This is a genomic window from Algoriphagus formosus, from assembly GCF_002807035.1.
Taxonomy (GTDB): domain Bacteria; phylum Bacteroidota; class Bacteroidia; order Cytophagales; family Cyclobacteriaceae; genus Algoriphagus; species Algoriphagus formosus.
Genome location: NZ_NIUC01000001.1, coordinates 173015 through 230685, shown reverse-complemented (window position 1 = coordinate 230685; position 57671 = coordinate 173015). Strand labels below are relative to the sequence as shown.

At 41.9% G+C, this 57671-nt stretch carries 57 protein-coding genes (2 of these 57 running past the window's edge); 29 read left to right on the top strand and 28 right to left on the bottom strand.

Going from position 1 to position 57671, the window contains the following annotated elements; all coding sequences use genetic code 11:
* The 3 genes from CDH51_RS01065 to CDH51_RS01055 form a co-directional block, all read right to left on the bottom strand.
* A protein-coding gene (locus CDH51_RS01065) for a zinc-binding dehydrogenase (protein ID WP_100626869.1) crosses the window boundary here: on the bottom strand, nt 1-593 show its 5' portion. Its footprint begins 406 nt before the window's first position; only the first 593 of its 999 coding nucleotides appear in the window; the start codon lies at nt 591-593; its stop codon lies beyond the left edge, outside the window.
* Nucleotides 594-595: 2 nt separating this feature from the next.
* A complete protein-coding gene (gene dnaB, locus CDH51_RS01060; RefSeq protein ID WP_026946482.1) occupies nt 596-2167 on the bottom strand; it encodes a replicative DNA helicase in 1572 nt (523 codons plus the stop codon).
* 65 nt (nt 2168-2232) lie between these two features.
* Nucleotides 2233-2940 (bottom strand): lycopene cyclase domain-containing protein, encoded by a 708-nt coding sequence (locus CDH51_RS01055; protein ID WP_100626868.1) that lies wholly within the window; start codon nt 2938-2940, stop codon nt 2233-2235.
* Nucleotides 2941-3037: 97 nt separating this feature from the next.
* Here CDH51_RS01055 and CDH51_RS01050 point away from each other — a divergent pair, with 97 nt between their 5' ends.
* Complete coding sequence (locus CDH51_RS01050; RefSeq protein ID WP_100626867.1) at nt 3038-4399, top strand: UDP-N-acetylmuramate--L-alanine ligase; 1362 nt, start codon at nt 3038-3040, stop codon at nt 4397-4399.
* Entirely contained in the window at nt 4396-5202 is an 807-nt protein-coding gene (locus CDH51_RS01045) for a 3'-5' exonuclease (protein ID WP_100626866.1), read from the top strand. Before CDH51_RS01050 ends, CDH51_RS01045 begins: the two co-directional genes overlap by 4 nt.
* Before the next feature lie 48 nt (nt 5203-5250).
* Here the strand turns inward: CDH51_RS01045 and CDH51_RS01040 are convergent, their stop codons facing one another.
* Nucleotides 5251-6054, bottom strand: coding sequence for a M48 family metallopeptidase (locus tag CDH51_RS01040; RefSeq protein ID WP_449353825.1), 804 nt, complete (start codon nt 6052-6054; stop codon nt 5251-5253).
* Between the two features lie 84 nt (nt 6055-6138).
* Between CDH51_RS01040 and CDH51_RS01035 the strand changes: the two genes are divergently transcribed.
* Nucleotides 6139-6645: a DUF4442 domain-containing protein gene (locus tag CDH51_RS01035; protein WP_100626864.1), complete on the top strand. Its 507-nt coding sequence runs from the start codon at nt 6139-6141 to the stop codon at nt 6643-6645.
* Here the strand turns inward: CDH51_RS01035 and CDH51_RS01030 are convergent.
* Both CDH51_RS01030 and CDH51_RS01025 read right to left on the bottom strand, forming a co-directional pair.
* Nucleotides 6642-7382 (bottom strand): peptidase associated/transthyretin-like domain-containing protein, encoded by a 741-nt coding sequence (locus CDH51_RS01030; protein ID WP_100626863.1) that lies wholly within the window; start codon nt 7380-7382, stop codon nt 6642-6644. The two genes, CDH51_RS01035 and CDH51_RS01030, sit on opposite strands and share 4 nt — an antisense overlap.
* A gap of 51 nt (nt 7383-7433) precedes the next feature.
* Nucleotides 7434-8099 (bottom strand): DUF6503 family protein, encoded by a 666-nt coding sequence (locus CDH51_RS01025; protein ID WP_157807017.1) that lies wholly within the window; start codon nt 8097-8099, stop codon nt 7434-7436.
* 30 nt (nt 8100-8129) lie between these two features.
* Between CDH51_RS01025 and CDH51_RS01020 the strand changes: the two genes are divergently transcribed.
* Entirely contained in the window at nt 8130-9008 is an 879-nt protein-coding gene (locus CDH51_RS01020) for a glutamate--tRNA ligase family protein (protein ID WP_100626861.1), read from the top strand.
* Between the two features lie 84 nt (nt 9009-9092).
* Here CDH51_RS01020 and CDH51_RS01015 read toward each other — a convergent pair whose 3' ends face one another.
* The 4 genes from CDH51_RS01015 to CDH51_RS01000 all read right to left on the bottom strand — a co-directional run bounded on the left by CDH51_RS01015 (nt 9093) and on the right by CDH51_RS01000 (nt 12659).
* Nucleotides 9093-10574, bottom strand: coding sequence for a S10 family peptidase (locus CDH51_RS01015; RefSeq protein ID WP_100626860.1), 1482 nt, complete (start codon nt 10572-10574; stop codon nt 9093-9095).
* Nucleotides 10575-10644: 70 nt separating this feature from the next.
* Nucleotides 10645-11349 (bottom strand): potassium channel family protein, encoded by a 705-nt coding sequence (locus CDH51_RS01010; RefSeq protein WP_100626859.1) that lies wholly within the window; start codon nt 11347-11349, stop codon nt 10645-10647.
* Complete coding sequence (locus tag CDH51_RS01005; protein ID WP_100626858.1) at nt 11342-12142, bottom strand: PhzF family phenazine biosynthesis protein; 801 nt, start codon at nt 12140-12142, stop codon at nt 11342-11344. Before CDH51_RS01005 ends, CDH51_RS01010 begins: the two co-directional genes overlap by 8 nt.
* Before the next feature lies 1 nt (nt 12143).
* Entirely contained in the window at nt 12144-12659 is a 516-nt protein-coding gene (locus CDH51_RS01000) for a DinB family protein (protein WP_100626857.1), read from the bottom strand.
* A gap of 297 nt (nt 12660-12956) precedes the next feature.
* Here CDH51_RS01000 and CDH51_RS00995 point away from each other — a divergent pair, with 297 nt between their 5' ends.
* Together CDH51_RS00995 and CDH51_RS00990 are read left to right on the top strand one after the other, a co-directional pair.
* Nucleotides 12957-13502 carry a ferritin gene (locus CDH51_RS00995; RefSeq protein ID WP_026946495.1) on the top strand — a complete coding sequence of 182 codons (546 nt, stop codon included), beginning with the start codon at nt 12957-12959 and terminating at the stop codon, nt 13500-13502.
* A gap of 154 nt (nt 13503-13656) precedes the next feature.
* A complete protein-coding gene (locus CDH51_RS00990; protein ID WP_100626856.1) occupies nt 13657-14769 on the top strand; it encodes a formylglycine-generating enzyme family protein in 1113 nt (370 codons plus the stop codon).
* 48 nt (nt 14770-14817) lie between these two features.
* On the opposite strand, the gene CDH51_RS00985 is transcribed toward CDH51_RS00990, so the two are convergent.
* Complete coding sequence (locus CDH51_RS00985) at nt 14818-15405, bottom strand: riboflavin synthase (RefSeq protein WP_100626855.1); 588 nt, start codon at nt 15403-15405, stop codon at nt 14818-14820.
* 107 nt (nt 15406-15512) lie between these two features.
* Here CDH51_RS00985 and CDH51_RS00980 point away from each other — a divergent pair, with 107 nt between their 5' ends.
* From CDH51_RS00980 to CDH51_RS00955, 6 genes are all read left to right on the top strand, one after another.
* On the top strand, nt 15513-16178 hold the full coding sequence (locus CDH51_RS00980) for a protein-L-isoaspartate(D-aspartate) O-methyltransferase (protein WP_024282574.1): 666 nt from the start codon (nt 15513-15515) through the stop codon (nt 16176-16178).
* Between the two features lie 92 nt (nt 16179-16270).
* The gene (locus CDH51_RS00975; protein WP_024282575.1) at nt 16271-16798 is read left to right on the top strand and encodes an acyl-CoA thioesterase; all 528 of its coding nucleotides are present in this window, start codon (nt 16271-16273) and stop codon (nt 16796-16798) included.
* Nucleotides 16799-16867: 69 nt separating this feature from the next.
* The gene (locus CDH51_RS00970) at nt 16868-17443 is read left to right on the top strand and encodes a hypothetical protein (RefSeq protein WP_100626854.1); all 576 of its coding nucleotides are present in this window, start codon (nt 16868-16870) and stop codon (nt 17441-17443) included.
* Entirely contained in the window at nt 17444-17755 is a 312-nt protein-coding gene (locus CDH51_RS00965) for a DUF3817 domain-containing protein (protein ID WP_100626853.1), read from the top strand.
* A 5-nt stretch (nt 17756-17760) separates the two neighbouring features.
* Nucleotides 17761-18783, top strand: a complete 1023-nt coding sequence (locus CDH51_RS00960; RefSeq protein ID WP_100626852.1) for a hypothetical protein — start codon at nt 17761-17763, stop codon at nt 18781-18783.
* Nucleotide 18784: 1 nt separating this feature from the next.
* Nucleotides 18785-19576, top strand: a complete 792-nt coding sequence (locus tag CDH51_RS00955; protein WP_100626851.1) for a cation transporter — start codon at nt 18785-18787, stop codon at nt 19574-19576.
* Between the two features lie 2 nt (nt 19577-19578).
* Here the strand turns inward: CDH51_RS00955 and CDH51_RS00950 are convergent, their stop codons facing one another.
* The 3 genes from CDH51_RS00950 to CDH51_RS00940 are packed head-to-tail and all read right to left on the bottom strand — an operon-like array spanning nt 19579 to nt 22946.
* Nucleotides 19579-20166 (bottom strand): Maf family nucleotide pyrophosphatase, encoded by a 588-nt coding sequence (locus CDH51_RS00950; RefSeq protein ID WP_100626850.1) that lies wholly within the window; start codon nt 20164-20166, stop codon nt 19579-19581.
* Nucleotides 20135-21445 (bottom strand): DUF1015 domain-containing protein, encoded by a 1311-nt coding sequence (locus tag CDH51_RS00945; RefSeq protein WP_100626849.1) that lies wholly within the window; start codon nt 21443-21445, stop codon nt 20135-20137. Before CDH51_RS00945 ends, CDH51_RS00950 begins: the two co-directional genes overlap by 32 nt.
* Nucleotides 21438-22946: an acetyl-CoA carboxylase biotin carboxylase subunit gene (locus CDH51_RS00940; RefSeq protein ID WP_100626848.1), complete on the bottom strand. Its 1509-nt coding sequence runs from the start codon at nt 22944-22946 to the stop codon at nt 21438-21440. The genes CDH51_RS00945 and CDH51_RS00940 overlap by 8 nt, the downstream gene beginning before the upstream one ends.
* A 176-nt stretch (nt 22947-23122) precedes the next feature.
* Between CDH51_RS00940 and CDH51_RS00935 the strand changes: the two genes are divergently transcribed.
* Both CDH51_RS00935 and CDH51_RS00930 read left to right on the top strand, forming a co-directional pair.
* On the top strand, nt 23123-24373 hold the full coding sequence (locus CDH51_RS00935; RefSeq protein WP_100627766.1) for an aminotransferase class I/II-fold pyridoxal phosphate-dependent enzyme: 1251 nt from the start codon (nt 23123-23125) through the stop codon (nt 24371-24373).
* A 99-nt stretch (nt 24374-24472) separates the two neighbouring features.
* Nucleotides 24473-24649 carry a histone H1 gene (locus CDH51_RS00930; RefSeq protein ID WP_035475384.1) on the top strand — a complete coding sequence of 59 codons (177 nt, stop codon included), beginning with the start codon at nt 24473-24475 and terminating at the stop codon, nt 24647-24649.
* Nucleotides 24650-24712: 63 nt separating this feature from the next.
* Here the strand turns inward: CDH51_RS00930 and CDH51_RS00925 are convergent, their stop codons facing one another.
* Nucleotides 24713-26554 carry a M1 family metallopeptidase gene (locus CDH51_RS00925; protein ID WP_100626847.1) on the bottom strand — a complete coding sequence of 614 codons (1842 nt, stop codon included), beginning with the start codon at nt 26552-26554 and terminating at the stop codon, nt 24713-24715.
* 166 nt (nt 26555-26720) lie between these two features.
* On the opposite strand from CDH51_RS00925, the gene CDH51_RS00920 reads away from it, so the two are divergent.
* Nucleotides 26721-29843: a VPS10 domain-containing protein gene (locus CDH51_RS00920; RefSeq protein WP_100626846.1), complete on the top strand. Its 3123-nt coding sequence runs from the start codon at nt 26721-26723 to the stop codon at nt 29841-29843.
* A gap of 295 nt (nt 29844-30138) precedes the next feature.
* Here the strand turns inward: CDH51_RS00920 and CDH51_RS00915 are convergent, their stop codons facing one another.
* A complete protein-coding gene (locus CDH51_RS00915) occupies nt 30139-30648 on the bottom strand; it encodes a hypothetical protein (protein WP_232724720.1) in 510 nt (169 codons plus the stop codon).
* Between the two features lie 121 nt (nt 30649-30769).
* Here CDH51_RS00915 and CDH51_RS00910 point away from each other — a divergent pair, with 121 nt between their 5' ends.
* Together CDH51_RS00910 and CDH51_RS00905 are read left to right on the top strand one after the other, a co-directional pair.
* Nucleotides 30770-32362: an ATP-dependent DNA ligase gene (locus tag CDH51_RS00910; RefSeq protein ID WP_100626845.1), complete on the top strand. Its 1593-nt coding sequence runs from the start codon at nt 30770-30772 to the stop codon at nt 32360-32362.
* Complete coding sequence (locus CDH51_RS00905) at nt 32352-34811, top strand: ligase-associated DNA damage response DEXH box helicase (protein WP_100626844.1); 2460 nt, start codon at nt 32352-32354, stop codon at nt 34809-34811. Before CDH51_RS00910 ends, CDH51_RS00905 begins: the two co-directional genes overlap by 11 nt.
* On the opposite strand, the gene CDH51_RS00900 is transcribed toward CDH51_RS00905, so the two are convergent.
* The 4 genes from CDH51_RS00900 to CDH51_RS00885 all read right to left on the bottom strand — a co-directional run bounded on the left by CDH51_RS00900 (nt 34808) and on the right by CDH51_RS00885 (nt 39973).
* Nucleotides 34808-36253, bottom strand: coding sequence for a TrkH family potassium uptake protein (locus CDH51_RS00900; RefSeq protein ID WP_100626843.1), 1446 nt, complete (start codon nt 36251-36253; stop codon nt 34808-34810). The genes CDH51_RS00905 and CDH51_RS00900 overlap by 4 nt on opposite strands.
* Before the next feature lie 2 nt (nt 36254-36255).
* Complete coding sequence (gene trkA / locus CDH51_RS00895) at nt 36256-37602, bottom strand: Trk system potassium transporter TrkA (protein ID WP_100626842.1); 1347 nt, start codon at nt 37600-37602, stop codon at nt 36256-36258.
* A 120-nt stretch (nt 37603-37722) separates the two neighbouring features.
* On the bottom strand, nt 37723-38961 hold the full coding sequence (locus CDH51_RS00890; protein WP_100626841.1) for a DNA recombination protein RmuC: 1239 nt from the start codon (nt 38959-38961) through the stop codon (nt 37723-37725).
* A complete protein-coding gene (locus CDH51_RS00885) occupies nt 38951-39973 on the bottom strand; it encodes an alpha/beta fold hydrolase (RefSeq protein WP_100626840.1) in 1023 nt (340 codons plus the stop codon). Before CDH51_RS00885 ends, CDH51_RS00890 begins: the two co-directional genes overlap by 11 nt.
* Nucleotides 39974-40052: 79 nt before the next feature.
* Between CDH51_RS00885 and CDH51_RS00880 the strand changes: the two genes are divergently transcribed.
* The 4 genes from CDH51_RS00880 to CDH51_RS00865 are packed head-to-tail and all read left to right on the top strand — an operon-like array spanning nt 40053 to nt 42721.
* Nucleotides 40053-41303 carry an Nramp family divalent metal transporter gene (locus CDH51_RS00880; protein ID WP_232724719.1) on the top strand — a complete coding sequence of 417 codons (1251 nt, stop codon included), beginning with the start codon at nt 40053-40055 and terminating at the stop codon, nt 41301-41303.
* Between the two features lie 35 nt (nt 41304-41338).
* Nucleotides 41339-41887 carry an RNA polymerase sigma factor gene (locus tag CDH51_RS00875; RefSeq protein ID WP_100626839.1) on the top strand — a complete coding sequence of 183 codons (549 nt, stop codon included), beginning with the start codon at nt 41339-41341 and terminating at the stop codon, nt 41885-41887.
* Between the two features lie 34 nt (nt 41888-41921).
* Nucleotides 41922-42287 carry a hypothetical protein gene (locus CDH51_RS00870; RefSeq protein WP_100626838.1) on the top strand — a complete coding sequence of 122 codons (366 nt, stop codon included), beginning with the start codon at nt 41922-41924 and terminating at the stop codon, nt 42285-42287.
* A complete protein-coding gene (locus CDH51_RS00865; protein WP_100626837.1) occupies nt 42284-42721 on the top strand; it encodes a hypothetical protein in 438 nt (145 codons plus the stop codon). The genes CDH51_RS00870 and CDH51_RS00865 overlap by 4 nt, the downstream gene beginning before the upstream one ends.
* A gap of 26 nt (nt 42722-42747) precedes the next feature.
* On the opposite strand, the gene mscL is transcribed toward CDH51_RS00865, so the two are convergent.
* A complete protein-coding gene (gene mscL / locus CDH51_RS00860; protein ID WP_100626836.1) occupies nt 42748-43173 on the bottom strand; it encodes a large-conductance mechanosensitive channel protein MscL in 426 nt (141 codons plus the stop codon).
* Between the two features lie 158 nt (nt 43174-43331).
* Between mscL and CDH51_RS00855 the strand changes: the two genes are divergently transcribed.
* The 6 genes from CDH51_RS00855 (at nt 43332) to CDH51_RS00830 (ending at nt 49879) form a co-directional block, all read left to right on the top strand.
* Nucleotides 43332-45380, top strand: coding sequence for a S9 family peptidase (locus tag CDH51_RS00855; protein WP_100627763.1), 2049 nt, complete (start codon nt 43332-43334; stop codon nt 45378-45380).
* A 92-nt stretch (nt 45381-45472) separates the two neighbouring features.
* A complete protein-coding gene (locus CDH51_RS00850; RefSeq protein WP_100626835.1) occupies nt 45473-45844 on the top strand; it encodes a methylglyoxal synthase in 372 nt (123 codons plus the stop codon).
* A complete protein-coding gene (gene pfkA, locus CDH51_RS00845) occupies nt 45844-46830 on the top strand; it encodes a 6-phosphofructokinase (protein WP_026946524.1) in 987 nt (328 codons plus the stop codon). Before CDH51_RS00850 ends, pfkA begins: the two co-directional genes overlap by 1 nt.
* A gap of 97 nt (nt 46831-46927) precedes the next feature.
* On the top strand, nt 46928-47473 hold the full coding sequence (locus tag CDH51_RS00840) for a hypothetical protein (protein WP_100626834.1): 546 nt from the start codon (nt 46928-46930) through the stop codon (nt 47471-47473).
* Between the two features lie 67 nt (nt 47474-47540).
* Nucleotides 47541-48642 (top strand): peptide chain release factor 2 gene (gene prfB / locus CDH51_RS00835; RefSeq protein WP_100626833.1). Its coding sequence is split into 2 segments (ribosomal slippage): nt 47541-47600 and nt 47602-48642, totalling 1101 coding nucleotides; the frame shifts between segments, so codons are not numbered across the junction.
* Between the two features lie 37 nt (nt 48643-48679).
* Nucleotides 48680-49879, top strand: a complete 1200-nt coding sequence (locus tag CDH51_RS00830) for an MFS transporter (protein ID WP_100626832.1) — start codon at nt 48680-48682, stop codon at nt 49877-49879.
* Nucleotides 49880-49891: 12 nt separating this feature from the next.
* Here the strand turns inward: CDH51_RS00830 and CDH51_RS00825 are convergent, their stop codons facing one another.
* The 5 genes from CDH51_RS00825 to CDH51_RS00805 all read right to left on the bottom strand — a co-directional run bounded on the left by CDH51_RS00825 (nt 49892) and on the right by CDH51_RS00805 (nt 55156).
* Nucleotides 49892-51244, bottom strand: a complete 1353-nt coding sequence (locus CDH51_RS00825; protein WP_100626831.1) for a M24 family metallopeptidase — start codon at nt 51242-51244, stop codon at nt 49892-49894.
* Nucleotides 51245-51305: 61 nt separating this feature from the next.
* Nucleotides 51306-52649 (bottom strand): MATE family efflux transporter, encoded by a 1344-nt coding sequence (locus tag CDH51_RS00820; protein ID WP_100626830.1) that lies wholly within the window; start codon nt 52647-52649, stop codon nt 51306-51308.
* Nucleotides 52650-52654: 5 nt separating this feature from the next.
* Nucleotides 52655-53194: an NUDIX domain-containing protein gene (locus tag CDH51_RS00815; protein ID WP_100626829.1), complete on the bottom strand. Its 540-nt coding sequence runs from the start codon at nt 53192-53194 to the stop codon at nt 52655-52657.
* Nucleotides 53195-53248: 54 nt separating this feature from the next.
* Nucleotides 53249-53743, bottom strand: a complete 495-nt coding sequence (locus CDH51_RS00810; protein WP_029660975.1) for an Lrp/AsnC family transcriptional regulator — start codon at nt 53741-53743, stop codon at nt 53249-53251.
* Between the two features lie 198 nt (nt 53744-53941).
* Nucleotides 53942-55156 (bottom strand): tetratricopeptide repeat protein, encoded by a 1215-nt coding sequence (locus CDH51_RS00805; protein WP_232724718.1) that lies wholly within the window; start codon nt 55154-55156, stop codon nt 53942-53944.
* A gap of 61 nt (nt 55157-55217) precedes the next feature.
* On the opposite strand from CDH51_RS00805, the gene CDH51_RS00800 reads away from it, so the two are divergent.
* Nucleotides 55218-55865, top strand: coding sequence for a sulfate ABC transporter permease (locus CDH51_RS00800; RefSeq protein ID WP_100626828.1), 648 nt, complete (start codon nt 55218-55220; stop codon nt 55863-55865).
* On the opposite strand, the gene CDH51_RS00795 is transcribed toward CDH51_RS00800, so the two are convergent.
* Together CDH51_RS00795 and CDH51_RS00790 are read right to left on the bottom strand one after the other, a co-directional pair.
* Nucleotides 55849-56001 (bottom strand): DUF2256 domain-containing protein, encoded by a 153-nt coding sequence (locus tag CDH51_RS00795; protein ID WP_100626827.1) that lies wholly within the window; start codon nt 55999-56001, stop codon nt 55849-55851. The two genes, CDH51_RS00800 and CDH51_RS00795, sit on opposite strands and share 17 nt — an antisense overlap.
* Before the next feature lies 1 nt (nt 56002).
* Nucleotides 56003-57472 carry an FAD-binding domain-containing protein gene (locus tag CDH51_RS00790; protein ID WP_100626826.1) on the bottom strand — a complete coding sequence of 490 codons (1470 nt, stop codon included), beginning with the start codon at nt 57470-57472 and terminating at the stop codon, nt 56003-56005.
* A gap of 39 nt (nt 57473-57511) precedes the next feature.
* Here CDH51_RS00790 and CDH51_RS00785 point away from each other — a divergent pair, with 39 nt between their 5' ends.
* Nucleotides 57512-57671, top strand: the 5' portion of a protein-coding gene (locus CDH51_RS00785; RefSeq protein WP_100627761.1) for a TIGR03643 family protein. It continues 125 nt past the right edge of the window; only the first 160 of its 285 coding nucleotides appear in the window; it begins with the start codon at nt 57512-57514; its stop codon lies beyond the right edge, outside the window.

Here is a 57671-nt window from a genome sequence, read left to right as displayed (position 1 = left end):
TTTTGAACTTTAGAATCCTGACTACTAGATACATATACCTTAGCGCCTAAAGCTTTTGAAAATTGTGCTGCAAACTGTGCAACTCCACCTCCAAAGCCTGTAATCAGGACCTGATCGCTTGGTGTGACTTTTCCCTGATATACCAATGCTCTAAAAGCGGTCAAGCCTGCCAAAGGCAGCGCTGCGGCTTCTTCCCAATTCAAATGAGAAGGCTTCAGATGAAGTCGATCAGCTGTTACAATGACCTGTTCTGAAAGGGTCCCATGCTCTGGCATCCCCAAGATTTGAAAATCATTGGATTGGGCCTTTTGATCCTCTCCCCAATGCAGAGCCGGATTTATGATGACCTCTTGACCTACTTTCCAAGAGGAAACTTTTGAACCCACTTCTTCAATAATTCCAGCTCCATCAGAACCCAAAATCACTCCATCGGAAATATTTGGGTAGAGCCCTTGTCTACACCATTCATCCCGATGATTTAGCGCAGCGGCCTTGATTTTTACTTTCACCTGATTTGACATGAGTGAAGGTATGCTCACCTCTCTCAACTCAATTTTATCGGCGAGATTTCTATCTAAAACAATTCCTAGCATGATTAAAATGGGCTTTCTGTATCACTATTTAATAGGTCATCCGAATCATCGTTTGCCCGGCTAGGAAGATTGATGGTTTGAGAGGAATCGAAATTAGATGCTCCGCTGGATTGAGAGGAGAATTTATTTCCGTAAAGAGGCTCGGTCGATTGATTCTGCTGATAACCTCCCAAACTATCCAAATCTGTAAACTTAGTGTATTTACCAATAAATCGAAGTTTGACAGTGCCTAAGGATCCATTTCGGTGCTTTGCAATAATCACCTCTCCTACTCCCTGTGTACTCATTCCTTCATCTTCTGTAATTCCATAGTATTCCGGACGATAAAGGAACATAACCATATCAGCATCCTGCTCGATAGCACCGGATTCCCGAAGGTCAGAAAGTTGTGGTCTTTTATCTCCTCCTCGGGTTTCCACCGCTCGGGAAAGCTGGGAAAGGGCAATCACCGGGATCTCAAGCTCTTTTGCGATCTTTTTCAATGCACGGGAAATACTTGCAATCTCCTGCTCTCGGTTTCCTCCTCCCCCGCCTTTGGTATCGCCGGACATCAGCTGCAGGTAATCGATTACGATCATTTGAATATTGTGCTGGGCCTTTAGCTTTCTGGCTTTTGCCCGAAGCTCCAAAATCGACAAGGCCGGCGTATCATCGACGAAAAGTGATGCCTTGGAAAGTTTGGCAGTTTTGTGAACTAATTGGGCCCATTCATGCTCAAGCAAACTTCCTTTTTTGATTTTTTCTGAATCAAGTTCAGCTTCTGAAGAAATCAATCGATTCACCAACTGAACGGAGGACATTTCAAGGGAAAATATCGCAACAGGACGCTCATGATCCACAGCTGCGTTTCGAAGTACAGAAAGCACGAAAGCCGTTTTACCCATCGCAGGACGGGCCGCGATGATAACCAAATCTGATTTTTGCCAACCTGAAGTGACCCGATCCAAATCGGTAAAACCTGAAGGAACTCCCGTCAAACCATCTTTTTGATCCTTTTTAGCCTCCATCTCTGCGATAGCTTCCCGCATGATGGACCGCATATCTGCGTAATTTTTCCGGATGTTTTTCTCAGATATCTCAAAAAGAGACTGCTCCATCTCATCCAGCAACTCGAAAACATCGGTGGTTTCCTCAAATGCATTCTTTTGGATCTCTGAGGAAATTCTAATTAACTCTCGCTTGATGGCTTGTTCCGTGATAATTCGAGCGTGAAATTCGATGTTGGCAGCAGAGGATACCTTTGAGGTCAATTCAGTGATGTAAAAAGCCCCACCGGCAATCTCCAGCTTTCCATTTTTCCGGAGTTGAGAGGTTACTGTGAGTAGATCAATTGGTTGGGATTCAGAAAACAAATCAAGAATCGCCTGAAAAATGGCCTGATGCGAATCCTTGTAAAAACTCTCAACCTTTAAGATATCAATGACCTGCGTCAGTGCATCTTTTTCAAGCATGAGAGCACCAAGGACTGCCTCTTCCAAGTCTGTGGCTTGCGGCGGAAGTTTACCTAGGTTGTTCGGGTTTTCGTAAGTGGGCTTTTTACGGGAATTACGTGGGTTGGCTGGCTGTTCACTCATTTAACAAATGTATTTTCTTTCTGCGGGTATTTTTAAACAAGTTTTCCAGAACTTGTCCACAAAAATTAAGCCCCGATCGGGGAAGCTTCCTTATAGTACACTCCATTTCTATACCCACGGAACATGGAGCAAAGTACCGCCCAACCAAAATGCCAAAGCATTTCAGAGACTGGAATACCGATAATTTTATAACCCAAAATGGGCTCATCATTCAGCATTCCATATTTATCCCAAAAATCAGGATAGAGCAGGCCAAAGGTGATATAATAAATGACCATAACAATGGCCAAAGTAGCAAAACCAGAAATCAGCGAAAGCTTGATCAAATCGGGCCTTTGAATCCAGATATAAGTCGCTAAACCCATGAAAGTCAGGAATGTGACATATCCAGAGTGGATATTCAAAATCAGGCTAAAAACAGTCAAACTGGCACATCCAATCAACCATAAAATAAAAAAATCACGGTTTTTGGCGGCTGTTTGTCTTTCGAAGTCTATCTCCTTTTTAGTAAAAGATGAGTGGATATATCCACCAACTCCAAACATCGCAAAGCCAATAATAAAATCCTCAATTCCCGGCCAACCGGTTTTCCAAATCATCGGAGGTCTCCAATAATCGTGGAAATACCAAACTTCTGCGATGATTCCCATCAGCCCACCAATAATCCCCACTTTGATCATTCCGCTCTTCCAGGGACTTTTAAAAAATACTACAAACCAAGCCAGTAGATAGAGTAAAGAAAGAATCAGGTATGCATACTTGTCCTCCAGCATATTTTCTCAGTCTATTAATTTTGGTGAAATAGTTTGATAATGATTCGTTAGGCTTCCGCAAAGATTTAACTTTATATCGAAAACTAAAACAACCCAAATGAATAGCTATCATTTTATAGCCATTGGCGGAGCAATCATGCATAATTTGGCTCTTGCCTTAGCAAAAAAAGGACATCAGGTGAGTGGTTCGGATGATGAAATCTATGAGCCTTCGCGAACTAGACTGGAAAAAGCAGGTATTTTACCTGAGAAATTTGGCTGGTATCCCGAAAAAATTCATGAAGGTCTAGATGGCATTATTTTAGGAATGCATGCCCGCATCGACAATCCGGAGCTGATCAAAGCCAAAGAGCTTGGGATTCCTATTTATTCCTTCCCTGAATTTGTTTTCAATCAAAGCCAGGATAAAAAGCGGGTAGTCATAGCAGGTTCGCATGGAAAAACTTCCATCACCTCTATCATTCTTCATGTCCTGAGAGATCAAAAAGTCCAGTTTGACTATCTCGTGGGAGCCCAGATTGAGGGTTTTGATTTGATGGTTGGGCTATCTGATGCTCCTATTATCATCATCGAGGGAGATGAATATTTGACTTCCCCCTTGGATAGACGGCCAAAATTCTACCACTATAAGCACGACATTGCACTTGTCTCAGGAATAGCCTGGGATCATTTTAATGTTTTTCCTGACTTCGACGAATACAAAGGGCTTTTTGCAAACTTGATGAAAATGACTCCGAAATCAGGAACTCTGATTTATTGCGAGGAGGATCCTTTAGTGAAACAAATTGCTGAGACTGAATCAATCGATGGGAAAAGAGTTCCCTACCCTACACACCCGGCTGTGATCAAAAATGGGAAAACTTACCTGATTACTGATCAGGGTGAAATCCCTATCCACCTATTCGGAGACCACAATCTCCAAAATCTCAACGGAGCAATGAAAGTTTGTCTGGAGCTCGGCTTGAGTAAGGAGCAGTTTTATCAGTCAATCCAGACCTTCAAAGGTGCAGCTAAGAGATTGGAGCTTCTGACTGAAAAAAGCGACGGTGTGATGTACCGTGATTTTGCCCATGCCCCATCGAAACTGAAAGCCACCGTCGAAGCTGTAAAGCGACAATTTCCCGACAGGAACCTGGTTGCTGTTCAAGAATTACACACTTATTCCTCGCTCAATCGGGATTTTCTACCTAACTATGCACATACGATGGATGAAGCAGATGAAGCTATCATCTATCTAAACCCACATGCAGCAGCCCTCAAAAAGCTGGAAGTTTTGGACGAAGAAACTCTCAAAAAAGGCTTTGAGAGAATTGATTTGAAGGTTTTTACACAGAGTCAGAAGCTGTTTGATTACCTTATTTCAAAGGATTACAAAGACACCAACCTATTAATGATGAGCTCGGGAAATTACGACAATCTTGACCTTCCGGCTCTTGAGAAAAAATTTAAAGAATCATGACCTTAAACCTTAAAAATCCCATTGTATTTTTTGACCTGGAAGCAACAGGAACAAATGTAGGGACAGACCGAATTGTAGAAATCTCCTTGGTAAAACTCTTTCCTGATGAAATGAAAGAGATTTATACACAGCGCGTTCATCCCACTATTCCCATTCCATTGGAGTCTTCTTTGATTCATGGGATTTATGACGCGGATGTTAAGGATAAGCCTTACTTCAAAGACATCGCAAAAGATGTACACCAATTTATTGGAGCTGCTGACTTGGCAGGTTTCAATGTATTGAAATACGATATCCCACTTTTGGTTGAAGAGTTTCTTCGCTCCGGAATTGACTTTGATCTGGACAAAAGAAATCTGCTAGATGCACAAAAGATTTTCCATCTGATGGAAAAGCGAAATCTGTCAGCAGCATATAAGTTTTACTGTGGAAAAACTCTTGAAAATGCTCACAGCGCTGAGGCAGATACCTTGGCTACCTTAGAAGTTTTTCGTTCGCAGGTTGTTCGGTATGCAGGCGAAGAAGTCGAAGACCTTCAGGGCAATAAACTTGGAATTTTTGAAAACGACATGAAGAAAATCCATGACCTGGTCAATGAAAAAATGGTTGATTTGGCGGGTCGGTTTATTTTCAATTCGGAAGGGATAGAAATCTTCAATTTTGGAAAGCATAAAGGGAAAACTGTGGAGCAGGTACTCAAGGAAGAACCAGGGTACTATGACTGGATGATGCGCGGAGACTTCCCGCTCGATACCAAACGCAAGCTTACTCAAGTCAAGCTGAGAGGATTTGGCTCGCGATAAGACAAAAAAGCCGATTTCATTAAGAAATCGGCTTTTTTATTTTATTGACTACTGCTTTTGACTTTCCTCGTAGTACTCCATTGCCTTTGGCATGTTTGCTTGAAGCTGTTCGATTCTACGATCTGGACCAGGGTGAGTTGATAAAAATTCCGGTGGAGCCTCTCCTCCTGCAGCGCTCATTCGCTCCCAAAATACAGGTGCTTCTCGCGGGTCATAACCTGCTAAGGCCATAAAAATCAAACCCAACTCATCCGCTTCCAATTCATGTTTTCTGGAGAAAGCGAGCATCCCCACTTCTGAACCCATTCCTACTGATTGAAGTAATAATTGATTGGTAAGTGTGGGATTTTGACTCAAAGCTGTGGAAAGAACACTCATTCCAAATTGCTGCAACATCCCATTAGACATCCGTTCTCTAGAGTGAGAAGCAACTGCGTGAGCAATCTCATGACCCATTACAACAGCTATTCCAGTTTCATCTTCGCAAATCGGCATAATTCCCGTGTAGAAAGCAACTTTCCCACCAGGCATACACCAGGCATTTACCTGCTCAGATTCAAGCAAGTTGAATTCCCAATCAAATGTCTCCACTATACCCGAATAACCCTTTTCGATAAGATAAGACTCCACTGCACGGGCAATTCGCTGTCCCACTTTGACTACCTTTTGACCATCAGGCGTGTTGGTAAGTACTTTAGATTCCTTCTTGGTCGCCTCGTACTGTTGATTAACTAGAGGCTGGATTTCTTCATTATCAACCACTGCAAATTGCTTCCTTCCTGTCAAGGGAACGGTGGCACATGCATAGAAAAATAGTCCTGTCAGTAGGACTGCTATAATTCGCTTCATAATGACAATTTTTGATGATAAAACTCAAAAAAGATACCAAGATTACCTTGCGTTTCAAATTTTATTAACTTCAGAAAAATTTCAATTATGGAAACTACGGTTCGAGAAATTACCCTAAACGACAAAGCGAAAGATTATCAAAAAAAGATGCGGAGTCCGCTGATTTTCTGGTTTGCGATGTTAGCGAAGCTTCCATCTGCAGTCTTTTGGAGATTAAGAATCAAGGAGTTGACGGGGGACAAATGCCAGGTAACCATCCCCTATTTCTGGCGATCTCAAAACCCATTCAAATCAATTTATTTTGCCGCCTTGGCGGGAGCGGCCGAGTTGAGTACCGGCGCTTTATGTCAATTGGCACTCGCGGGAAAAGGGAAATTCAGCATGCTGGTAGTTGATTTTCGTGCTGAATACCATAAAAAAGCGAATCAGAAAATCACTTTTTCTTGTGATCAAGGCAGGGAACTCTTTCAGCTTATTGATTCACTAAATGTGAATGATACCGCACAACTAACTATGATTTCTACTGGAACTTCTGAGTCAGGAGAAGTTGTGGCAAAATTCTATGTGACCTGGTCATTCAAGCGCAAAAGCTAATCGAAGAACGACCTTTCGATCTGAATAAATTCCTCCAGGCTTTTCCGGACCCGGCTTTCCGGCCAATCCAAAAATTCATGTTGTTGATGAAATTGATTAAATCGAATGACCATTTTATCCCAGTCTTCCCGACTTAATTCATACTTTTCCATCAATTGGGTGCGTGTAGTATCAGAATCTATCACTTCGTAATACCCAGTCCTTCTTGCTAGCCATTGTTTTTTTCGTTCATATTCTCGAGCGAGCCGAGCTTTCTTCGTAAAATAGGATATCGGACCGCTGATCACCATCCCTCCTGTTCCATCACCATTATCCATCGGAGTAGTGATGACCTCCCCTTTCCGGGAAGGAGTTTTGGCTTCATTTTCGTCTCGGATTGTTAGTCTTCCGTCTTTAAAGCTATACGAGTAATTATTCCCCTCTACTTCAAAAGTGGGAAGGAATCGAGCCTTGTCTTGCAATTCTATCATCAAAAAGAACTCAGAGCTTAAAGCTTGACGCTGTGAGATAAACCCGGGAAAGGAAAAGACCAAGGTATCACCCAGAAACGCGGAAATAGAAAAATAACCTCTGCTATTACTCAACACTTCTTCGCCAGAACTTACAGATTGCACCTTCACTCCCTCCAAGAAACCCTTGTCCTGACTATCAATGATATTGCCAGAATAGGTGCGCTGTGCCAAAGAAGATAGCACCAGGAAATAGGCGAAAAGAAAAAAGATAAAACGAATCACCATCGAAAATAAGCCTAGCTCAGGCTATCATAAAATAATCTCCGTTAAAAGAACTTAAGCTCCTTCTGAGGCCTTCACCAAAATATCAGTCCCAAGAAACTCATCTTTCTCAGTTCTATACCAGGTTCGCGTTTTTGGGATTTTCATGTCTGAAACTTCTAAAAGGCCATCCAGATAGATAATTTCTCCTTTTTGGGCAGCCTCATCTTGATAAAACTTGTAAGCTTTCATCTCAAAACTTTCTTTGTCCAAATAGAAATACCAAACATCCTTTTCATAAGGCACCCTTACTACCCAATAGTCTACTCCATTCAAAACCTCGGTTTTTATTTCTTTTTCGATTATGGTATTTGGATCCTGAAGCTTCATGGGAAGCCCCCATAGATAGGAGTAATAATTTCGAAGCATAATAGCGCGGTCTTGAGCTATTTCCCCCTCGAAAACTTGGACTGAGTCATTCCAAATGATAAAATGAAGATCATCTTTTCGGTAGATAATCTTTGAAAGCTCGTTGTCAAATGAAACTGCATACTTCCGGGATGGACGATCTGCCGGAAGACTATCCTCGATTTCCAATGTCCCTTTGAATTCAGCCCAATTTCCGGCTGGGTCATGAAATTGAATGGACTTTTGAATCAGCTGCGGGCCTGTCCATTCGTCGCTTTGTCGCGAAGAGCATGAAAAAATCAAAACTGTACAAAGACAAATAAATGCACGCATTTTTTGTTTTAAGGTACGTATTTTTACTTCATGAATTTCAAACTCACCCGTATCGCTCCCACTCCTAGCGGTTATCTGCATCTTGGCAATGCTTATTCTTTTTTGGTGACCAAAGCATTGGCAGAAAAATCAGGTGCGAAAATCCTTCTTCGAATAGATGATTTGGACAGGGAGCGATTTCGGATGGAATATCTGGTCGATATTTTTGAGACTTTGGACTTTTTGGAAATCAGCTACGATTTGGGGCCCAAAGGACCTGAGGATTTTTTGGTCAATTGGACACAGCTGAATCGCCTTGATTTGTACCGAGAAGCTCTGGAAAAGCTTTGGGCCGAAGGCTGCCTTTTTTCTTGTACTTGCTCTCGCAAGAAAATCTCTCAAATGAACTCTTCAGGCTACTACCTAGGACATTGCTTGGATAGAAACATCTCCAAAACCAAAAAGGAAGCTGCATGGCGAATTAATACCTTTGAAGATGAACTGGTTAAGATTCAGGATATTCATGGGAAAACAAAAGAGGAGGTTCTGCCTGAAGACGTGGCTTTTTTCATCGTTCGAAAAAAGGACGAAATGCCCGCCTATCAATTGACATCGGTAATTGATGATACATATTATGGTGTTGACCTTATCGTAAGAGGAAGAGATCTTTACCATTCCAGTTTAGCACAGGTTTTTTTGGCCAAAAGCCTGAAGGATACAGCTTTTGAAAAAGTGAGTTTTTATCATCATCCCATTCTAAAGGGTCCAGATGGAAAGAAACTTGCAAAGTCGGATGGATCTACATCCATCCAATTCTTGAGAAAAAGCGGAAAAAGCCTGGAAGAAGTTTATCTCTTACTGGGAAAAATGATGCAAGTAGAAAAGCCTATTAGAAACTTTGATGAGTTTAAGGCAGCATTAGCTTTTTGAGAAAGTTTGAATAAAAAAAGCTTGAGCGCTTAAATCAATTTTGACTAGCACTCAAGCTGATAATTTTTCAGTATTTAAATCAAATTAATCGTATTTGGCAGGCATGCCTTCTTCGACCATGGAGTTTTGGATAAACTGCCGAATATCCTCATTGGATGTGGCCAAGTCTTCAGCTCTTAAATACATCATATGACCTGATCTGTAACCTTTGAATGATATTCGATCCGCCATTTTTCCATTTGGATCGATGTGCCAAAGGCTATATTTCGCATTGAAGAAGTCCGTACCTCCATCAAAGTATCCCGACTGAACCATCAGGTGCAAGTAAGGATTTTGACGCATTGCCTGCCCCAAATCATATCCAGTAGTCTCATTGGATCGATCCCAAGGATGAACAGGTCCGAATAGATTGTAGGTTAGGTCAGTTTCGAAGCCCAAGACGTTTTTAGCATAATGATTAAAAGCCGGAGCAAAAGCATGATTCCAGCTAGTCAATGCTGGATCGAAATCATATCGAACTCCTGCCTCCATCCGATCGAAACCTTTGTAGCGGCTGTCCAGACGACCCACCGTCATACCTTCATCTCGAAGAAGTTCTTTCCAGAATAGGCTTGTTCCAACCATTAAGTTATTGGAAAGGAAAACCTCTTTATCAAGACCGGAATACCGAGCCATTTTAGTAGCCATTGCATCCTTTTCCGATGAAGAAAGGCTTCCTCCTTTGACCATGGCTGGAAGAGCCTCCTCAACGGCAAACTTCTCCACTTCTGGAATGATTTCATCCAAATCCTTGCTTTGCAAATCAGATGGAAGCTGTCCATGATACCAAGCGGTCGCCGCGTAATAAGGGAAGTAGTTAGCCATTTTCACTGGCCCACCTCTTTCAATTCCCATATCTGTTGGTGAAACCAAAATGACCCCGTTGAAATACATCCAGTGTGAATTCTGAAGCTGTGAAACCAGACCAGCAACTCGCGTGGTACCATAACTTTCTCCAATTAGGTATTTTGGCGAAGCCCAGCGATTTTGTCTGGTCACAAAAGTATTGACCCAATCTGCTAGATATTTGATATCAGAATTAATACCAAAGAAGGTTGATCGTGGAGTTTCTTCGTTTAGAATTCTAGAATAACCGGTATTCACAGGGTCTACATAGACGATATCAGCCACATCCAAAATGGAATGAGGGTTTGACTTAGTCCCGTAGGGCTGAACCGGGTATCCTTCATCATCAATTTTAAGTAAAACAGGCCCAGTATAAGCCAAATGCATCCAAATCGATGCTGAACCAGGACCTCCATTAAAGGAGATTACCAAAGGACGCTTGGATTTATCACTGACATCCGTTCTTTCATAAAAAGTGTAGAATAACGAAGCGATCGGATCACCGTTTTCATCCCAAACAGGCTGTGTTCCTGCTGTTGATTTATAAGGAACGCGCTTTCCTTTGATGGTCACCTCGGCCTGCTTCTCAACTTTCGTTTCTACAGGGAGCTTACGAATTTCTTGCGCCAAGCCAATGTGGCAAATGGATGCAAATAGGATTATGAGTAATTGTTTTTTCATAGATAGGTAATTTGAACCTCAAAATAAGGATTGATCTTTTATGGCGAATTCATTTTTACACTAATGGAAACTAGCGCCTTGATTCTCCAACTAGCTTCGCAATCACTACAGCTGGATACAAGATGCCGACAGTAGAAAGAAAGACAGAAAGCATTTTGGACATGACATTGATTGGGTAAAGATCACCAAAGCCAACAGTAGTCAAGGAAACCATGCTGAAATAAATGTATTCGGCAAAATCATCATCCAAACCTAATAGCGGCCTATCGCCTCCTGCTATACTAGAATCAGTCGTAAGGTGAATAATTTCAAATACGAAAGCACCCAAAATCGCTACACTTAAATAGACATTGATAGCGCCGATTACTCGATAGAGATTGACTTCACGATCACGAAATAACAAACTGATATTCAATAATATGAATATGATCATATTAAGTATACCTACTATTCTTTCTAGTAGATAGAATTCTACAGGGAAATCACTAAAACGTAAAAGCCTTAATCCCAATTGGGTAAAGAAAAGGCCTGTGGTAAGGAAAATAAATATTTTCTTTTTTGAAGACCAGATTCCCGTAAAAAATAGAAAGAGGAAGACGAGGTTTACATAGAGCATGTCAATATGACCATACTCAATTAATATTGGTAGGACAAAAACTGTAAACAAGAGCACAAAAAGCAATATGCTAAAACTGGCATCAGTCAGCCAATAGTCTGTGAAATGCCTGAAATACCTTTTTATAGGTCTTCGACTTGGTGGTATTTGATCATTCATTTTTCAATTCCATTTCCGCTTGATAAACGACAACTGCCTTCCCTTTGATGAGCACGCGATCATCATGTTTTTCCAGCTCCAATTCACCACCTCTCCTACTTGCCTGGTATGCCTTTAGTTGGGTTTTCCCTGTTTTTTGATTCCAATAATCCATTAAGGCACAGTGTGCAAAACCTGTTACAGGATCTTCTGGTACTCCTACATTTGGACCAAAAAAGCGTGAAACAATATCATATTTCTCACCTGCTGCGGTGATAATGAAACCCTCCTGGCTATGCTTTGCAATCAGCATAAAATCCGGTTCAAGAGAACGTACCGAATCCTCATTTCCCAATTCAAAAATCCAGTTTTTATGTAACTGTGCCGCTTTTACTATTTTTTTTCCAAATAATTCCTTTTGAAAATAAGGATGCTGATCCTCGACCGTGGGAATCAAAGGAAAATTCATCTCCAAGCCATCATGACTCGCGTTTACAATCAGCTCACCACTCATGGTATGGAAATGGATAGGCACATTTTCTTTAGCCCAGCCTTTGCGAAGCATCCAAAAGGAGGAAGCCAAAGTCGCATGCCCGCAGAGGTCAATCTCTAAGGTGGGTGTAAACCAACGCAGATTAAAATGACCTTCTCGCTCAGTTCGCTGCACAAATGCTGTTTCGCTGAGATTCATTTCCATGGCTATATTTTGCCGCATTTCATCAGAAAGATCATGCTCCAACAAACAAACAGCCGCTGGATTGCCAGAAAAGGGCTTTTCAGTAAATGCATCAACTACACCTATTTCTAATCTCATTTTAATAGCGGGTTTTTAATATATCCAAATGATGAATAAAATGGCCGGGAATGATCCAAAACAAAGCTCTAGGAGTCATTTGATTGCCGTTCACCTGACCGGGAAAATCAAGCATTTCATCCGATAAAGTGCGAATCAGGGAAACCAAAGCTTTTCTTGAAGCTGAAAAGTCCTCTAAAAGCAATTGCGTGGAAACCGCTCCAAATCGTGCATTCAGCACATATGGATCCTGATCAAAACCTGGTAAAGCAGAACGCTCCCCTCTTGCGAAGCAAAGACCACGAAAAGTCATGATACGCTCAGTATCTATCACATGACCGAGCACTTCTTTGGGAGACCACTTTCCTTCCTGATAGGGTAGATTTGGCCAGTCTTCTGATTTGGACTTGAATAAATCCATCAAGTCATTTACCTGCTTTTCGATTAGTTCACAATAGTTTTGATTTTCAACCAACCCTAAATATCGATCATAATAAGCGGGGTATTCGCCTTTCTTTGGCAAATTAAAATTATCCATTCCGTGCAAGATTTAATTTCGTGTCTCTGCTGGATAAATTTAGGATTAAGATCAAAACCATCCTTATTGAGCTTGAATTTTTATTTTGCTCTTATCTAAAAATCAAATTAAACCTCTTATAAAAAACGTCGGGAGAACACATTTACCCTACCAATTCTCAACTCCTATCATTTCGATAAAAACAGCCAAGATTTTATCTCATTTTTAATTATATCAATTCTAAATTTTGAGTTAATAGGTAGCATTTGAAACTACTTCACTTAGGTTTGGTTTTATTTGTATAAAACAAAATTAGACATGAAGGAAAGAGAAATAGTCACTTTGCAGCGTTCTTTGCTGCACGACACAGAACAGCTATTGAATCAGCAAATCGAAATGGAAGGTAAAAGCTCAGCATATTATCTCTCCATGGCTTCCTGGTGCCATATGATGGGTTATGAGAACGCAGCCAAATACCTTTATACGCATTCTGACGAAGAGCGCATGCACATGATGAAGCTTTTCCAATATGTAAATGAGGCAGGTGGTCATGCTATTCAGCCAGAAATCAATGGAATCAGACATAATTTCAATTCACTTCGCGAAGTATTTGAGTTGATTCTTGAACATGAAATCAAAGTCACCAAATCAATCAATAACATCGTAGATCACGCCTTTTCTGTGAAGGATTTCGCCACGTTCAGCTTTATGCAGTGGTATGTGACCGAGCAGCGAGAAGAAGAGACCATGTCTCGTCGTGCACTTGAACTATTCGATATCATTGGAGAAGAGGGTGTAGGATTGTGGACTATCGATCAAGAATTGGGCAAATTGCACGCATCAGCCCACGCTGACGAGGCTTAATTGCATTTACACAAGATTTTCAAAAAGCGATGGAATAACTTCTATCGCTTTTTTTTGTGCAGGTATTCGGCAAATTTTAACAATAATCCAGAGGATCTAGAGTATACTTAGAGCTCAGAGTTCAAGAATCAAGATTTTGTTTTTAATTTCAAGTATGAAAAATATCAGAGCCAAAGGGTTGATCAATACCAAAGTTGCTTTTCTTTCCCTAGCCATAATTGGATTTTCTTGTTCGGAAAAATCTCAAACCCAAAATCCAGAATCCGAAGATCAAATAGTCTACGACACACCAATGCCTACCAAGGATACTCCTGAAGGGATGGCATGGATTCCGGGAGGTGAATTTACGATGGGGACGAACGAGGCTGACGCCTATGCTGCTGAAAAGCCTGCAGTTCGACTGAAAGTAGAAGGCTTTTGGATGGATACCCATGAGGTTACGAATGCTGAATTTGCCGAATTCGTGGAGCAAACAGGCTACGTCACGATGGCTGAGCGGCCTATCGAATGGGAAGAATTAAAAAAACAACTACCTCCAGGCACACCAAAACCAGATGATTCGGTGCTTGTTCCGGGATCCTTGGTTTTTACTCCACCACCCTATCAAGTTCCGCTTCAGGATATTTCACTTTGGTGGACCTGGGTCAATGGAGCATCTTGGAAACATCCTGAAGGACCTGATTCGAACTTAGAAGGTAGAGAAAATCATCCTGTAGTTCACATCGCCTATGATGATGCGGTTGCCTATGCAGAATGGGTTGGGAAGCGCTTGCCAACCGAGATCGAGTGGGAGTTTGCTGCCAGAGGTGGAATGAACGGAAAGCGATTTGCCTGGGGTGATGAGCTCACTCCAAACGGCCAATATCTAGCAAACACTTTTCAAGGCACTTTCCCTAGTGAAAATACTGCAATGGATGGTTTTTCAGGCACAAGCCCTGTGAAATCTTTTGCACCAAATACATTTGGACTTTATGATATGATTGGAAATGTTTGGGAATTGACGAGTGATTGGTATGATGCGTTGAAGTACGCTAGACTGGCTGGCGAAGCGCCTAAGCTTGATGCGGGTATGAATCCATGTTACAATCCTGATAATCCCTTCGCTCAAGAACGCGTCATCAAAGGGGGCTCCTATCTTTGTGCAGCCAATTACTGCGTAAATTATCGTCCCTCAGCTAGACAAGGTCAAGCCTATGATTCAGGAACTTCCAATGTCGGCTTTAGACTGGTAAAGGACCCTGAAAACAAGAACCTTACGCTTAAGTAAGCATTGATTCGACACAATAAAGGCCTCTCATTTTGGAGGCCTTTTTTATTAGTAACCTTTAAGAATTCGCTTGATATACTTTCCTACGATATCAAACTCCAAATTGACGGTATCCCCAACCTTCAATTGGTGGAAATTGGTGTGTTCGTAGGTATATGGAATAATAGCAACAGAAAACACCCCCGGTCCGGAATTAAAGCAGGTCAAACTAGTCCCGTTAATCGTGATTGATCCCTTCTCTACGGTGACATTCCCAAGGCTTGAATCATATTCAAAATCAAAAACCCAAGAACCGTTCTCATCCTTTATTCCAGTAATTCTTGCTACTTGATCGACATGACCTTGAACAATATGTCCATCAAAGCGTCCGTTTGCAGACATGCATCGCTCTAAATTTACTTTTTTACCAACAGTCCATTCCGAAAGATTGGTCTTTTGAATCGTCTCGTCAATTGCTGTGACTTTGTAGGTTTGGGCAGTAGTTTCTACTACAGTCAGGCAAACCCCATCATGTGCAAGCGATTGGTCGACCTTCAGTTCAGGAGCTAAATTGGACTCCAATAAAAAATGTGCATTTGAGCCTTCCCTTACGATTTCTTTTACCGTGCCAAACGATTCGATGATACCAGTGAACATGCGTGATTTCTTTTTGATTGAGTTTCAATGATTAAGTACAAAATGCCCTAAAGGGTTTCAAATTAAGCCAAATAATCACTTATCTTCGACCGGAATCCAAATAAAATATGCCACTCCTGAAGCTCGAAGACACTTACCTTCACAAGGGAAAAAGAAAAGCCCTTGTCCGTGAAATCAAACAGAAAGGAATCTCTGACGAACGAGTCCTAGAAGCGATTAATACCCTACCCAGACATTTTTTCTTTGACTCAGCGCTAGTTTCTCATGCTTATGAAGACAAAGCTTTCCCGATTGGAGAGGGTCAGACCATTTCCCAGCCTTACACTGTTGCCTTTCAAACTCAGCTCTTAGACGTAAAGCCCGGTCAAAAAATCCTGGAAATCGGAACAGGTTCAGGCTATCAGGCAAGTATTCTCCACTTGATGGGAGCAGAAGTGTATACCATCGAATATCAAAAGAAGCTTTTCGAGGGGACCAAAAAATTTCTTAATAGGCTTGGCATCACTGATATGAAGCTTTTTTATGGAGATGGATCCCAAGGCTTGGCAAGTCATGCACCTTTTGACCGGATTTTGGTAACTGCCGGAGCTCCGGTCGTTCCTGATGCACTTATTGAGCAGTTGGTGCCGGGAGGAATTCTAGTAATCCCAGTAGGTGACCGAAGCCGTCAAAAAATGCTTAAAATCACCAAACAAAAAGGCGGCAAATATACTTCTGAAGAATATGACTATTTCGCTTTTGTCCCTCTTTTGGGAAAAGACGGCTGGCGGTAATAGAAATTGAATCAGAATAAAATTTTGTTTCAAAATAAATTCAAGCCATTATTTAGAATATAATTTTTATTTTTGTCTCAAATCATTGAAATATGGCTAAGAAAAAATTTGCTAAAGATTCGGCAACTATCATGACAGAAATGGTATTGCCCAACGATACCAATACCTTGAATAACCTGATGGGTGGTCGCTTGATGCATTGGTTGGATGTGGTGGCTGCCATTGCTGCACAGAAGCACTCCAATCGAATCGTAGTCACAGCCTCTGCAGATAGCATTTCCTTCAAACAGCCAATTGCTTTGGGAAATGTGGTGACCTTGGCAGCTCAAGTCACTCGGGCTTTCAACTCTTCCATGGAGGTACACATCGAAGTCACGGCTGAGGATATTCCTGCTAACAAAAAGACGGTCACTCACCGGGCATTTTTCACCTTTGTAGCAGTTGATCAAAACGGCAAACCGATAGAAGTGCCTGAGGTAGTGCCGGAGACGAAAGAAGAAATTGAGCTATACGAGGGAGCACTCAGAAGACGACAATTACGCCTAGTCTTGGCAAAAAGGATGAAACCTGAGGATGCCGTGGAGCTTAAATCCATCTTCAATTTGGACATTCCGCAATAATTCGATCAGGAGACTAACAAAGTCTCCTTTTTTTTTGGGAGGCGACCAATTTTTAAGCAATTTTCAAGCATGGAAAGTGACTCACTACATAGTCTTAAATTACTCCTGAACGAAGATTTATACTTGGTTCCAGAAGAGATTGATCAAATTTTATCCCCTGGAAAAACAGAACCAAGAAAAGATGTTAAAAAAGAAACAACTCCTACCTACGATCAAGCTCCACCTGTGGATGATTCCAGTGTCGCAGATGAGGTAAAGGAACCTATTGCTCCAATCGTTCGAGGGCAATTTGCCAAAGGGATTTTGATCCTTCATGAGGAAGACGAGCTTGCAGATGAAGTGATGGATATGCTGTCGAAGATGGTTTCGGCCGTAAATCATTCCATGAGTGATGTGGGGCTTCTGAGCAGTGAAGAATTGAAGGGGAAAAGTTTGGAAGATTTTCAGGCAATTAATGCTCACAAGGTCATTAAGTTTGGAAAGATCTCACACCCTATCAACGCCCTGCCGATACCTTCCTATCAAATCAAAACAGAAGAAGAAACCGAATACCTATTTGCTGATTCTCTCACACAAATTAGTATGGATAGAGCACTGAAAAAGAAGCTCTGGGAAAACCTTCAAACCCTATTTAATATCAGCTAAATGAATACCGAACAAATAAAATGGGCCAAGCGCTTCAAATGGATAAGCTTAATCGAAGGAATATCTTTTTTGGTACTCCTCTTCATTGCTATGCCGCTCAAATATATCTATGAACTCCCAATGGCAGTCACCGTAGTTGGTTGGATTCACGGGGTATTATTTGTCATCTATATCTATGTGGTATTTCCTACCGCTTCCAAACTGAAATGGGATTTTAGCCGGACGCTCTTTGCATTAATTGCTTCTGTGCTTCCCTTTGGACCGTTTATTTTTGATCGTAATCTACGAAAGAGTCAGCAAGTTGATTTTTAATTGCCATGGCTTTGATCAGTAAAAAAAAGCAAGTCTACCCAATCAACGAAGGGCTAAGAGATTACCTGATCAATCATGGAAGGGAAGTGGATATCCCAATCCACTACGATGAGCTGCTTCGATACAAAGATTCAATAGCGCTGTACGACTCCAAAGAGCAGGACACGCTATGGGAAACTGTTTTTTATGAACAGAGTGACCGGGAAGAGATTCATTACAATGTCAAGCGAATCTATGCGATCCTAAAAGCCGGAGGTGACATGTCGGTCATGGAGCATCTCTACATCGATCGAATTGATCTGTGCATTTATGGGAATACTCAGCCCTTCCGAATTCGAATCGTAAACCGGATCAATGATAATTTTGACTATTTCTATATCAAAAATGCGGACGCCTCAAGGGTTTATGGGCTAGAGCTGGAACATTTACTTTCTCCCAATAGAATTAGCTACCTCGTACATCGAAACACCCTGATTGAGGAGCATATCGCAGGAATTCCTGGAGATAAATTTATGCGACTGCACATGCAGGATTCTCACCTGAATCCCATTCGATTGGCAAAAGAGTTTGTGAAATTCAATGAGCGCTGCTTCGTAAGATTGCTAGGCGACATGCATTCTTCAAATTTTGTAATCGATGTGACTCCAGACTTTGAGGAAACCAATTATCGGATCCGCGCAATTGACTTCGATCAGCAATCCTATGAGGGAAAAAAGTCTATCTACCTACCCCAATATTTCAAGGAAAACAATGTCCTTATACAGTTGGGAATGAAATACATCACTCCAGAATCCATGCGCCAATATCAGCGGGAAGAGCGAGCTTTGATTGCTACGCGGGTTAAGTCTTCTAAGCAGGAAATTGAAGCCATCCTTCTAGCAATGGAAAATGATCATATTTCACCTTTAGAAAATATCGATAGTCTGAGGAGGGAACTGGCCCGACATTACAAAAATCAGAAGTTTATGAGTTGCCAAAATATGGGACAGATTCTCCGAGTCAGCTTGCAACAGGTGCTTAATTACTAAAATGAACAAGTCTACTTTTTCAATTTCTCAAATGGATTGTCCATCCGAAGAAACGATGATTCGGATGAAACTTCAAATCGTAGAGGGAATTGCCGGACTTTCATTTGACTTGGAGAAAAGGGTTTTGGATGTCTCGCATGAAGGAGATGTGAAGGAAATCTCGGCTGCACTCGAGGAGTTAAACCTTGGAAGTAAATTTGTCCAAACCACTGAGATTGAGAATTTTGAAAAGTCGGAGGATGGTGTTCAGAAAAAGCTCCTGTGGACAGTTCTGATCATTAATTTTTCATTTTTTCTGATCGAAATGATTTTCGGTTGGCTAGCGGGATCCATGGGATTAGTGGCCGACAGTTTGGATATGCTTGCCGATTCATTGGTCTATGCACTCAGTTTGATTGCGGTCGGAAGCAGCATCACGAGACAAAAACAAGTAGCTGGAATAGCAGGTGTTTTTCAGCTCTTATTGGCAGCCGGAGGTTTTTATGAAGTGGTCAGACGGTTTCTGAATGTGGATGAAAGGCCTGATTACCAGTGGATGATCATTATTTCGATTTTGGCATTGATAGCAAATGCTTGGTGTCTTTACCTTTTGCAAAAATCAAAAAGTCAGCAAGCCCATATGAAAGCAAGTATGATTTTCACCTCCAATGATATCCTAATCAATGCAGGGGTAATCCTTGCCGGCTCGATGGTCCTTTGGCTAGATTCCTCCCTACCCGATTTGATCATCGGGGCATTTGTATTCGTTTTGGTGAGTTTGGGAGCTTGGCGGATTTTGAAATTGGCGAAATAAAATCACCACTTTTTCAATTGCTCATAGACCAAATGAAGCGGGAATCCCATGACATTGAAATAAGAACCTTCAATGCGGGAAACACCGATGAACCCTATCCATTCCTGAATGCCATAAGCACCAGCTTTATCAAATGGCTTGTATTCCTTGATGTAATGCCAAATCTCCTCTTCCTCCAAAAATCGAAAAGTGACCAAGGTTTCATCCTCCAAGGTGATTCTTTTCAAGCGGTCCTTGATGGTCACAGCAGTCATCACGGTGTGCGTAGCTCCAGAGAGACTTTTGATCATATCAAAGGCCTCCTGATCGGATTGGGGCTTACCTAGAACATGCCCATTTTCAATCACCACGGTATCAGAAGTAATCAAAATCTCATTTTCCAAAAGTTCATCGGGGAAAGATTCTGATTTCAATTTAGAAAGGTAAGCGGCAACGTATTCGGCCGGAATATCTGAAGGAATAGATTCATCCACCGGACTGGATTTGATCTCAAACTCCATCTCCAGGCCTCGAAGCAAGTCCTGCCTACGAGGTGAATTGGATGCTAAAATGATTTTCTTATCCTTCAGATTTTCTAAAAAACGCATCATAATTGAATTCAAATTCACTTTGTTCTATACTGGCAAAAAGCAGTCCAGTCAATGCCTTAGGATAAAAGTACGTAGATTTTTGCGGCATCAAATGTCCCGATTGACAAACTTCCATGACAGTTCGCATTGAAAGTTCTCGGGTGATCAAAGCAAAACTAGCCTGACCTGATCTCACCTGCCTGAGACAGCGAGCAAAATTCCGCTCATAGGCAATCTGTGATGAATTTCGCTGTTCTTCCCGATTGATTCCCAAGATTTGATTGAATACCACCTCATGTAAAACAGCAAGGTCCAGCTTTCGAATCACTTCCGGTAAATCATGATTGATAGTCTTGTACTTCTCGGGAATTAATTCGAGTACATACCCCTCCTCTCCTAGTAGCAAACCAAAAGAAAATGGTTTGTGCAGGGCATAATTCCCGATTTCTTCAGCATCCCCAAATTTCTTTACTTCGAACCATGCTGATAATTTATCTAAAAAGGAATCTTGACTCTCGGTCAATCCATAAAATAGTCTGTGGGTTGGCAGGATTTTTAGATCATCTGATGCAGCATTTGTCAAATACATCAGGTGGTAATCATGAGCTTTCCACTTCCTGTCAGAATACTCATTTTTCATTTCATGTCTCAAGGCAATACTTCCCTCAATTCGGTGATGACCATCTGCCAAGACCACCTGCTTTTGAGCAAGCAAATCCAAAAACTCGGATATCACCTGCCGATCATGAATCACTGCCAAAACTTCCCTAACTCCCTGATAATCTTCTAATTCATAAAGAGGGCTTTGAATGGCTTCATCCATCCATTGCTCCAGTTTGAATTCAGGATCATCGTATAATCCATGGGTTGGAGACGCTTGAATTTTGGCTTTTTTAAGAAGATCCACCCGATCATTTACAGCAGAAACGATGGTGTTTTCATGTCGTAAGATTTGCTTTTCTTCCCAGTCATAGGCTTTGATTTGTGCTATGAAACCCTTTCGACAGCGCTCTGTGGTCTCCCCTGGAAGTCTGAAGTATTGATAGTAAACATAGATTCCGGGTAGGTAATCCTGATGGAGGATTCCTTCTGATTTCCACTTCTGAAGTGTTTCAAAAGCCTCCTTTCCCGGATCAGCGCCCTTTGGGACAGAAAGATGAATGCTGTTTAAGGGATTTTCATACAAAAGCTCCCGTTGCTTGGAAGAAACGACATCGAAAAGTGGCGCGGTAAGTTCTTCTATCTTGGAATTGAAAGTGTCAGCATATCGCCATGCTCGAAGTGGAAGGATTTCAGCCATCGATTTTCAATCTTTTTCTCCAGGCAGAGTTCTGATTACTTTTCTCAGTTTCGCTTGACACTTGAGTTGACTGCTTTTCTTTTTCAAAAAACTCTACGGCCAAAGCCGCAATAAGTGACTCCTCTTCTTCAGAAAGCGAATCATCCAGTACATCCGGAGTAAAATATTTCTCTACAAACTTGGTATCAAAATCTCCACTCACGAAAGCCTCATGCTGCAAAGCAAAGCGGCAAAATGATAAAGTAGTCTGAATTCCTGTGATTTGATAATCATCGATGGCACGGATCATTCTTGAAATCGCCGCTTCCCGATTTTCAGCGTGTGTAATAAGCTTTGAAATCATCGGGTCATAATAAATCGGAATCTGCATCCCTTCCTCAAAACCATCATCTACCCGAATTCCAGGCCCTTGTGGTCTCTGGTAAGTTTGAAGCTTCCCAATATCCGGAAGGAAATTATTTTTTGGATCTTCAGCGTATACACGGACTTCAACCGAATGCCCATTGATTGTCAAATCCTCTTGAGTAAACTGTAATTCCCTACCTTCTGCAATCCAAATTTGTTCTTTTACAAGATCTTTCCCGGTGATCATTTCGGTGACAGGATGCTCCACTTGCAAGCGGGTATTCATTTCTAAGAAATAGAAATTCAAATCTCCGTCAACAATAAATTCCACCGTCCCGGCTCCAAAATAATTACAGGCTTTGGCTACACCAACGGCCGCTTCTCCCATTGCTTTGCGCATTTCGGGGCTCACTACGGCTGAAGGAGCTTCTTCAATTACCTTTTGATGTCTTCGCTGAATCGAACATTCCCGTTCAAAGAGATAAACGACATTTCCATGCTGATCTCCCAGGACCTGGATTTCAATATGACGAGGGGAAGTGATAAACTTTTCAATAAAAACTGCACCATCCCCAAAGGCAGATTGCGCCTCGCTGACAGCGCGTTGCATTTGCTCTTCAAAATCTGCTTCCGATTCAACTATTCGCATTCCCTTTCCCCCACCTCCGGCTGAAGCTTTGATCAGGATCGGATAGCCGATTTCTGCAGCTCGCTCTTTCGCGGCAGGAATATCAGAAATGGCTTCTTCTGTACCAGGTACCAAAGGAATATCGTAGGTGGAAACTGCCTGTTTTGCGGCCAGTTTACTTCCCATTACTTCAATAGACTCTGGAGAAGGTCCGACGAAAAGCAATCCCGCATCGGTCACTTTCTTTGCAAAAACTGCATTTTCAGACAAAAAACCGTAGCCTGGATGAATTGCATCTACCCTAAGTTCTTTACAAACTTCGATGATTTTGTCACCCAACAAATAAGATTCGGATGAAGGTGGTGGACCCAAGCAAACTGCCTCATCTGCGTATTTGACATGAGGGGAAAGCCGATCAGCTTCACTGTAAACAGCAACTGTTTTTATCCCAAGCTCTTTTGCAGAGCGCATGATACGAAGGGCAATTTCACCTCGGTTGGCAACAAGGAGCTTTTGAATTTTTCTCATGTTCTAAAGTTGGGTTTGGGTCTATCAAATCTAAAAAGCGAAGAAAACAAATATATTTGACTTAAAATAAAGATTAGGCCAAGCCAATTTGCTTTTTTGCTTGGTAGGCATATAAGTTGTATTTTTGGCGAATTTTAAAACCGAAAAATTATTGCTTAATCATAAATAATATCACCTTGGATTTATTTGCAAAACTACAAACCAACCTAGGTCCACTAGGCAAACATTCAGCTTGGTCAGACGGGTACTACATGTTTCCAAAGCTAGAAGGAGAGATTGCACCCCGCATGATGTTTCAAGGTCGAGAGGTCTTGACCTGGTCGCTGAATAACTACCTAGGACTAGCCAATCACCCTGAAGTTCGTAAAGCTGACGCTGATGCAGCTGCTAAGTGGGGAGCTGCCTATCCAATGGGCGCTCGAATGATGTCGGGACAGACTACCCTTCACGAGCAGCTTGAAAGTGAGCTCGCTGAATTTGTAGGAAAAGAAAAAGCATACCTACTAAACTACGGCTATCAAGGTATCATGTCGGTAATCGACGCCCTACTTGATCGTAAGGACGTCGTAGTATACGATTCAGAATGCCACGCCTGTATCATCGATGCTCTAAGAATGCACATGGGTAAACGATATGTGTATCCTCATAATGATATCGAAAATGCAGAAAAGCAATTGGAAAGAGCGACCAAGCTTGCAGCAGAAACAGGCGGAGGTATCCTTTTCATTACGGAAGGTGTCTTCGGAATGACTGGTGATCAAGGCAAGTTGAAAGAGATTTGCGATCTGAAGAAAAAGTTTCAATTCCGTCTTCTAGTGGATGATGCACATGGTTTTGGTACTTTGGGTAAAACAGGTGCTGGTACACATGAGGAGCAAGGAGTAATTGATGAAGTGGATTTGTACTTCTCCACTTTTGCCAAGTCTATGGCTTCTATCGGAGCTTTCATTGCTGGTGATGAAAAAGTAATTCACTACCTACGCTTTAATATGCGTTCCCAAATTTTCGCCAAATCACTTCCAATGATCTTGGTAGAGGGTGGTTTGAAGCGATTGGAACTACTAAGAACACGACCTGAGCTTAAGGATAATCTTTGGAAAATCGTCAATGCCCTTCGAAAAGGACTACATGATGAAGGTTTCAGCACTGGAAAATCAAATTCTCCTGTGACGCCAGTAGTACTAAATGGTACTGTAGGTGAAGCTGCGGCCCTTTCGCATGATTTGAGAGAAAATTACAACATCTTCTGTTCAGTAGTGATTTACCCTGTAGTACCTAAAGGCATGATTATCTTGAGGTTAATCCCGACGGCAGTTCATACTTTAGAAGATGTAAATGAAACTGTAAAAGCTTTTGCAGCAGTGAAAGAAAAACTGACTAGTGGTCAATACAGGAATTCTGAACTTGCCATTACATTTGGTGAGTAAAAAATTTTCAAAAAAAAGGCCATTAGGATTGAAATAGTAAGTATTTGGGCTATATTGACCCTATAAAATTATCATCAACCTAAAAAAACTACTTTTACTATGAGCAGATTTGACGAAGTAAAAAATCTTGTAATGGACCTCGAAGCAGATTTCGATAAGTTCTATTCTAAAGGAAATCAGGCAGCTGGTACACGTGTTCGTAAAGGCATGCAAGACTTGAAAAACCTAGCGCAAGATATCCGTAAGGAAGTACAAGATATGAAGAACGCTGGTTGATCCCACTGACAATAAAAAAGGTGACCAAATGGTCACCTTTTTTTATGCCTAAAAAGTAGAGTCTTAAAACTCTACTTTATTATTTTCTGGCTGTACATCCGCCATTCGCTTGGTTGGATCAATTTCAATTGATTTAATAGTCTCTAGATTTCTATCGATGACAAGCGTCTTTTCTAGATTAACCCAAGCCCATTTTTCGGTATGAATGCGTGTAGGAGTTCCTTCCTCCTGAGCTTTCTCTCCCCTCATGATGACCAAAGGTAAATAGATTGACTCCTGAGAGCCATCTTTATACGTAATGACCAAATCCACAGGCATAGGCATCAGCCCTACTCGCTGAAGCGTAAGCTCTGTTTTATCTCCGTTCGGCTTAACTTCCTTGATCGCATAATCAATAGTCTTGGTGGTAAAGACAAAATATTCCTTGTACCAGTCTAGCTCCAAGCCACTTTCTTTTTCCATGATTCGGATTAAATCATTCACGTTTGGATGTTTGAACTGCCACTCATTGAAGTATCGAAGTAGTCCACGGTCCCTTACTTCTGCTCCAATCACATAGCCCATCTGCTCCATGAAAACAGCACCCTTGGAATAAGCTGCAGCACCATAGGCACGGTTTGTATGATAGTGGTCTGAGTGCGTAGCTAAAGGTTCTTCCAGTCCAGAAGCGACCAAACCGAAATACCCACGGTAACTACCAGCATGAACATTAGATCTGCCACGTGACATGATTTCTCCCATAGTCAAATTCGTCGCATAGGAGGTAAAACCTTCATCCATCCATGGATACAAAGACTCATTGGTAGCCAAGACCCCATGATACCAGCTATGTGCTAATTCGTGAACCATCACCCCTACTAAAGAAGGCAAGCTTCGCTCGCCGGTAACTAGAGTTGACATAGCATACTCCATTCCTCCATCTCCACCTTGTACTACAGAAAACTGCTTGTAAGGATATTGACCAAAATGCTTGGACATGTATTCGATCGCCTTTGGGGTGAATTCTTTCAGTTTCTCCCAATTCTCAGAAGTTTTTTCCCCAGGAATAAAGAAATGGTGAACGGTGATTCCATTATCCATCACCACCTTATCGTGTTGGTATTTTGGATCTGCTCCCCACATGAAATCATGAACCATTGGAGCTTTGAAGTGCCAAGTAAGTGTTTCACCCGTTGGTTCAGGGACAGTTACACCTTCATCTTGGTATCCATGACCAATTTCATTCGGATTCTGTAAGTATCCCGTACCTCCAATAGTGTATTCCTTATCGATGGTGATTTTCACATCAAAATCTCCCCAAATTCCATAAAACTCCCGTCCGATGTATGGATTGGCATGCCAACCTTGCTCATCGTAGTTAGCCAATTTGGGATACCACTGTGACATGGAGTAGCGAACTCCTTCTTCAGAATCACGACCAGATCTTCTGATCTGAACAGGGACTTGCCCATCAAATTCTAATTCTAAAGTAGCTTGGGAATTTGGCAAAATCGGCTCAGGAAGCGTCACTTCCAGGATGGTACCCACTTCATTAGCTTCGGCAGTTTTCCCGTTAACTTTCAGGTTTTTTACATGCAGATATCCGATCTCATCAGGAGAAAGCTTTGAAATCCGATCTCCCACCCGACGGTCTGGGTCAGCAATCGTACGAGACCGCACATCCATCATACTTCCCGGCTGGAAAGCATTGTAGTACAAATGATAAAAAACTCGATGCAGCGTGTCAGGCGAATTGTTGGAATAAACCAAGCGCTGCGTACCCTGGTACTGATTGGTGTTCACATCCATGGATACCTCTATCTGATAATCCACCGCTTGTTGAAAACGACCAGTTTGAGCCCAGGCTACTGAACCAAATAGGAATAGAAAAAGCCCCAAAACAGGCTTTTGAAAACGATTCGACATAAATTTCTAATTTTTTCTTAAAGAAAAGGAAAAATGCTCTGACCCTCCAAACCGATAATCAATTTTTAGGACTAACTTCCTGTTCAGCACATTTTCTTTCCACTGGCATAAAAATTAAAAATGCCGGGAATAGTTTTATTTTATTTATAAAAAAATCACCAATTCTATGAGAAAACTCTTTACCCTCTGGCTGATGCTCCTTTTGGGCTCAACAGTCATTGCACAAGATGTGGACATGGACCTTTTCAAATCCATGAAAACAAGAAATGTGGGACCTGCAGGGATGAGTGGAAGAATCACAGCCATTGATGCTGTAGATGATAATCCTTCCATCATTTATGCTGGCTCTGCCTCTGGCGGACTTTGGAAATCTACATCAGGTGGCATCCATTGGGAGCCAATCTTTGATGAGCAGGTTGTCCACTCCATCGGAGCTATTTCCATTTATCAGAAAAATCCTTCTGTCATCTGGGTTGGAACAGGAGAAGGAAACCCAAGAAACTCTCTAAATCTCGGTTACGGGGTTTACCGATCTTTAGATGCAGGTAAAACCTGGGAGCTGATGGGCTTGGAAAAAACTAGGGCCATTCACCGAATCATTGTTCATCCTGACGATCCCAACACCGTTTATGTTGGAGCGATCGGATCACCTTGGGGAGAGCAAGAAGACCGAGGTCTTTACAAAACCACAGACGGCGGGAAGACTTGGAATAAGATTCTTTACCTCGACGAAAAAACGGGCGTGGGTGAAATGATCATGGATCCCAATAATCCAAACAAGCTGTTTGTCAATATGTGGCAGCATCGCCGATATCCATGGTTTTTTGAATCAGGAGGACCTTCTTCTGGCTTGTATGTGACCTACGATGGTGGCGAAAACTGGAAAAAGCTAGACGATAAAAACGGACTTCCAAAAAGCGAATATGGTCGAATGGGTCTTGCCATTTCAGCTTCTAACAGCAACAAAGTGTATGCTTTGGTTGAGTCAAAAAAGAATGCACTCTACGTCTCTGAAGATGGCGGAGAAAACTTTAAAATGATCAATGACAAGCCGGAAATTGGTGATCGACCATTCTACTATTTTGAAATTCACGCTGATCCGAAAAATGAAAACCGTATCTACACGCTCTACTCTCGGGTAGGAATGAGTGAAGACGGTGGAAAGTCTTTTACACAGTTATTACAATACCAGGGAGTCCATCCCGATCACCATGCTTGGTACATTAATCCTAATGACCCAAAGCTTATGATTGATGGAAATGATGGAGGATTGAACATTACCCGCGATGGAGGAAAAACCTGGTATTTCGCAGAAAAGCTGCCTGTTGGTCAGTTTTATCATGTCAATGTAGATAATGAACTTCCCTATAATATTTATGGCGGCATGCAGGATAATGGTTCTTGGGTAGGCCCATCCTACGTCTGGCGAAGAGATGGTATTCGAAATACCTATTGGCAGGAAATCTCCTTCGGCGATGGATTCGATGTGGTGCCGCATCCAGCAAATTCACGATTTGGATACACCATGTCGCAGGGAGGAAATCTTTCCCGTTTTGACAAACTCACAGGCCACAATCGATTTATCCGTCCTACTCATCCGGACAAGGATGTATTCCTTCGATTTAATTGGAATGCTGCGATTGCAGAAGATCCTCACAACGTAAATGGTGTGTACTACGGATCACAGTTCTTGCACAAGTCTACCGACAGCGGCGAAACTTGGGAAATCATTTCCCCTGATTTGACTACCAATGATTCTACCAAGCAGCGTCAGCAGCAAACTGGAGGTCTTACATTTGATATCACCGGTGCTGAAAACCATACGACGATTATTTCCATCGCTCCTAGCCCTGTAGACTCGGATGTAATCTGGGTAGGCACTGATGATGGCAATCTTCAAGTCACTCAGGATGGTGGCGAAAACTGGACTAATGTAGCATCTAAGCTTTCCGGACTACCTAAAGCAAGCTGGATCGCTCAGATTCAAGCTTCCAAGTATGCTGCCGGAGAAGTTTGGGTGATTGCCAATAACTACCGAAACAATGACTTCACTGCTTATGCTTATCACAGCAGCGATTTTGGGAAAACTTTCACACGGATAGCAGACGATTCCAAAGTCTGGGGCTATACGCTTTCCATTAAGCAGGACCCTGTAGAGCCTAACTTGGTTTTCTTGGGTACAGAATATGGTTTATATGTTTCCTTTGACAAGGCAAAAACCTGGAATAAGTGGGAGCATGGCTATCCTAAGGCTGTTTCTACTTATGATATGGCTATTCAGGAACGTGAAGCTGACCTTGTGATCGGGACATTCGGGCGATCCATGTGGGTACTCGATGATATTCGTCCATTGCGGATTTTCGCAGCAAATAATGGAAGCCTTCCAGCTGCCAAAATCACTGCAGTTCCCGCTCCAGATGCTTATCAAGTGGAAATTCAACAACCACATGGGGAGCGCTTTCCGGCGGATGGAAAATATGCAGGCGAAAATCGTGAGACAGGCGGCCGCTTGAGCTTCATTTTGAATGATGACAAAGAAAAGCTAGATACCGTTACCGTCATTATCTACAATCAAGCTGGCGAGCAAATCCGCACGCTGAAGACTACTCCTGAAAAAGGAGTCAATCGGGTAAATTGGAATCTCGATAGAAAGTCCACTGCTGAATATTATGGAGAGCGAACCAATAGAAACAGATTCTTTGAGCCTTCTGGAGGAGATGTCATCCCTGGTACCTACAAAGTAGAATTTGTCTATGGGGAGGAAAAAGCTGAAACCATGATCACTGTTCATTCGGATCCAAGAATCGAAGCAAAGATTGCGGATCTTCAGGCAAAGGATGCATTCATGAAGGAAATGGAAGCTTTGCAAAGCAAAATGAACAAAGCCAATCATCAAATGGATGAAGCTGAAAAGACCATCAAGAAAGTTCAGGACATGACCAAAGACCTAGACTCTGAGGAAGCAAAAGCACTGGCTGAGGCTGCTAAAGAGATCAAGAAGAAACTGGAGACAGTCAAAGAAGCCTTCAACGGACCTACTCGAGAAGGACAGGGCATCGTAAGAAATCTTTACCCAACTACCATGACGCTTCAATTTGTACCAAGACGCTATGCCGGTAGTTCTTATGCTGCTCCAGGCCCAACAGAACAGCGAACGCTAAACCACGCGAAAGAAGCTGCTGCAGAGGCAATTGGCGTTCTAGAGGAATTCTTAAATGGCGATTGGAAAGCTTTCGAGGAGAAAGTAAAAAGCACAGAAATTGACTTATTCGAGTCGGTGAAAGACTAATTTGATTTAATGTTGAGAGCAGGAAGCTTGAAGTTTTAAGAATAAAAAACTGAAATCAACCTATTTCAAAACAATCAAGTTAAAACCAAAATAAGAGGCTGTTCTAAATGAGGACAGCCTCTTTTTTATCTGCAAACTTTAATTCGCTTTGATGGATAATTTCTAAGACTTTGGTAAATCAAATGTAAGAATGTAGGGAATCAAGTTGGTTGAAGTATTGCAAATCCAGAAAGAAATTCCCTTAGAAACAAAAAAGCACCCTTTTGAGGTGCTTTTCTAAATGTCATTAACACTATTAAAAATCCTTACCGCAAACTGCCATTTTGGAGGGATCGAAAACAGACTGCTCAGCTGCTAAACCAATATCACCCGCTACCAAGATAACTTCGTAATCTGGTCCATCATTCGCTAAGTGAATTTTGACATGCCCATCAAATAGCGCAAAATCCTCAAAACTCAATCTAGATCCATCAGATAATTGCTCAAGAACGGTCACGCTTTGAAGTGAATTTGAAGGGACAGAATTCAGTACAAAGGCAATCGGAGCATCCTGCAATTGATAGTTTCCGAAATGAAGGTGTGCGGGATAACTTACATTGGAATTGCTGTTTGCACCATCTAAGATAATACTCAGTTCCAGCTTTCCTCCTACCAGTTCTTTGACAGTCAAGGTGCCATTAAAATCAAAGTCTGAAGACTTATATAATTCGTATTCAGCGACTTTTCCCGTGTAAGTATCTGGCTCGGGATCACTACAGGCAAACCCCAAACCTATTATCATTATACTCAGAAGTAACTTTTTCATGCTTGTTCAGTTTTCATAGCTAAAACGTCAGATTTACAAAACCTGTTCGTTTTCACATAAAATTATTGATTTTCGGCAATTCCTTGCTGACTAAAGTCACATTATCCTTCTAAAATCCAGAATGAAATATTTTTCGCAATTGATCACACAGCTCGATCAGTCCAATAAGACCAAAGATAAATTGGCCGCATTGGATCAATTTTTTCACGCTGCTTCTGATCAGGACAAAGTTTGGGCTATTGCGATTTTCACTCATCGAAGGCCAAAAAGACAAATCGCGACAAAGCAACTCCGCGAATGGTGCATGGAAATGTCAGAAACTCCAGCTTGGCTTTTTGAAGAATGCTACCATACTGTTGGAGATCTAGCCGAAACGATTTCACTCTTACTCCCCCTTCCTACCCAGACCCATGAGCTGGACCTGAGTGCCTGGATTCAAAAACTACAGAATCTTAAAGGACTCGATGATGAAGATAAAAAGGCATTTCTAATTGATTCTTGGAGTCGGCTGGATAGAATGGAGCGCTTTGTTTTCAATAAAATAATCACCGGAGGATTTCGAATCGGTGTCAGCCAAAACTTGATCACACAAGCACTTGCAAATTTCCTCGATCGGGAAAAATCCGAAATTGCTTATGCCCTAATGGGAAATTGGGATCCTGAGAAAATCAGCTTTCAAGATCTATTTGACCAAAGCCAAAATCAACAGGATTTATCCAAACCCTATCCATTTTTCTTAGCCCATCCTCTAGAAACTGAACCTCAAGAACTTGGATCTTTGGATGAATGGCAGGCTGAATGGAAATGGGATGGAATCCGTGGTCAGATCATCTCTCGAGACGGTGAAGTATTCATTTGGAGCCGGGGCGAGGAGCTGGTCAATGAAAAATTTCCCGAGTTGGTAGAATTTGCCCTTCAACTTCCAAGCGGAACCGTGTTGGATGGAGAGATATTGGCTTTCCAATCTGGACAACCCCTACCATTTTCCCTACTTCAAACTCGAATCGGAAGGAAAAATGTCTCCAAAAAAATCCTGAAAGATGCACCGGTGAGCTTTTTGGCTTATGACCTTTTGGAGTGGGAAGGCCTGGATTTTCGAGAGAAGCCACTATCGACAAGGAGAAGTCAGCTAGAATCCTTATTTGCTCAAGTTGATCACAGTCATTTTGAACTTTCCGACCCTTTGACTACTGAGTCTTGGGAAAAATTAGCCATCATCCGTGAAGACTCTCGTGCGCATTTCGCAGAAGGACTGATGCTTAAACACAAAAAAAGTCCCTACGAGACCGGTCGAAAGCGAGGGAATTGGTGGAAGTGGAAAATCGATCCGCTTACCATTGACGGGGTGATGATTTATGCTCAAAAAGGTCATGGAAGAAGAGCTGATTTATACAGTGATTATACCTTTGCAGTTTGGGATGGAGATCAATTAGTCCCCTTTGCCAAAGCCTACTCAGGGTTAACTGACGCCGAAATGCGGGAAGTGGATCAATTTGTAAAAAAGAATACCAAAGAACGCTTTGGCCCGGTGCGTACGGTCAAACCTGAATTGGTATTTGAAATTGCTTTTGAAGGAATTCAAGACAGCCCCCGTCACAAAAGTGGGATTGCACTTCGTTTTCCACGAATTTTGAGGTGGAGAAAAGACAAACCAAAAGAAGAGGCCAATACACTACAAGAACTCCGATCCCTACTCGACCTTTATGGAGGATAAAAACCTAGAACCAGCATTAACATACTTCCGAGCTAAAAATTGGGAAGCCTTTGAATTCCAGAAAACTGCCTGGAAGGACTACCTCGATGGTAAATCAGGTCTACTCAATGCTCCTACAGGGTCAGGTAAAACTTTTGCACTTTGGTTTGCTGTCATTTTGGATTTCATCCGAAAGAATCCTAAGGACTGGAAAAGCAAAAAGAACAATGGGCTTCAACTCATTTGGATGACTCCACTCCGCGCTTTGTCTCAAGATATCCAAAAAGCCATGCAGGAGGTCTGCTATGCGATGGATTTACCTTGGCACGTAGCTGTGAGGAATGGCGATACCGATGCCAAAACCCGGGCTGCACTCAAGCGAAAACCACCGGAAGTATTGATCACAACTCCCGAGACCCTACATATCCTGATTGCTCAAAAAGATCATGAAAAGCTTTTCAAAAACCTTCAGTGCGTGGTGGTGGATGAATGGCATGAGTTGGTTGGAAATAAGCGTGGCGTCCAAGTTCAATTGGGTCTGGAGTACATCCAATCCATTTGTAAACATACTTTTCGACGTTGGGGCATTTCGGCCACTATTGGAAATATGGAGGAAGCTGCCAAAGCACTTTTGGGTACTAAGCTTCCCATTCACTTGGTAAAAGCTGAAATCGATAAACCCATTATTTTGAACTCGATATTTCCTCCAGAAATCGAGAAATATCCTTGGTCAGGACATTTGGGCATTCGGATGATGGAGCAGGTCATTCCCATCATTGAAGCAGGACGGACGGTTTTGCTTTTCACTAATACCCGATCACAAACTGAGATTTGGTATCAAAAGCTTCTAGAAGCCAGACCCGATTGGGCTGGATGGATCGCTATGCACCACGGTTCGCTGGACATGAAAGTCCGGGCTTGGGTAGAAGACTCCCTCCATGAAGGACGGTTGAAGTTGGTCGTTTGCACCTCAAGTTTAGACTTAGGGGTCGACTTTAGGCCAGTAGATCGGGTCATTCAGGTGGGTAGTCCTAAGGGTGTGGCAAGGTTTATTCAGCGCGCCGGAAGAGCGGGACATCAGCCAGGGCTCCCTTCGGAAATCTTTTTTGTCCCAACAAATTCATTGGAATTAATAGAGGCAGCCGCATTGAGAAATGCTATCGAATCCGAGAGTCTGGAGTCCCAATTCCCTCCTGAAATGCCCTATGACGTTTTAATTCAGTTTTTAGTGACGCTTGCAGTCGGTGTAGGATTCCGTAAAGAGGATGTTTATCCCATCGTGAAAAATACATTCTCTTTTAAGGATTTGAGTTCGGAGGAAATGGATTGGCTGATTCGGTTTATTACCCAAGGGGGCGATTCACTTAGCAGCTACGAGGATTTTTTGAAAGTAATCCTTGATGAGGATGGGCTTTACAAAGTAAAAAATAAGCGGATTGCCATGAAGCATCGGCTTTCAATGGGTACGATTGTATCCGAACCCATGATCAAAATCAAATTTAAAAATGGGGCATACCTTGGTACAGTCGAAGAGTATTTTATCACCAAAATGAAAATAGGCGATAGATTCTTTTTTGCTGGGAGGTCACTTGAATTATTAAAAATCAAAGATCTGACTGCCACTGTAAAGGTATCTGAGAAAAAGACTTCCAATGTCGTGAGTTGGATGGGTGCTCGAATGTCGCTTTCATCTATGCTAGCCGACCAAATTCTTCAAATCCTTCAAGAATACAATCAAGGACTGATGAAATCAGAGGAAGTCCGGCAGATAGCCCCTATTCTCGATCTGCAAAGCAAGCTTTCGGTTGTTCCAGACCCTGATACTTTGTTGATTGAGTCTTTTCAGAGTAAACAAGGTTATCATTTATTCTTTTACCCCTTTGAAGGTCGGATGATTCATGAGTTGATGAGCGCTATGATCGCCTATCGGATTTCTGTCAGTTATCCGGTGACCTTCAATATGGCTATGAATGATTATGGATTTGAGCTACTTAGCGACAGCCCCATCGAGATTGAGGAGATTTTGGAGGAGGATATTTTTACACTAAAAAACCTAGAAGAGGATGCGCTGCTTTGCGTAAATGAAAGTGAAATGTCACGTAGGAAATTCAGAGAAATAGCAGGAATATCAGGCTTAGTCTTTCAGGGTTTTCCCGGCAAACAGGCCACTTTCAAACATATTCAATCTAATTCAAGCTTGCTTTTTCAGGTATTTGAGCAATATGATCCGGAGAACTTACTCCTCAAGCAAGCTCAAAAAGAGGCTTTGAATCAACAAATGGAGCAGGAAAAGTTTGTCAAAGCAGTCAAGAAGATCAATCGAAAACGAATCGATATTCGCTATCCGGTTCAGTTTACTCCCTTTTCCTTTCCGATCATGGTCGATCGGCTCAGTCGTACCACCCTATCCTCAGAAAGCTTAGAAGATCGAATTGCTAAAATTCAAGCTCAGTTCGAAATCCAGGATTAATTGGTTCTCCAGAAAAACGGAGTGAATAAGATTAAAAGCGTGAAAAGCTCCAATCTTCCCAAGAGCATGATAAAAGAGAGGAAGATTTTCGCTATCGGAGAGAAGAAGGCAAAATTATCCACTGGGCCGACCTGACCTATAGCAGGACCTACATTTCCAAGACTTGTAGCTACTGCCCCGAGGGAGGTTGCCAAATCATAACCCATCAGCGAAAGTGCTAAAGAACCCAGCACGAAAGTCAAAAGATAGATCAACAGGAAGTTCATGATATGAGTGATAATCCTACCCGTTACACGATCTCCATTAATAACGAGCGGTACCACTGCCCGCGGGTGAATCAGTCTTTTGAACTCCAACCAGGAGTTCTTGATAAACGTGAGGTGTCTTACAAATTTGATCCCACCTGCTGTAGAACCTGCAGACCCTCCTAGGAAAAGTAGCATGAAGAAAATAAAAGTCGCTCCTTGTCCGTATTGGGTGTAATCATCGGTCACATAACCCGTAGTAGTAACAAGGGAAACAACCTGAAAAAGGGACTTCCGAAATGCTAATTCGTAATCGTTACCTCCTGCAGCAATGGGGTAAAACAAAATAACGGCAAGTGCCAAAACGGCAATAGTGTAGGCTTTGAACTCGTCGCTTCGTAGGACACGACGCACTTTACCCATCAATCCAAAATAGATAATCGTAAAGTTGGTCCCTGCCAAAAACATGAAAAAGATGGCTACATATTGAATAAAAGCCGAATCGTAATAAGCCATAGAGGCATTTTTGGTAGAAAATCCTCCCGTAGCCATCGTGGTTAATCCATGATTAATGGCATCAAAAAAGGTCATCCCCCCTACCCAATACAACAAGGTAGCTGAAAGCGTCAAACCGACATATACATACCAAAGTCTCTTTGCTGTTTCAGAAATTCTAGGGTGAACTTTATCGGAAGTGGGACCCGGTGATTCCGCTACAAAGAGCTCAATTCCCCCAATTCCCAACAGCGGAAAAATAGCTACTGTCAATACGATGATACCCAAACCACCAATCCACTGTGTCATGCTTCTCCAAAAGAGAATCCCTTTGGGCATCACTTCTATATCTGTCAAAATAGTCGCTCCAGTCGTAGTCAGGCCGGAGACCGTTTCAAAAATAGCGTCTTCGAAGGATGGGATTTGATGACTCAAAATGTAAGGCAACATCCCAAAAAGACTCATAAAAATCCAGCTCAAAGCAACGATGAGATAGCCCTCCCGCTTTCGGATGTTTTGGTCTTGTTTGGAAAAGGATAAAAATAGAATTGCCCCAACCAATCCAGAAATCCCCATGGAAATCAGAAGTGGCCAGGCATTCTCATCGTAATACCATGAAAAACCAACTGCAGGAAGCATAAGCAGTGCAATAAGCACCAATAATGCTCCCATGATTTTGGCAATTTCCCGATGGTGAATCATACTTAGTTAAAAAGTTTTTCTAATGAACTCTTGGCCTGAGGAAGTGCCAAAACGATCGCCTTATCATTTAATTGCAATTGGAATTCACCATCCGGAATAAATACTTCTTCTCCTCGAATGACTCCTGCGACAATCGCCGTATCCGGGAAATGAAGATCTTTCAGTGGGTTTTTGGTCAAGCGATTGTTTTTAGAAACTGAATACTGAATAAACTCAGCATCTACTCCATAAATCCCCGAAACCGCTTCAACGGTTCCTTTTCTGAGATATCGGGATATCTCATTTGCAGCTACCAATTTTTTGTTGATCAAAGAATCAACTCCAATGCTATGCGAAATATGAATATATTCCCGAGTATCGACGTGAGCGATAGTCTTATACACCCCGTGATTCTTTGCAGATAGACTGGTGATAATATTGGTCTCAGAAGACTCAGTCAAAGCCAAAAAAGCATCCATTTGCTCCAAGCCTTCTTCAATCAGCAATTCAATATTTTTATAGTCACCATTGATTATCAAGGTATTGGGAAGTTGCTCTGCTAGCCACTTACAACGTTCCTTATCTCTATTGACTAGGGTAACTCTAAAATGATCTTCTAGCCGAAGGGCGGTGGTCAAAGCCATATCATCTCCACCGATAATCATGATATTCTTGACTTCTCTTTTCTTTTGACCGATCAGCTCAAGGATACTTTCGGTGTGTTTTTTGGTAGAAATAAAAAACACGTGATCGTGATTCCGAATGATATTACTTCCCCTCGGGATAATAGTTTTCTGATCACGCAGAATGGCAATAATCCGAATATCCTCAAAAATCGGATTGGAACTCATGTCCATAATCCGTTGATTTACAAGCGGATTAGACTCATCCAATGTGACACCTACGATATTTAGCTTTCCACCTTCAAAGTCAAAAACCTCCGTAAAACTGGAGTTCTGAATCATATTGAAGATCTCCTTACTGCAAAGCATGGTAGGAGAAATCAGGTTATCTATTCCTAGATTATGAAAAAATTGAATATTCTCACTGCTTTGGTAAGAGTGATTTCTTACTCTAGCCATGACCATTTTGGCTCCTAGTTGCTTGGCTAAAACAGCGGCTACGATATTGGTTTTTTCAGACGTAGTGACTGCCAAAAGCATACTGGCATTCGAGACATTGGCTCGTTGAAGAACATCAATGGAGGTGGCATCCCCCATCACCGTCAAGACATCTAGCTTTGAAGAAACATAATCCAGTACTTCTCGCTCTGTATCAATCAGTGTGATATCCTTATTGTCATAACTCAATTGCTCGGCAAGGTGGTAACCCATGTCCCCCGCTCCAGCAATGACGATGTGCATCCCCATAGAATTGGTTCTGGTGATAAAACTGACGGCAAAGTTAATAGCTTTCTACATGGTAATCAGGAAATAGGAGAAAAATTTGAAGAATTGGACTATAAAGCGAATTAAACTGAAATAGGTAAACTATTCTGATTCTTTTAATAGCCTGTTACTATCCTCCTGCGGTATCTCTTGTACATCCTTGAGTTTCCGCTGAATCACGCGTGTCCGGACTCCAACTAGCTTATCCAAATCATCATTCGCCTCCTGAAGTTTTTTCTGCGTGCGCTCGATGAGTGTTCCAAACTTGGAGAATTCAGTTTTCACAGCACCCAAAATCTGCCAAACTTCGGAACTTCGCTGTTGAATAGCCAAAGTCTTGAAACCCATTTGAAGACTATTCAAAATCGCTGAGAGTGTGGTAGGGCCAGTCACCAAAACTTTGTACTCTTGTTGGATTTCTTGTGCGAGACCGGGATGTCTGAGCACTTCTGCATAGAGACTCTCGACAGGGAGAAATAAAATAGCAAAATCTGTCGTGTAAGGTGGATTTAAATACTTGGATTTAATGTCCAGAGCCGATTTTTTAATCGCTCTGACCAATTCAGCACGATAATACTCTACTTCAGAAACATTGCCACTATCGTATGCATCCACTAGTCGCAGATAGGATTCCTGAGGAAATTTAGCATCAATTGGGAGTAAAACCGGTTCTTCATTTCCCGGCATCTTCACCGCAAACTCGACCCGCTCACGATTACCTTTTCCAAGTGAAGCATTGTTCAAGTACTGCTCTGGTGAAAGCATATTTTCCAATAAAGCTTGAAGTTGATACTCTCCAAGCACTCCACGGCTCTTGACATTACTCAGCACTCGCTTCAGGTCTCCTACTCCATTTGCTAAATGCTGCATCTCTCCAAGTCCTTTTTGAACCGCCTGAAGCTGCTTTGACACCAATTCAAAAGAATGCCCAAGCCGTGCTTCCAATGTCTTTTGAAGTTTTTCATCCACAGTTTCACGGATTCTCTCAAGTTTCAATTCTGTGCTTTTTTGCAATTCTTCCTGTCGCTGATGGATGGATTGCAGCTTTTCCTTTTGTAATGCATTCAGGTCTTTAATATTTTGCCTGAAGACCTCTGCAAAATTCTTGATCGATTCCTGTTGATCTCGGGAAGTCGACCGAAGTGAGTCAAATACCAATCTAAATTGGGCAAGTAGATCTTGCCGATTTTCTTTTCTTCCTTCCAAAAGGCTTTGATTCACCTCTTCTTTTAGCTGTCGAAAGGCGTCATTTTTCGAGCCTGAATAGCGCGACCAAATCAAAAAAATGAAAATTAGAAGTTGAAAAAGAAGAACAAGGATCAATAAATAATCAGTAGGCATAAGTCAGGAAATTTGGCTCATCAAGGTACTTGGGCCTGATCTCAACTCCCAAAAAGGAAAGGTATTTTGAGACAGTCTCTGTCGGGATTTCTTCCATAGGCACATGGCCAGCCTCATCAAAGATTACCAGAGAAGATCCTGGAATGGCTTTTTCCAGAAGATATGCTTGGGTTACGGGGATCCAAGTATCCTTTTTGCCCCACATGATCAATGTAGGCATGGTAAGGCGCTTAAAATCAATATCAGAATTCCGCGGAGATCGAAGTCTATCCAGTGTTGCCTGCCGATTTCCCTCTGAAAGCATCAGCTCAAAATATCGATCTACGGCTTCTTTGGAGATTTTTTCTTCATCCCCATAGACTTGTTTTAGGTTCATCGCAAAAAGAAACTTAGGGGTGCATTTCAATAAAACTTTAGAAAAAACCGGATGACCCGCCAACTTAAAAATCCAAGCTCCACCACCTCGACTGGAATTAGTATTTGAACCTGATTCAATACTTCTCGGCTCAGGTCTGGGAGCTCCTGATGCGTCGATAAGATTCAAAGAAAGTACACGATCCGGCCTGGTACTCGCCACTTGCATGGCTACGGCTCCTCCCATTGAGTTTCCTGCTATATGAAACTTCGGAAGATTCAATTTATCTGCGAGTCGAAGTATCAGTTCGCTGTAATCCATGATGGAGTACCGCTGCAATTCATCCGGACCTGTCAATCCATGCCCTGGAAGATCCACAGAAATAGTCATGAAATAGGGACTAAGCTCCTGCTGCCATTGATCCCAGGTGTGCAAGGAAGAAAAACTACCATGAATCAAAAAAACAGGAATACCTTCTCCAAGGAAACGAACATGCAGATTTATTCCATCCAATTCTATGAAATGGGACTCCGGAAGACTATACTTCGCCACAATTTCATCCTTTGGAATATCATTCCTAAAAAGAAGGAGCAGAAAAAAAACAAAAGACAAGAAAATGACAGCAACGATTTTGAAGCTAATTTTCAACCAATTCATAGAAATATCGAGTAAATAAGAATTTTATGAATCTATAACAAAAATTCTACCCAAAAGGCTATTTTTCCGAAAAGGAAAATTGTCACCCATCAAAAATCTCCTCCAAAATATCGGTCCCGGACCACTTGTAGCAGCAGCTTTCATCGGACCAGGAACAGTCATGGTCTGTACACTTGCTGGCTTCAATTTCGGTTTTGAATTACTTTGGGCTTTGGGTTTATCCGTATTGATTACTATTGTCCTTCAAGAGACCTCAGGAAGAATTGGGATTGCTACGCAAAAAGACCTGGGCGAGCTTGTCAGGGAAAGTACAGGTCCTTTCATTTATAAATCGATCCAAATCCTATTGATTTTTTCGGCGATTGTGTTGGGAAACATCGCCTACGAATCCGGAAATATCACCGGTGCTAGATTAGGCTTGGAAGTATTTATTTCTTTGCCAAAAGTTGATCTAGCTGGACTATCCTTGGACTTGGGTAATCTTTTTATAGGATCGCTTGCCTTTGCTATGCTTTGGTTTGCCAAATATCGATCCATTGAGCGATTCTTGGTTTTCCTGGTGATTTTGATGTCCATTTCATTTATCTGGACGGCTATTGCTTTGGCACCAAACTGGTCAAAAGTGGCTGGTGGTTTTATCCCAAGAATTAATGCTGAAAATCTCACCAATGTGGTAGCATTGATTGGAACGACGGTAGTTCCATACAACCTATTTCTCTATGCATCCTTGAGCAAAAACAAGTGGAAGGACCGAAAAGCCTTTCATTGGATGCGGTGGGATATTGGACTGGCCGTTGTTTTAGGCGGCTTAGTATCTATGGCCATCTTGATCGTCGGGACATTCAATATGAGCGAGCAAATTCAGGACGCCCAATCCATAGCAAATGGCTTACAAGCTGTTTTTGGGAAAACGGGGACCTATTTGATGGGTTTCGGGCTTCTAGCAGCAGGTCTGACCTCCTCAATCACAGCACCTTTGGCTGCGGCCTTAGTCATTTGCGGTATTTTAGGAAAAAGCCAAGAAACTCAATCTAGACCCATGCGTCTTTCTATTTTACTTGTCATGGGTTTAGGGTTGATTTTTGCATCCTTGGGCATTAAGCCCGTACAATTAATATCCTTTGCACAGCTAGCTAACGGAGTCCTTCTGCCTTTTGTGAGTGTTTGGATCGTATGGATGGCAAGTCGAACTGCTGTCATGGGTAAGTCGAAAAGCCAAATAAGCTACCTGATTCTCTCTTACCTGATCGTTTTATTCACCCTGGTCTTAGGCTTACGTTCGATCGCCTCAGTTTTGAAATGGGATTTTTTAGAAAAATTTGTGAGCTGAATAAACCCAAGATGAAAAGTCAAGTCTAAAATTCAATGATTCAAATAGACGACCAAGATATTCTTCGGCTTATTCGTAAGCCTGAAACCAAAGATCGTGGTTTTAGGATTTTGATCGAGCAGTATCAGCGTCGTATTTATCAAGTCATCCGCCGCATGGTTTTAATTCATGAAGATGCTGATGATCTGACTCAAAATACTTTCATCAAGGCCTATAGACATTTAGATAAATTCCGAGAAGATTCCGGGCTTTACACTTGGATCTATCGAATAGCAGTAAATGAAACCCTGAGTTTTCTGGAGAAAAAGAAAAAGCGCTTTTTCTTCTCAGTGGACGATCATCAGGAAAAGTTGGAATCCTACATTGACCAGCCCGGGAGTCTTGATGGAAATGAAATCGAAAAAAAGCTGGCTAAAGCTCTCCTGACTCTACCCGAAAAGCAGCGTATAGTCTTTCATTTGAAATATCAAGAGGAAATGACTTACGAACAAATGTCCGAAGTGACTGGAACAAGTACTGGGGCATTGAAGGCGAGCTATCATCATGCAGTCAAAAAAATTGAAGAATATTTAAAATCTGAATAAACCTTCCCCTTCTCTCAGAGTCAAATAAATTGAAATGGAAAAATTACCAAAATTACCCGAATTCAAAGCCCCCGATGGTTATTTCGAAGGACTCCCAGATCAAATCCTGTCGAAAACAAAATCCAATTCGAACTATTTGTATTTGAAATGGGCGGCAGTATTTGTGTTTTTTGCTTCGATATCCATTTATTTCTTATTACCGAATTCTGAAAGCCCATCCCCTGCTGTGGCTTTGGATGAAAATATCAACCTGTATATTGATTCGGAATATTGGACAGCAGAGGATATTTTGGCAATGAGCGAAGACCCAAATGAATTACTCGATGAGCTTTTCGAAGAAGAGATGACTATTTTCGAAGAGTTTTTGGAAGAAGAAAACCTATCACCTCAGCAACAATGAAAAAGTTTGGAATATTCCTGATCCTTAACTTCTTGATTATACTTTCGGTACAGGCTCAACGCCGAGGAATTGATCGTGAAAGACTGGAAGCAGCTCGAATTGCCTTTATCACAACCAGATTGGATTTAAGCCCTGAACAAGCTCAAAATTTCTGGCCAATTTTCAATGAATTCAATGAGCAAAGAGAAGAGAAGTTAAAGCAGATTGCAAGTCTTAACCCTCGGTCAAATACCGATTCCATATCCAAAGAGGAAGCTCAAAGACTCATTAAGCAGCGATTTGAACTACAGCGGGAATTGATCGAAGACGAAGAAGCCTTTGTTCTAAAAGCTGCTACAGTGATATCCTACCAGCAAATTTTACAGCTAAACTCGATAAACCGAGAATTTGCCAGAAGCATTTATCAAAGGCAAAGACAAAATCGTAATCCATAAAAAAAGCTCCAAATGGAGCTTTTTTTTTATTGCTTTTTGAGGAGATCACGAATTTCCTCAAGTAGTACTTCAGATTTTGGCGGTGGTGGTGGCGGTGCTGAAGCCTCTTTCTTTTCTTCTTTTCGATTCATCCGATTGATGGCTTTTATCGCCAAAAAGATCACAAAGGCGATGATGACAAAGTCTACCACATTTTGGATAAACATCCCGTAATTTAATGTCACGGCAGGAGTCAGTACTTCCCCAGCTGCATCAAGTTCGGCTTCTTTAAGTGGATAAACCAAATTCTTGAAATTGACACCTCCTACTAAGAGGCCTATTGGTGGCATCACCACATCATTTACAAAAGATGTTACGATCTTGCCAAAGGCTCCACCGATGATCACACCGACAGCAAGATCGACCACATTGCCTTTCATGGCAAATTCTTTAAACTCTTTGAGCATTCCCATAAGCGTTGGATTAAGGTTGATGGTTAGTAATTAGAGAGTTAATAACTTCCTTTTTTTCAATTTTCACAATAGCCAAGTTAAAATACCTCAGAATTTTAAGAAAAAATGAACCTTCCTCCTTCATTTTGATTTGCTTTACAACCCAAAATCTCAAAAATATGAAGGCACCAATCGCCAAAAAGATAAATCACATTATAAAAACACATGGCCACGAACGAATCGATCCATACTACTGGATGCGAGATCGCGAAAACCCTGAAGTGATTAACTATTTAAAAGAAGAAAATAGCTACTTAAAAGAAGTATTAAAGGAAACAGAAGGACTACAAGATCAACTTTTCCAAGAGATGAAATCTCGGATCAAAGAAGATGACCAAAGTGTACCCTATTTCAAGAAGGGCTACTTCTGGTATTCGAGATATGAGCAAGGCTGTGAGTACCCAATTTACTGCCGAAAGAAAGGATCCTTGGAGGCTAAGGAAGAGATTTTACTGAATGTGAATGAGCTTGCCGAGGGAAAGCCTTATTGTCAAGTGAGTGGATTGGCGATAAGTCATAATCAGCGATATCTAGCCTATGGACTGGATGTGGTAGGCAGAAGAATCTATGAGGTATTTTTTAAAGACCTAGAAACAGGGGAAACTTCTAGCTTAACCATTCCCAATACGACCGGTAATATCACTTGGGCAGCAGATGATCAGCATCTTTTTTATTCAAAACAAGACCCTGAAACCCTTCGAGCTCATAAAATTTTTAGACATGAATTGTATTCTAATTCAGAAAACGACCAGTTGATCTTTGAGGAAAAAGATGAGGAATTTTCCTGCCACGTATTGAAAACCAAATCAGAGGCCTTCTTACTGATTCATTCAGAAAGCACGATTTCATCCGAGATCCGATTTGTCGATGCCAGTCAACCTTTGGGTGATTGGAAGGTTCTTCAAGGAAGAATTCCTCACCTCGAGTATGCTGCCGACCACTATGAAGATCATTTTTGGATCAGAACAAATCACCAAGCCCAAAATTTCAAAGTGGTTAAAGCTCCGGTTGACAATCCAGAATTGGAGAATTGGGAAGATTTTATTCCGCATCGAGAGGATGTCTTGATCGAGGATTTTGATCTTTTTTCAGGCTTTTTTGTCTCACAGGAGCGAAGCAACGGACTTACCCAATTACTGATCAAACCTTGGGATGGAAGTCCAGGACATGCTTTGGACTTTGGAGAAGAAGCCTACACCGCCTGGATTGGACACAACCCAGAATTTGATACTGAAATCCTACGGTTTGGCTTCAATTCGCTGGTCACTCCTGCTTCTATATTCGACTATCACATGGTCACTCGGGAGAAAAAACTCCTGAAACAACAGGAAGTAGTCGGAGGCTATGATTCTACACTTTATGAATCAGCCAGAATTTGGGCTCAGGCGGAAGATGGGGTCATGGTGCCGATCTCCCTGGTTTATAAAAAGTCAAGATTTCAACCAGATGGAAGCAATCCGTTGTTGCTCTATGCATATGGCTCATATGGCTACAGTTCGGACGCTTATTTTTCCAGTAATCGCTTAAGTCTTTTGGATCGAGGTTTTGTTTTTGCGATAGCGCATGTAAGAGGTGGAGAAGACCTAGGTAGGAAATGGTATGAAGATGGCAAACTTCTAAAAAAGCGAAACACCTTCACAGACTTTATTGCTTGCGCAAAGCACTTGATTGATGAGAATTATACTCGGGTAGACCGTTTATACGGAATGGGAGGAAGTGCAGGCGGATTACTTATTGGTGGTGTAATCAATATGCGACCGGATTTATTTGACGGGGTGATTGCAGCTGTACCTTTTGTGGATGTGGTGACGACCATGCTGGATGAAAGTATCCCATTAACTACTGGAGAGTTCCAAGAGTGGGGAAATCCTAAGTTTGAAGAGTATTATCATTACATGCTCAGCTATTCCCCCTACGACCAGGTCGAATCGAAGGCCTATCCAAATATTCTGGTCACTTCTGGATTACATGATTCTCAGGTACAATATTGGGAACCGACGAAGTGGGTGGCAAAGCTAAGAGACTTGAAAACTGACGAAAATCTGCTACTGCTTCACACCAATATGGAGGCAGGTCACGGAGGTGCATCGGGTAGATTTCAGGCCCTGAAGGAGCTAGCTATGGAATATGCTTTTCTGGTAATGCTTGCAGATAAGAAAAGAAAATAATTCCCTCAATCGACTTAACAGTTTATTGAACTGGCAAAAGATAGGAAAAGAGATTTTTTTCTAACTTTGACCCAACCTATTAAACTTAATTCATGAAAATTGCGCTCATAGCACATGATGGCAAAAAAGCCGACATGGTCCATTTTTTAAGTGGCTTCAAAGATATTTTGCATCAAGCAGATGTAGAATTAGTAGCTACAGGTACCACAGGCTCACATATTCAGAAAGCCGGTTTTGAGGTACAGCGATTATTATCAGGTCCTATTGGTGGCGATGCTCAAATTGCCGCTATGGCTGCGCAAAAAGAACTTGACATGGTCATTTTCTTTAGAGACCCCTTGGACAAGCACCCACACGAACCTGATGTGCAAATGCTGATGAGAATCTGTGATGTACATAATATTCCGCTAGCCACTAACCCTGCATCGGCTGAACTCATGTTTAAAGCGCTAACTCAAGCCTAATGGAAACTAAAGTGATTAAAAAAATCGGTGTCTTGACCTCGGGAGGAGACTCACCGGGGATGAATGCAGCCATTCGAGCAGCGGTCAGAGCAGGGTTTTATTACAACCTAGAAATGTATGGGATATACCGTGGATATGAAGGTATGATCCTGAATGACATCAAAAAGCTTGATTCCAAAAACATCACCCATGTCTTAGAACGAGGTGGAACCTTCCTAAAATCCGCACGGAGTGAAGAATTTCGTACACCAGAAGGAAGGAAAAAAGCCTATGATAATCTTCGTTCTCATGGAATCGATGCGCTGGTAGTAATTGGTGGAGATGGTTCATTGACCGGTGCTCATTTGTTTTACAAAGAGTTCGGAATTCCAGCGATTGGCCTTCCCGGTACCATTGACAATGATCTTTCAGGGACTGATTCAACTATTGGATTTGATACAGCATGTAATACAGCAATCCAGGCTATCGACAAAATCAGAGATACTGCCACTTCCCATGATCGTCTCTTTTTCGTAGAGGTGATGGGTAGAGATGCAGGATTCATTGCCATCAATGCAGGGATAGGTTCAGCAGCAGCAGCCATTTTGATTCCTGAGAAAAAGATGCCGATCGAAGATTTGGTGGAAAAGCTGAAGATTAGAACCAAGGCTAAAAAGTCCTCCAATATTGTGATCGTTGCAGAAGGTGGAAAAAGTGGTGGTGCTGCGGAGATAGCAGAAAAAGTCAAAAAGCATCTACCCTATTATGACATCAAAGTAACCATTTTGGGTCATTTACAGCGCGGTGGAGCTCCTTCATCCTTTGATCGTCTACTTGCTTCAAAGTTGGGAGTTGCAGCTATTGAAGGACTATTACAAGGCAAATACGATGTGATGGCAGGTCTAATCAACAACCGGGTTGTATTCACCCCGATCAAAAAAGCAATCGTAGATGACAAAACTGTAGATGATGATGACTTTCGAGTTGCCAAAATTCTATCTACCTAATACTTCAAGCCCGTTCAAGCGGGCTTTTTTATTTTAGACTAAAAGATTTTCATTTATTTTTTGCAGGATTTAGTGGGATTGATGTAATTTTCGATTGATGAGATCAAAATACTTTTCCAATTCCCCTCTCCTTTGTCAAAAACTGTTTTTTGCCTTGGGGTTATTTTTATTCATAACTCTCAACAGCTCGGCTCAATCCAGCGACTTCTTACTTTTGAAGCGAGGAAACAACACTAAATCCCAAATAAAATACCACGTTGGAGAACAAATAACCTACAAGAGTGCCAAACTTGGCTACTATGTCACCGATGTCATCAAGGAATTCACAGCTGACTACATCTATCTATCTGAAAATATAATCTCTCCGGAGGACATCTTAGAGGTTGACATTAGGAATAAAGACCGTAGAAACAAGACCCTAGGCGGCCTGAATTACCTGCTTTTGGGTTCTGGGGTCTTACTTTTCACAGTAGATGGCGTCAACTCTCTTTACCAACAAGGAGAGCTTACGATTGACCGGAATGTCAGTATTATTAGCGGAATTTTAGTGGGCACTGGCTTAGCATTGCTACCGGTCCGTTACAAGACATTCAGAAATACGGGTAGAAATCGAATTCAAATCATTCAAATGCGAATGAACTGAGCATTTTTACTTGGCAAAGGCAGAATTTTTTGAGACTTTTGCAGCTTTATAATTTAAACTTAGAAAAATGACTTCAGAACAACTGAAAGACTTGAAAGCTCGCACCACGGCTTTGAGGAGGTATCTTTGACTACGATCGGAAGAAAGCAGAAATAGAAGATCTTGAGGCAGTATCCTCACAGCCAGATTTTTGGAACAATCCGGACGAGGCTGAAAAAACCATGAAGCAAATCCAGATCCGAAAAGGTTGGACAAGTTCTTATGAGGACTTGGATCAAATCATTCAGGATTTAGAAGTGCTATATGAATTCTACAGTGCCGGTGAGGTTGGTGAAGAAGAAATAAAAACCGAATACGAGAAAGCTAGAAAGACAGTCGAGGAACTCGAACTGAAAAAGATGCTTTCCTCGGAAGAGGACCAACTCAATGCCGTACTGGAAATCAATCCGGGCGCAGGAGGTACAGAGAGTAATGATTGGGCCTCCATCCTCATGCGAATGTATATCATGTGGGGTGAGAAAAATGGCTACAAAGTTCGCGAAGTAGATGTTCAACCTGGGGAAGTGGCAGGAATTAAATCCGCTACTTTGGAATTTGAAGGACCCCTAGCTTATGGGTTTTTGAAATCTGAATCAGGGGTACATCGACTGGTAAGAATTTCTCCATTTGATTCAGGAGGTAGACGTCACACATCCTTCGCATCCGTGTACGCTTATCCCGAGGTGGATGATTCTATCGAGATAGAAATCAATCCGGCGGATATCGAATTACAAACTTCCAGATCAGGAGGTGCAGGAGGACAGAACGTCAATAAGGTTGAAACCAAGGTTCAATTGACGCATAAACCAACCGGTATCGTAGTGGTCTGTCAAATCGAACGATCTCAGCTTGCTAACCGGGAAAAGGCCATGCAAATGCTGAAGTCTCGCCTCTATCAAATGGAGCTTGAGAAGCGTAATGCTGAAATCGCAAAAATAGAAGCTTCCAAGCTTCGAGTAGATTTTGGTTCTCAAATCCGAAACTATGTCCTGCATCCCTACAAACTGGTGAAGGACAATAGAACTGGATACGAAACCTCTGATACACAGTATGTTTTGGATGGTGGCTTAAATGAATTTATGAAGGCATTCTTACTCGCTCAAAGTGAGGAAGAAGCAAACAGAGAGTAATTTTAAAGCCGGTTAATCCGGCTTTTTTTAATGTTTTATGCAAAAATCCATCCTTCCTTCTTTTTTCACGATTGACTTTTTGCTGCTCTGCCTGAGTTCCTTCCTCTTTTTTTCATCCTTCAATATGATAATTCCTGAGCTCCCGAATTATCTCTCGTCCTTGGGAGGAGAAGACTACAAGGGCTTAATTATTTCACTCTTTACACTTTCGGCAGGCCTATCCCGACCTTTCTCAGGAAAGCTCGCAGATAAAATCGGTCGAATCCCTGTGATGATTGTAGGAGCGGTAGTTTGCTTTGTTGTGAGTTTGCTATACCCGGTGCTGAGCTTTGTTGGCGGATTTTTGTTCTTGCGGTTTGTGCATGGATTTTCGGCAGGCTTTACTCCTACCGGCACCTCCGCATACGTCGCTGATATCGTACCTTTCTACCAGCGGGGTGAAGCGATGGGGATTCAATCCCTTTTCGGTTCATTGGGAATGGCAGCAGGACCTGCATTAGGAGGATGGCTAGCAACCTTTTGGCCATTGAATTACATATTTTACACCTCTGCAGCAACTGCCATTTTTTCGATTTTAATTCTAGTCAGGCTTAAGGAAACGTTGGAAGAGCCCGAGCGAATGAGCTTTTCCCTACTCAAGCTCAAAAAGAATGAAATCATCGAAAAACGGGTTTTGATTCCATCTACGATCTTGTTTCTAAGCGTATTCTCTTTTGGAGTGGTTCTGACAATTATCCCGGATCTGAGCAATCATCTTGGGATAGAAAACAAAGGTTTGTTTTTTGCAATTTTCACGCTTTCCTCTTTGGGAATCAGATTAATAGCTGGAAAAGCCTCTGATCGCTATGGTAGAGTTCCTGTACTTCGGGCTGCATCCATCATGATGATATTAGCCATGTTGGCAATTGCTTTCGCAGAAAGTAAATGGATGCTTTTCGGTGCAGGAGTACTTTTCGGGTCTGCAGTCGGAATGAACAGTCCTACTACCGCTGCCTGGGTGATAGATCTTTCTTTAGATGCATTCCGCGGGAGAGCCCTTGCTACCATGTATATTTTTCTGGAAGCTGGCATCGGCATTGGGGCCATTGTTTCGGGATTTCTCTATGCCAATAAAGCAGAAAACTTCTCCTTGGTTTTCTTAGTCAGTGCCGCTATGGCTGCTTCTGCCTTGGTATTTTTACTTTTCATCAGGTCCTCAAATTACAAACCTCTGAAAAAAGAAGAAGGGGCCAATTAAGCCCCCTCTTGATTAATTATTCAAATAATTGGTTTGTCGAGGAATAGCCAAGATTTTGCGCTGCCTTCCATTGTAGTAGGTCACTTTTTCTCCATCAAAAAGAGCTCCCTCTTCGAGCATTATTCGCACATCCTTATTCCATTCTTTCACAAAAACCACAGCATTTAGCTCGATAGCATAACCCGTATTTGCATAAAGTGGATGATCCCCTGCTCCCGGAGTATCGCCTTGATTATCCCACATCCCAATGGTAGGACCAGCGGAATGCCCATAAAACCCTAAGGGATGTGTGTAAATACTACCACGAATACCTTCTCGGTCCATTTGATTGCGAGTAGCCCGAAGAATTTCATTTCCAGTCCGTCCCGCAACATAGTTTTCTGTCAGAATATCCTGAACCCGATTACCTGCTTCGAAGGCTTTATTCAAAAACTCAGGCACTTCAAATTCACCAGGTTTCAAAACATAGGCAAGCTGCTGCGTATCCGTATTGAGTCGAAGGTAGGTGATACCAAAATCTATATGCAACAGATCACCAGGCATGATGGTCATCTCTGAAGGGCGGGAAGAAAAAGACCGGCTTGCACCATCGGAATCAGGGTCTGCTCGCTGAATATCTACTGAGGGATGAAACCAGGTATCTAACTTCATTTCTTTGATTTTCTCTCTATACCACCAAACTACGTCTTCTGTGGTTGTTTTGCCCGGGGTAATGACACGCTCAGACAATCCTTCTTGAATAATATAATTTGCAAGCTGCTGCACATGACGGTAGCTGGCCATCTCGGGCTCTGTCCTCGTCTCAAGCCATCTTACTGCGAGTGTTTGTGCAGAAACTACATTTTCATGCATCGTATCAGGAAGGTATTCCATGAAAAAATCATATTCCGTTTTTGTCAGACCATCAGCATGGCCATAGTCTTTGGCCATATTCAGACCCATCTTCTTTGGATTTTTCTCTTTGATCAAGTCCATCAATGCTTCCCACTGATCTGGCTGACTTTCAGGATCCCATGCACGCTTAAAGGCCTTTCCTACATCATACCGGGCGATTGCAAAAGTCTCCACCTTTCCACCTTTTTCTGGCTGATACATGACCAAAATGGTTCGCCGCCTCGCTGCCATCCAAGTTGCTGGCAAAAGGGTACGGATCACCGGATCTTCATTGTACTCACGGGAGATGACAATCCACATATCGATCCCTGTTTCTGTCATTAAATCAGGAAGCACATTTTCGATTCGATAGTCTAGCCACGAATCGATCAGTTCTGCCTGAGCCTTCAAAGGCAAGACTGCAGGTTGCTGCGAAAGGGCCGGGAAAACAAGGATAATGCTGACTAGCAGGGCAAGTAATAATCTTTTCATTGGGTTGGTGAATGGTTACTATGGCTAAGCTAGAATATTCAGCTGATTTAGGAAACAAGTTTTACAACTTCTCCCGCAAAATAGCCTTTCTGCTCAGTCGATAGAATCGATAGAACAAAACCACCGCAGTAATACTAAGCCCAATCAGCAGCCCAAACCAAATACCACGTTCTCCCATATCCAATCCAAATGCAAAAAAGTATCCCAATGGTAATCCAAGAATCCAATAGGCAACAAAAGTCAGCCAAGTTGGGAACCTGACGTCTTCCATTCCCCGAAGCACTCCCAATCCAACTACCTGAATACCGTCTGACAATTGGAACATGCCAGCAATAATCAAAAGTGTGGCTGAGGTAGCAATCACTTCCGGATCATCGATGTATAAAGAAGGAAGCATATTCCTGAAAAGAATGAAAATGACAGCAGAAATACTCATAAAGGCAATCACCATCCCAAAAACCATCATCCCAGCCTCGCGCATAGTTTGGAAGTCATTCCGCCCTATTTGATTACTCACACGGACCATTCCGGCTGTGCCCAGGCCAGCTGCCATCATGTAGCTGATAGAAGCTAGATTGATTGCAATTTGATGACTGGCTAAAGCAGTCACTCCTATCCACCCCATCATAATTGCAGCAGATCCGAAGGCACTAACTTCAAAAATGAATTGAAATCCGGTAGGTATTCCAATTTTGAGAATTCGCGATAAAAGCGGTGCACTGAATTGTCTGATTTTCAAACCTAAATCAAAGCCTTTGTACCGCTTGGAGCTTAATACATAGGCTCCCATCAACAGCGCCATCAGAACTCTTGAGATCAAAGTCGCCCATCCGGCACCCATCAAGCCCATGGCTGGAAAGCCTAAATTTCCAAAAATCAAAACCCAATTAAGAAAGACATTGAGCAGGTTGGAAAAAATAGTAACATACATCGCCTGACGGGTTTGGCTCAGTCCCTCGGCAAATTGCTTAAAGGTCTGAAATATCATGAAGGGAAACAGAGAAGCTGTGATAACCCACAAATACGGGATGGCGGCTTCGACGACTTCTTCGGGTTGATCCAAAAATGATAAGCCTGTAGATAAGCCTAATATAATTCCTGTAAGAATCAAAGCAACAAAAATATTGATCCAAAGCCCATGCCTAAAGAGTTTTCCAATACGTAGCCCCTTCCCTTTTCCTTCGGCAATAGAAATTAGCGGAGTAATTCCCATCGAAACCCCCATACCAAACATCATTAATACGAAAAAGATGGAATTGGCAAGTGATGCCGCTGCCAAGGGTAAGGCACCCAATTGACCGACCATCATCGAGTCTGCCACTCCGACCATCACTTGACCTAATTGACTTAGGATAACCGGATAGGCAAGATTAAAAGTAATCGAAAAGTGATTCTTGATATTCATATGGCCTACTTCGCAAGTAGTTTACTCACTTTCAAAATACCCGCTATGCTGATTCCGTCGGTAATTTTCCCTTCCATTACCCATTGTACAGCTTCCTCAAAAGGAAGCTTATGAATTTTGATTACCTCTGTTTCTTCAAATTCGGGTTCGCCTTCTTCCAAGTCCTCAGCTAGAAATACAAATCCCTCTTCATCCGTCACCGAATTGGAAGTGTGGATACGCAGAACTTCCGTCCATTTCTTTGCTGTCAACCCAGTTTCTTCCTTGAGTTCACGCTGGGCACTTTCTAGGATATCTTGTCCGATAGGCCCACCACCCATAGGGATTTCCCATGAGTATTCATTTAGGGTATAGCGAAACTGCCCGACCAGCCAAGTATTCCCAAATTGATCAATAGGTATTATTCCCAAGGCCTTGTTTTTAAAATGGACCTTGCCATAGATACCGGGATTACCTGCGGGGTTCAGAATATCATGTTCTTCTACGCTAATCCAAGGGTTTTCGTAGATTCTTTTAAGCGATAGGGTTTTCCAGGGATTTTCCATACACAAAAAAAGGGTGGCTTTTTGCCACCCCTATATTCGATTAGGTCTTTTAATTTAGACGGGAATTGGCAATACTTTTGAATCCTTAAAGGTCGAAAGAATAACCATGGATTGCATGGAATCGACTTCCTTAATCTCAGAAACTTTTTCCAACATAAGCTTTTGGTAAGCTGTGATATCCTTTGCGATGATCTTTAGGATAAAATCACCAGTACCTGTGATGTGATGACATTCGATCACCTCTTGAATACCATTGATTTCCTTCATGAAAGCATCAATATTGGCTTTATTGTGGCCAATTAGACTAACCAAAACAAAAGTACTGACGCCAAGACCAATCTTTTCAGGATCAAGCTTTGCGTGATAGCTTTTAATGATGCCAGACTGCTCTAATTTTTTCACGCGCTCCAATGTAGGGGCCGGGGATAGACCAATGTCCTTAGAAAGCTGTGCATTGGTGATCTTGGCATTACCCTGAAGAATTTCAAGAATCTTTCGGTCTACCTTGTCAAATTTGATTCGGATGTTACTATCTACGTTCTCTTGCATATACAAAATATAATATCGTACAAAGTTAGAATAATTAAGGAAAGTTTTAAAGTGAATAAAACTTTTTTAAAGGGTCAAATTCGAAATTTTATTTATTAATCGGGACTTTTCGGCAAACAAAGCTTTCAAAATCACTTTTTTAAACTCCAAAATTCAAATTATCTCCTGCGTATGAAGCAAAAAACGTAAACTCCCGAGTTAAAGTTTATTCTTTTTGATAAAATCTCTTGCAGCCTGATGAGCGGGATGTTTCCGCTTTGCATATTTCTTCACTTTCTTGAAATAATCCTTGGCCAAAGCCTTCTGATTTTCCTCCAAAGCGATTTGCCCCAATTGAACCAGAGAATGTAAATAATACCCACTTTCCTGAGATTCGGATTCCTCTCCATAGGAAAGTGTTTGGAGGTAATAGTATTTCGCCTCATCTCGATTCCCGATGCGTTCATAATATTGCGCCATGTAGAAAGCAGCGTATCGACCGCTGTTGGATTCATAGCCTGTCATTCCTGTTTCTATCCTTTTCAGAATCTCTCCAGACTCTTCTACCGCTTCTGACCAGCGACCTACAGTATAAAGGTGACGTGCGTAGGATCGATGGAAGTAAGGATTATTTGGAAATTTCTCATGGAGATAGGAAGAAATCCTGAGTGCTTCGTAAGGTTTCTTTTCCTGAGATGCATAGAGTCGAAATAAAAAATACATCGCCTCAATTCGTGTGTAGAAAGCATTGGTTGCCACCTGCTCAAGTTGCTCCAAACCTAAATCTTTGTCCCCTTTTGGAAATAGAGCCATAACAGGCTTGAGCAGGGGATAATTATCCGGAATCCAGACAGAAAAATAATTGAAGAGGGCATCTCCTAGCAAAAGTTCGGGGTTAAACTCCTCTTCTCCCCTGCTTAGCTCCATGTACTTTAAGGCATTTTTACCAGCCCAGGCTGCTCCAGTCCAACTTTTCCGCTCGGCCTTCAATCTACCTTCAAATCCATATCCGGCAGCTAAAAAGAAAGCTGCTTCTTTATTGGTTGGGTCTTCATCAAAAAGCGCCTCAGCTTTTTCATTCGCTCGGTCTATGTATGCCAAGAAAATATCATCATAGGATTCATTGGTGATATCTACTTCGATTCGCCACCAATAACTGAGTGCCATCAAAAAATCAGGAAGAGGATGGTTTGGATATTGGTAAGCAATTACCTGAAAATCGCGCTCTGCAGTCTCAAAGTCAAAGTTATACATACTATTGATTGACTTGGTAATCCGATACTGCAATCCTCTGTCTAAGAGTAAGTATGGCGATCTCTTTACCTCCATCAGACTATCCTCCGGAGCAGATTGACCATAAGTCAAAATCGGTACAAGAGAAAACACTATTCCTATCACCATCCAGAAAACTGACCGATACCATTGACGCTTCATGCGCACAAAATTATCGCTAAAAGTTAGATTTATGCTATCTTTCTCCATTCATAATTTACCTATGACCGCATCAGCAAATCCACTAGCTCAACGAATTCAAGAACTTTTAGATTTTGACAAACGCCTTTATTTTGTTTTGCTTCTCTTACTTTTTATTCTGATCCGGTACCTGACCAACACATTGATCATAGAAGCAATTCCCGATTCACAAAATTTAGTAAACTCGGGAGCACTTACTTACTTCTATATTTTCAATTCACTTGGCTATTTGGCTACCCCTATTTTGCTACTTTTCAAGTTTACCTTGATTTCATTTTTGATCTGGATAGCATCCTTTGCCCTTGGATATAAGGTCTCCTACAAGGAGCTTTGGAAATTTGCCTTGGTCGCTGAAACGATATTTCTGTTGCCTGAGCTTCTTCGTTTCTTAATTTATTTAAACCCATCTCAGGCGGTCAGTTATCTTGAAATCGAATTGAACAGACCTTTTTCCATGCTGAGTCTTGTTGGATTTGATCAAGTGGCGGAGAAGTATCAATATCCATTGGCTACCATCAATATTTTTGAAATAATCTACGGAACTGCCTGGGTTTTTGGCTTTCTATCGATCAGCAGAAGAAGCATTTCAGAATCAATTTGGGTGATTCTTCTCGGGTACTTTTTCCCTCTGGCGATTTACTTGGTCTGGTATATCATGGTCTATCGTTAGTGTTTTTCTGCTTTGAGCTAGCGCACCGCTTGGAGCAATATTTGACATTTTCCCAGTTTTTCTCCCACTTTTTTCGCCAAGCGAAAGGGCGGTTGCAGACCGGACAGATTTTCGTTGGAAGATGTTCTTTTTTCATTCTAAGCCCATCTATTTGGTAAAGTATGCCTTCCAAGGATCCGATTCGCCTCTTTTTTGACCTCAGGGAGCTTCTGAGCACCCCAAATTTTATCACGCGCTGCTTTTCCTGACTTTTCCAGATCTACTATTGGAAATGGATAGTCCTTTCCTAGCTCCAACCCAAAGACTTGCAATTCCAATGGTGGAATCTTCCAAGGCTCATGAATCTGAGGAGCGGGAATTTTGGAAAGTTCTGGTACCCATTTTTTGATAAAAAAACCTTCTGCATCATGATCTTGTGACTGCTTCACTGGATTATAAATTCGAACCGTATTGATTCCCGTTACCCCAGCCTGCATTTGAAGCTGTGGATAATGGATTCCCGGCTCAAAATCCAAAAAGCATTTCCCTAGATGATTTGCTCCATCTTTCCAGTTTTGGCCAAGATGATGTGTCAAAAAGGATACGACCATCGCCCGCATTCTAAAATTCAAATAACCCGTTTCTTTCACACAACGCATGCAAGCATCTACTAGTGGGTAGCCAGTCTTTCCTTCCTTCCAAGCCTGAATCCAATCATGATTCACTTTTGGGTAAAATTCCAAAAAGCCCTTATTGATTGGTTCAAACTCCATTCGGGACTCCATTTCAAACTTTTGGATGAAATGACAGTGCCATCTCAGACGTGATTGAAAATTTGTGAAATTTCGGACCTGAAAACCTGACTTCTTCTTCGACTCGGATACCTGATAAACCTGACGAATGGAAAGACAGCCCCAAGCCAAATAAGGCGAAAGTCTACTGCAACCAGTTCGGCTTAACTCTGGTTTTGAGATGTGTCTATTATAGTTTTTGACTCTGTCTTCGACAAAGCTCTTGAGATATCTCCAAGCCAATTTTTCCCCTCCTTTCTGCATTTTTGGATTCGGCTGGCTCCATGCCGGGTCCATGCGAAGGAAGGTTTCAGTTGCTAGGAATTTTTTAGAAAGGGAAACAAACTGGATCTTTTCTAAAGGGATTTCTTCAATAGTCGCTTTTGCGTAAGCAAACCAAGCTTCTCTCCACCCTTTCCGATCCTTCCTCCCTCGCTTGACTCCCTGTTGATTGAATTCTTTCCAAAGAATTTTGTGAGCTTTAAGATAGCTGGCTACAGCTTGATCTCTCTGATAAGTAACAGCAATTCCGGTCTCTTGGTGTGAATAGACCGCTTGAATGATATATTCCTGCTGCAAAGCCTTGAAAATATCCAAAACCTCAGCATGCAGAATGGTAACCTGAGCTTGAAATTCTTTCAATTGGCTATTTAAGTCCTCCAAGCTTTCCCATACAAACCGCCAATGCCTTGTATCACTTTGGGCCGCAGCGATTAGCGATGGCTCAAATGCATACAAAAGAAGAATGGGATACCCAGCCCGAAAGGCTTCCAACAGCGGAGGATGATCGCGTAAACGTAAGTCTCTTTTTAACCAGACTATGGAAATTTTTTGCACAATCAGTAAACCACTAGGCCATGTGATGGTTTGGAAGGTATGAGTAAAAAAATATCATTAAGCGAGCGAGAAATAGATCGCATTATAGAAATGGCTTGGGAAGATCGTACTCCCTTTGACGCTATTGAGCAACAATTTGGCATCAGTGAGTCAGAAGTCATCAAGTTGATGCGAAAAAACATGAAAGAGAGTAGCTTTC

Excerpts from the sequence above, each read along its gene's own strand:
- CDH51_RS00930 (WP_035475384.1), top strand. The coding sequence starts at position 24,473 with ATGAGCAGATTTGACGAAGTAAAAAATCTTGTAATGGACCTCGAAGCA.
- CDH51_RS00905 (WP_100626844.1), top strand. The coding sequence starts at position 32,352 with ATGGAGGATAAAAACCTAGAACCAGCATTAACATACTTCCGAGCTAAA.
- CDH51_RS00870 (WP_100626838.1), top strand. The coding sequence starts at position 41,922 with ATGGAAAAATTACCAAAATTACCCGAATTCAAAGCCCCCGATGGTTAT.
- mscL (WP_100626836.1), bottom strand. The coding sequence starts at position 43,173 with ATGGGAATGCTCAAAGAGTTTAAAGAATTTGCCATGAAAGGCAATGTG.
- CDH51_RS00820 (WP_100626830.1), bottom strand. The coding sequence starts at position 52,649 with ATGAATATCAAGAATCACTTTTCGATTACTTTTAATCTTGCCTATCCG.
- CDH51_RS00840 (WP_100626834.1), top strand. The coding sequence starts at position 46,928 with ATGAGATCAAAATACTTTTCCAATTCCCCTCTCCTTTGTCAAAAACTG.
- CDH51_RS00965 (WP_100626853.1), top strand. The coding sequence starts at position 17,444 with ATGAATACCGAACAAATAAAATGGGCCAAGCGCTTCAAATGGATAAGC.
- CDH51_RS01035 (WP_100626864.1), top strand. The coding sequence starts at position 6,139 with ATGGAAACTACGGTTCGAGAAATTACCCTAAACGACAAAGCGAAAGAT.
- CDH51_RS00855 (WP_100627763.1), top strand. The coding sequence starts at position 43,332 with ATGAAGGCACCAATCGCCAAAAAGATAAATCACATTATAAAAACACAT.
- CDH51_RS00985 (WP_100626855.1), bottom strand. The coding sequence starts at position 15,405 with ATGTTCACTGGTATCATCGAATCGTTTGGCACGGTAAAAGAAATCGTA.
- CDH51_RS00995 (WP_026946495.1), top strand. The coding sequence starts at position 12,957 with ATGAAGGAAAGAGAAATAGTCACTTTGCAGCGTTCTTTGCTGCACGAC.
- CDH51_RS01010 (WP_100626859.1), bottom strand. The coding sequence starts at position 11,349 with ATGAATGATCAAATACCACCAAGTCGAAGACCTATAAAAAGGTATTTC.
- CDH51_RS01050 (WP_100626867.1), top strand. The coding sequence starts at position 3,038 with ATGAATAGCTATCATTTTATAGCCATTGGCGGAGCAATCATGCATAAT.
- CDH51_RS00975 (WP_024282575.1), top strand. The coding sequence starts at position 16,271 with ATGGCTAAGAAAAAATTTGCTAAAGATTCGGCAACTATCATGACAGAA.
- CDH51_RS00875 (WP_100626839.1), top strand. The coding sequence starts at position 41,339 with ATGATTCAAATAGACGACCAAGATATTCTTCGGCTTATTCGTAAGCCT.
- CDH51_RS00925 (WP_100626847.1), bottom strand. The coding sequence starts at position 26,554 with ATGTCGAATCGTTTTCAAAAGCCTGTTTTGGGGCTTTTTCTATTCCTA.
- CDH51_RS00970 (WP_100626854.1), top strand. The coding sequence starts at position 16,868 with ATGGAAAGTGACTCACTACATAGTCTTAAATTACTCCTGAACGAAGAT.
- CDH51_RS00960 (WP_100626852.1), top strand. The coding sequence starts at position 17,761 with ATGGCTTTGATCAGTAAAAAAAAGCAAGTCTACCCAATCAACGAAGGG.
- CDH51_RS01025 (WP_157807017.1), bottom strand. The coding sequence starts at position 8,099 with ATGCGTGCATTTATTTGTCTTTGTACAGTTTTGATTTTTTCATGCTCT.
- CDH51_RS01005 (WP_100626858.1), bottom strand. The coding sequence starts at position 12,142 with ATGAGATTAGAAATAGGTGTAGTTGATGCATTTACTGAAAAGCCCTTT.
- CDH51_RS00980 (WP_024282574.1), top strand. The coding sequence starts at position 15,513 with ATGCCACTCCTGAAGCTCGAAGACACTTACCTTCACAAGGGAAAAAGA.
- CDH51_RS00810 (WP_029660975.1), bottom strand. The coding sequence starts at position 53,743 with ATGCAAGAGAACGTAGATAGTAACATCCGAATCAAATTTGACAAGGTA.
- CDH51_RS00800 (WP_100626828.1), top strand. The coding sequence starts at position 55,218 with ATGACCGCATCAGCAAATCCACTAGCTCAACGAATTCAAGAACTTTTA.
- CDH51_RS00850 (WP_100626835.1), top strand. The coding sequence starts at position 45,473 with ATGAAAATTGCGCTCATAGCACATGATGGCAAAAAAGCCGACATGGTC.
- CDH51_RS00830 (WP_100626832.1), top strand. The coding sequence starts at position 48,680 with ATGCAAAAATCCATCCTTCCTTCTTTTTTCACGATTGACTTTTTGCTG.
- CDH51_RS01020 (WP_100626861.1), top strand. The coding sequence starts at position 8,130 with ATGAATTTCAAACTCACCCGTATCGCTCCCACTCCTAGCGGTTATCTG.
- CDH51_RS00945 (WP_100626849.1), bottom strand. The coding sequence starts at position 21,445 with ATGGCTGAAATCCTTCCACTTCGAGCATGGCGATATGCTGACACTTTC.
- CDH51_RS00885 (WP_100626840.1), bottom strand. The coding sequence starts at position 39,973 with ATGAATTGGTTGAAAATTAGCTTCAAAATCGTTGCTGTCATTTTCTTG.
- CDH51_RS00910 (WP_100626845.1), top strand. The coding sequence starts at position 30,770 with ATGAAATATTTTTCGCAATTGATCACACAGCTCGATCAGTCCAATAAG.
- CDH51_RS01055 (WP_100626868.1), bottom strand. The coding sequence starts at position 2,940 with ATGCTGGAGGACAAGTATGCATACCTGATTCTTTCTTTACTCTATCTA.
- CDH51_RS01000 (WP_100626857.1), bottom strand. The coding sequence starts at position 12,659 with ATGGATAATTTTAATTTGCCAAAGAAAGGCGAATACCCCGCTTATTAT.
- CDH51_RS00950 (WP_100626850.1), bottom strand. The coding sequence starts at position 20,166 with ATGATGCGTTTTTTAGAAAATCTGAAGGATAAGAAAATCATTTTAGCA.
- CDH51_RS00825 (WP_100626831.1), bottom strand. The coding sequence starts at position 51,244 with ATGAAAAGATTATTACTTGCCCTGCTAGTCAGCATTATCCTTGTTTTC.
- trkA (WP_100626842.1), bottom strand. The coding sequence starts at position 37,602 with ATGGGGATGCACATCGTCATTGCTGGAGCGGGGGACATGGGTTACCAC.
- CDH51_RS01015 (WP_100626860.1), bottom strand. The coding sequence starts at position 10,574 with ATGAAAAAACAATTACTCATAATCCTATTTGCATCCATTTGCCACATT.
- CDH51_RS00940 (WP_100626848.1), bottom strand. The coding sequence starts at position 22,946 with ATGAGAAAAATTCAAAAGCTCCTTGTTGCCAACCGAGGTGAAATTGCC.
- CDH51_RS00990 (WP_100626856.1), top strand. The coding sequence starts at position 13,657 with ATGAAAAATATCAGAGCCAAAGGGTTGATCAATACCAAAGTTGCTTTT.
- CDH51_RS00815 (WP_100626829.1), bottom strand. The coding sequence starts at position 53,194 with ATGGAAAATCCCTGGAAAACCCTATCGCTTAAAAGAATCTACGAAAAC.
- CDH51_RS00900 (WP_100626843.1), bottom strand. The coding sequence starts at position 36,253 with ATGATTCACCATCGGGAAATTGCCAAAATCATGGGAGCATTATTGGTG.
- CDH51_RS00920 (WP_100626846.1), top strand. The coding sequence starts at position 26,721 with ATGAGAAAACTCTTTACCCTCTGGCTGATGCTCCTTTTGGGCTCAACA.
- CDH51_RS01045 (WP_100626866.1), top strand. The coding sequence starts at position 4,396 with ATGACCTTAAACCTTAAAAATCCCATTGTATTTTTTGACCTGGAAGCA.
- CDH51_RS00805 (WP_232724718.1), bottom strand. The coding sequence starts at position 55,156 with ATGAAGCGTCAATGGTATCGGTCAGTTTTCTGGATGGTGATAGGAATA.
- dnaB (WP_026946482.1), bottom strand. The coding sequence starts at position 2,167 with ATGAGTGAACAGCCAGCCAACCCACGTAATTCCCGTAAAAAGCCCACT.
- CDH51_RS00890 (WP_100626841.1), bottom strand. The coding sequence starts at position 38,961 with ATGCCTACTGATTATTTATTGATCCTTGTTCTTCTTTTTCAACTTCTA.
- CDH51_RS00795 (WP_100626827.1), bottom strand. The coding sequence starts at position 56,001 with ATGAAAAAAGAACATCTTCCAACGAAAATCTGTCCGGTCTGCAACCGC.
- CDH51_RS01030 (WP_100626863.1), bottom strand. The coding sequence starts at position 7,382 with ATGGTGATTCGTTTTATCTTTTTTCTTTTCGCCTATTTCCTGGTGCTA.
- CDH51_RS00955 (WP_100626851.1), top strand. The coding sequence starts at position 18,785 with ATGAACAAGTCTACTTTTTCAATTTCTCAAATGGATTGTCCATCCGAA.
- CDH51_RS00865 (WP_100626837.1), top strand. The coding sequence starts at position 42,284 with ATGAAAAAGTTTGGAATATTCCTGATCCTTAACTTCTTGATTATACTT.
- CDH51_RS00915 (WP_232724720.1), bottom strand. The coding sequence starts at position 30,648 with ATGAAAAAGTTACTTCTGAGTATAATGATAATAGGTTTGGGGTTTGCC.
- pfkA (WP_026946524.1), top strand. The coding sequence starts at position 45,844 with ATGGAAACTAAAGTGATTAAAAAAATCGGTGTCTTGACCTCGGGAGGA.